The organism is Tenuifilum sp. (genome assembly GCF_037481895.1).
GTDB classification, from domain to species: domain Bacteria; phylum Bacteroidota; class Bacteroidia; order Bacteroidales; family Tenuifilaceae; genus Tenuifilum; species Tenuifilum osseticum.
This window is the reverse complement of record NZ_JBBFKU010000007.1, coordinates 1-57,671: the sequence shown is the minus strand read 5'-3', so window position 1 is coordinate 57,671 and position 57,671 is coordinate 1. Positions and strand designations below refer to the sequence as shown.

The 57,671-nt window shown below is 42.8% G+C and carries 43 protein-coding genes (1 of these 43 running past the window's edge); 20 read left to right on the top strand and 23 right to left on the bottom strand.

What is annotated here, in order from left to right; all coding sequences use genetic code 11:
- Both WHS63_RS03395 and WHS63_RS03390 read left to right on the top strand, forming a co-directional pair.
- Nucleotides 1-1,736, top strand: partial view of a SusC/RagA family TonB-linked outer membrane protein gene (locus WHS63_RS03395; RefSeq protein ID WP_445203894.1) — the 3' portion only. 1,450 nt of this gene lie to the left of the window's left edge; 1,736 of the gene's 3,186 nt are visible here — the last part of the coding sequence; the start codon falls outside the window, past its left edge; its stop codon occupies nucleotides 1,734-1,736.
- Nucleotides 1,721-3,067, top strand: coding sequence for a RagB/SusD family nutrient uptake outer membrane protein (locus tag WHS63_RS03390; RefSeq protein WP_445203893.1), 1,347 nt, complete (start codon nucleotides 1,721-1,723; stop codon nucleotides 3,065-3,067). Before WHS63_RS03395 ends, WHS63_RS03390 begins: the two co-directional genes overlap by 16 nt.
- 55 nt (nucleotides 3,068-3,122) lie before the next feature.
- Here WHS63_RS03390 and WHS63_RS03385 read toward each other — a convergent pair whose 3' ends face one another.
- From WHS63_RS03385 to hemW, 6 genes are all read right to left on the bottom strand, one after another.
- A complete protein-coding gene (locus WHS63_RS03385) occupies nucleotides 3,123-4,502 on the bottom strand; it encodes a SusD/RagB family nutrient-binding outer membrane lipoprotein (RefSeq protein ID WP_445203892.1) in 1,380 nt (459 codons plus the stop codon).
- 12 nt (nucleotides 4,503-4,514) lie between these two features.
- Nucleotides 4,515-7,625: a SusC/RagA family TonB-linked outer membrane protein gene (locus tag WHS63_RS03380; RefSeq protein WP_445203891.1), complete on the bottom strand. Its 3,111-nt coding sequence runs from the start codon at nucleotides 7,623-7,625 to the stop codon at nucleotides 4,515-4,517.
- 177 nt (nucleotides 7,626-7,802) lie between these two features.
- Nucleotides 7,803-8,522: a DUF3784 domain-containing protein gene (locus WHS63_RS03375; protein WP_445203890.1), complete on the bottom strand. Its 720-nt coding sequence runs from the start codon at nucleotides 8,520-8,522 to the stop codon at nucleotides 7,803-7,805.
- 447 nt (nucleotides 8,523-8,969) lie between these two features.
- Complete coding sequence (locus WHS63_RS03370) at nucleotides 8,970-11,879, bottom strand: ATP-binding protein (protein ID WP_445203889.1); 2,910 nt, start codon at nucleotides 11,877-11,879, stop codon at nucleotides 8,970-8,972.
- 106 nt (nucleotides 11,880-11,985) lie between these two features.
- On the bottom strand, nucleotides 11,986-17,271 hold the full coding sequence (locus tag WHS63_RS03365; RefSeq protein ID WP_445203888.1) for a C25 family cysteine peptidase: 5,286 nt from the start codon (nucleotides 17,269-17,271) through the stop codon (nucleotides 11,986-11,988).
- A gap of 91 nt (nucleotides 17,272-17,362) precedes the next feature.
- The gene (hemW, locus tag WHS63_RS03360; RefSeq protein WP_445203887.1) at nucleotides 17,363-18,511 is read right to left on the bottom strand and encodes a radical SAM family heme chaperone HemW; all 1,149 of its coding nucleotides are present in this window, start codon (nucleotides 18,509-18,511) and stop codon (nucleotides 17,363-17,365) included.
- 137 nt (nucleotides 18,512-18,648) lie between these two features.
- On the opposite strand from hemW, the gene rpiB reads away from it, so the two are divergent.
- The 4 genes from rpiB to WHS63_RS03340 all read left to right on the top strand — a co-directional run bounded on the left by rpiB (nucleotide 18,649) and on the right by WHS63_RS03340 (nucleotide 22,703).
- Nucleotides 18,649-19,089 (top strand): ribose 5-phosphate isomerase B, encoded by a 441-nt coding sequence (gene rpiB / locus WHS63_RS03355; RefSeq protein WP_369490900.1) that lies wholly within the window; start codon nucleotides 18,649-18,651, stop codon nucleotides 19,087-19,089.
- A gap of 37 nt (nucleotides 19,090-19,126) precedes the next feature.
- Nucleotides 19,127-20,104 carry a deoxyhypusine synthase family protein gene (locus tag WHS63_RS03350; RefSeq protein ID WP_445203886.1) on the top strand — a complete coding sequence of 326 codons (978 nt, stop codon included), beginning with the start codon at nucleotides 19,127-19,129 and terminating at the stop codon, nucleotides 20,102-20,104.
- Nucleotides 20,105-20,214: 110 nt separating this feature from the next.
- The gene (locus WHS63_RS03345) at nucleotides 20,215-22,080 is read left to right on the top strand and encodes a mucoidy inhibitor MuiA family protein (protein WP_445203885.1); all 1,866 of its coding nucleotides are present in this window, start codon (nucleotides 20,215-20,217) and stop codon (nucleotides 22,078-22,080) included.
- Between the two features lie 44 nt (nucleotides 22,081-22,124).
- A complete protein-coding gene (locus WHS63_RS03340; RefSeq protein WP_445203884.1) occupies nucleotides 22,125-22,703 on the top strand; it encodes a hypothetical protein in 579 nt (192 codons plus the stop codon).
- Between the two features lie 158 nt (nucleotides 22,704-22,861).
- Here WHS63_RS03340 and nfo read toward each other — a convergent pair whose 3' ends face one another.
- The gene (gene nfo, locus WHS63_RS03335; protein ID WP_445203883.1) at nucleotides 22,862-23,707 is read right to left on the bottom strand and encodes a deoxyribonuclease IV; all 846 of its coding nucleotides are present in this window, start codon (nucleotides 23,705-23,707) and stop codon (nucleotides 22,862-22,864) included.
- Between the two features lie 103 nt (nucleotides 23,708-23,810).
- On the opposite strand from nfo, the gene WHS63_RS03330 reads away from it, so the two are divergent.
- The 3 genes from WHS63_RS03330 to polA all read left to right on the top strand — a co-directional run bounded on the left by WHS63_RS03330 (nucleotide 23,811) and on the right by polA (nucleotide 27,544).
- Nucleotides 23,811-24,173: a hypothetical protein gene (locus tag WHS63_RS03330; RefSeq protein WP_445203882.1), complete on the top strand. Its 363-nt coding sequence runs from the start codon at nucleotides 23,811-23,813 to the stop codon at nucleotides 24,171-24,173.
- Nucleotides 24,174-24,310: 137 nt separating this feature from the next.
- A complete protein-coding gene (locus tag WHS63_RS03325; protein WP_445199859.1) occupies nucleotides 24,311-24,757 on the top strand; it encodes a 6-pyruvoyl trahydropterin synthase family protein in 447 nt (148 codons plus the stop codon).
- A 15-nt stretch (nucleotides 24,758-24,772) separates the two neighbouring features.
- Nucleotides 24,773-27,544 (top strand): DNA polymerase I, encoded by a 2,772-nt coding sequence (gene polA / locus WHS63_RS03320; RefSeq protein ID WP_445203881.1) that lies wholly within the window; start codon nucleotides 24,773-24,775, stop codon nucleotides 27,542-27,544.
- Here the strand turns inward: polA and dusB are convergent.
- Complete coding sequence (dusB, locus tag WHS63_RS03315) at nucleotides 27,541-28,569, bottom strand: tRNA dihydrouridine synthase DusB (RefSeq protein ID WP_445203880.1); 1,029 nt, start codon at nucleotides 28,567-28,569, stop codon at nucleotides 27,541-27,543. The genes polA and dusB overlap by 4 nt on opposite strands.
- Before the next feature lie 95 nt (nucleotides 28,570-28,664).
- Here dusB and WHS63_RS03310 point away from each other — a divergent pair, with 95 nt between their 5' ends.
- The gene (locus tag WHS63_RS03310; protein WP_445203879.1) at nucleotides 28,665-29,582 is read left to right on the top strand and encodes a lysostaphin resistance A-like protein; all 918 of its coding nucleotides are present in this window, start codon (nucleotides 28,665-28,667) and stop codon (nucleotides 29,580-29,582) included.
- On the opposite strand, the gene WHS63_RS03305 is transcribed toward WHS63_RS03310, so the two are convergent.
- Nucleotides 29,550-30,281, bottom strand: coding sequence for a hypothetical protein (locus WHS63_RS03305; protein WP_445203878.1), 732 nt, complete (start codon nucleotides 30,279-30,281; stop codon nucleotides 29,550-29,552). The genes WHS63_RS03310 and WHS63_RS03305 overlap by 33 nt on opposite strands.
- Before the next feature lie 260 nt (nucleotides 30,282-30,541).
- Between WHS63_RS03305 and WHS63_RS03300 the strand changes: the two genes are divergently transcribed.
- Nucleotides 30,542-31,231 (top strand): hypothetical protein, encoded by a 690-nt coding sequence (locus WHS63_RS03300; protein ID WP_445203877.1) that lies wholly within the window; start codon nucleotides 30,542-30,544, stop codon nucleotides 31,229-31,231.
- Here WHS63_RS03300 and purN read toward each other — a convergent pair.
- Nucleotides 31,228-31,797, bottom strand: coding sequence for a phosphoribosylglycinamide formyltransferase (gene purN / locus WHS63_RS03295; protein ID WP_445203876.1), 570 nt, complete (start codon nucleotides 31,795-31,797; stop codon nucleotides 31,228-31,230). The genes WHS63_RS03300 and purN overlap by 4 nt on opposite strands.
- Before the next feature lie 178 nt (nucleotides 31,798-31,975).
- Between purN and WHS63_RS03290 the strand changes: the two genes are divergently transcribed.
- Genes WHS63_RS03290 through rnc form a run of 3 tightly spaced genes read left to right on the top strand, consistent with a single transcriptional unit; the run spans nucleotide 31,976 to nucleotide 34,318 of the window.
- A complete protein-coding gene (locus WHS63_RS03290) occupies nucleotides 31,976-32,212 on the top strand; it encodes an acyl carrier protein (RefSeq protein WP_369490920.1) in 237 nt (78 codons plus the stop codon).
- A 54-nt stretch (nucleotides 32,213-32,266) separates the two neighbouring features.
- Complete coding sequence (fabF, locus tag WHS63_RS03285; RefSeq protein WP_445203875.1) at nucleotides 32,267-33,514, top strand: beta-ketoacyl-ACP synthase II; 1,248 nt, start codon at nucleotides 32,267-32,269, stop codon at nucleotides 33,512-33,514.
- 9 nt (nucleotides 33,515-33,523) lie between these two features.
- A complete protein-coding gene (gene rnc / locus WHS63_RS03280; RefSeq protein WP_445203874.1) occupies nucleotides 33,524-34,318 on the top strand; it encodes a ribonuclease III in 795 nt (264 codons plus the stop codon).
- Between the two features lie 35 nt (nucleotides 34,319-34,353).
- Here rnc and WHS63_RS03275 read toward each other — a convergent pair whose 3' ends face one another.
- From WHS63_RS03275 to WHS63_RS03250, 6 genes are all read right to left on the bottom strand, one after another.
- Entirely contained in the window at nucleotides 34,354-34,917 is a 564-nt protein-coding gene (locus WHS63_RS03275; protein ID WP_445203873.1) for an L-threonylcarbamoyladenylate synthase, read from the bottom strand.
- On the bottom strand, nucleotides 34,907-35,968 hold the full coding sequence (locus WHS63_RS03270) for a TDP-N-acetylfucosamine:lipid II N-acetylfucosaminyltransferase (protein ID WP_445203872.1): 1,062 nt from the start codon (nucleotides 35,966-35,968) through the stop codon (nucleotides 34,907-34,909). The genes WHS63_RS03275 and WHS63_RS03270 overlap by 11 nt, the downstream gene beginning before the upstream one ends.
- Entirely contained in the window at nucleotides 35,968-37,101 is a 1,134-nt protein-coding gene (gene rffA / locus WHS63_RS03265) for a dTDP-4-amino-4,6-dideoxygalactose transaminase (protein WP_445203871.1), read from the bottom strand. Before rffA ends, WHS63_RS03270 begins: the two co-directional genes overlap by 1 nt.
- Nucleotides 37,088-37,858: a GNAT family N-acetyltransferase gene (locus WHS63_RS03260; RefSeq protein WP_445203870.1), complete on the bottom strand. Its 771-nt coding sequence runs from the start codon at nucleotides 37,856-37,858 to the stop codon at nucleotides 37,088-37,090. The genes rffA and WHS63_RS03260 overlap by 14 nt, the downstream gene beginning before the upstream one ends.
- Nucleotides 37,855-39,483, bottom strand: coding sequence for a glycosyltransferase family 2 protein (locus WHS63_RS03255; protein ID WP_445203869.1), 1,629 nt, complete (start codon nucleotides 39,481-39,483; stop codon nucleotides 37,855-37,857). Before WHS63_RS03255 ends, WHS63_RS03260 begins: the two co-directional genes overlap by 4 nt.
- Before the next feature lie 100 nt (nucleotides 39,484-39,583).
- On the bottom strand, nucleotides 39,584-41,800 hold the full coding sequence (locus WHS63_RS03250) for a sodium-translocating pyrophosphatase (protein WP_445203868.1): 2,217 nt from the start codon (nucleotides 41,798-41,800) through the stop codon (nucleotides 39,584-39,586).
- 405 nt (nucleotides 41,801-42,205) lie between these two features.
- On the opposite strand from WHS63_RS03250, the gene WHS63_RS03245 reads away from it, so the two are divergent.
- Nucleotides 42,206-43,132: a magnesium transporter CorA family protein gene (locus WHS63_RS03245; RefSeq protein WP_369490930.1), complete on the top strand. Its 927-nt coding sequence runs from the start codon at nucleotides 42,206-42,208 to the stop codon at nucleotides 43,130-43,132.
- Here the strand turns inward: WHS63_RS03245 and WHS63_RS03240 are convergent.
- The 5 genes from WHS63_RS03240 to purD all read right to left on the bottom strand — a co-directional run bounded on the left by WHS63_RS03240 (nucleotide 43,129) and on the right by purD (nucleotide 50,375).
- Nucleotides 43,129-43,515, bottom strand: coding sequence for a response regulator (locus WHS63_RS03240; protein ID WP_445203867.1), 387 nt, complete (start codon nucleotides 43,513-43,515; stop codon nucleotides 43,129-43,131). The two genes, WHS63_RS03245 and WHS63_RS03240, sit on opposite strands and share 4 nt — an antisense overlap.
- Nucleotides 43,516-43,517: 2 nt before the next feature.
- Complete coding sequence (locus WHS63_RS03235) at nucleotides 43,518-47,351, bottom strand: PAS domain S-box protein (protein WP_445203866.1); 3,834 nt, start codon at nucleotides 47,349-47,351, stop codon at nucleotides 43,518-43,520.
- A 118-nt stretch (nucleotides 47,352-47,469) separates the two neighbouring features.
- Complete coding sequence (locus tag WHS63_RS03230; RefSeq protein WP_445203865.1) at nucleotides 47,470-48,003, bottom strand: 3'-5' exonuclease; 534 nt, start codon at nucleotides 48,001-48,003, stop codon at nucleotides 47,470-47,472.
- Nucleotides 48,004-48,076: 73 nt separating this feature from the next.
- The gene (locus WHS63_RS03225) at nucleotides 48,077-49,072 is read right to left on the bottom strand and encodes a DUF6427 family protein (protein WP_445199569.1); all 996 of its coding nucleotides are present in this window, start codon (nucleotides 49,070-49,072) and stop codon (nucleotides 48,077-48,079) included.
- Nucleotide 49,073: 1 nt separating this feature from the next.
- On the bottom strand, nucleotides 49,074-50,375 hold the full coding sequence (purD, locus tag WHS63_RS03220; protein WP_445203864.1) for a phosphoribosylamine--glycine ligase: 1,302 nt from the start codon (nucleotides 50,373-50,375) through the stop codon (nucleotides 49,074-49,076).
- Between the two features lie 145 nt (nucleotides 50,376-50,520).
- On the opposite strand from purD, the gene WHS63_RS03215 reads away from it, so the two are divergent.
- The 3 genes from WHS63_RS03215 (at nucleotide 50,521) to WHS63_RS03205 (ending at nucleotide 53,331) form a co-directional block, all read left to right on the top strand.
- The gene (locus tag WHS63_RS03215) at nucleotides 50,521-51,006 is read left to right on the top strand and encodes an RNA polymerase sigma factor (protein WP_445203863.1); all 486 of its coding nucleotides are present in this window, start codon (nucleotides 50,521-50,523) and stop codon (nucleotides 51,004-51,006) included.
- A 4-nt stretch (nucleotides 51,007-51,010) separates the two neighbouring features.
- A complete protein-coding gene (locus tag WHS63_RS03210) occupies nucleotides 51,011-52,048 on the top strand; it encodes a hypothetical protein (RefSeq protein ID WP_445203862.1) in 1,038 nt (345 codons plus the stop codon).
- A 212-nt stretch (nucleotides 52,049-52,260) separates the two neighbouring features.
- Nucleotides 52,261-53,331: an outer membrane beta-barrel protein gene (locus tag WHS63_RS03205; protein WP_445203861.1), complete on the top strand. Its 1,071-nt coding sequence runs from the start codon at nucleotides 52,261-52,263 to the stop codon at nucleotides 53,329-53,331.
- 190 nt (nucleotides 53,332-53,521) lie between these two features.
- On the opposite strand, the gene WHS63_RS03200 is transcribed toward WHS63_RS03205, so the two are convergent.
- The gene (locus WHS63_RS03200; RefSeq protein WP_445203860.1) at nucleotides 53,522-53,908 is read right to left on the bottom strand and encodes an endonuclease domain-containing protein; all 387 of its coding nucleotides are present in this window, start codon (nucleotides 53,906-53,908) and stop codon (nucleotides 53,522-53,524) included.
- Between the two features lie 168 nt (nucleotides 53,909-54,076).
- Complete coding sequence (locus WHS63_RS03195) at nucleotides 54,077-54,259, bottom strand: hypothetical protein (RefSeq protein WP_445203859.1); 183 nt, start codon at nucleotides 54,257-54,259, stop codon at nucleotides 54,077-54,079.
- Between the two features lie 465 nt (nucleotides 54,260-54,724).
- Between WHS63_RS03195 and kdsB the strand changes: the two genes are divergently transcribed.
- The gene (kdsB, locus tag WHS63_RS03190; RefSeq protein WP_445203858.1) at nucleotides 54,725-55,489 is read left to right on the top strand and encodes a 3-deoxy-manno-octulosonate cytidylyltransferase; all 765 of its coding nucleotides are present in this window, start codon (nucleotides 54,725-54,727) and stop codon (nucleotides 55,487-55,489) included.
- Nucleotides 55,490-55,677: 188 nt separating this feature from the next.
- A complete protein-coding gene (locus WHS63_RS03185; protein WP_445203857.1) occupies nucleotides 55,678-57,273 on the top strand; it encodes a M20/M25/M40 family metallo-hydrolase in 1,596 nt (531 codons plus the stop codon).
- Nucleotides 57,274-57,671: the final 398 nt, after the last annotated feature.

Below are 57,671 nucleotides of genomic sequence, written 5' to 3'. Positions count from 1 at the left end.
ATAACCCCGATGGTACATTCAATAACGATGGTCCCTATGCAAACCCCATTTCGATAGCAAAGGAGGAAAAAAACCTTGCCAAATCGCATAGGAATATTTCAAACCTGACATTAACGTATAAACCAAGCAGCAATTTTCAAATAAACGCTCAAGGGGGTATTGATTACTATAACCTGAATGAACAAACCTTTGCCCCAAAACAAACCCGACAAGGAGCAAAGTACGATGGACTTGGAATTGAGGCAACCAGCAATGTTATTACGTTTTACTATTCATCGTATGCTAATTTTACTAAGAAATGGAAAACTGAGAACCTTGAGGTTTTGGGTGGTGTAAGCACTGAGCGATACATGGAGCATGGTAGTTACTTAAGGTCGCAAAGTTTCCCCGGTAATAGCATAGAGTTTTTACAGGGTGGCGCAATACCGGTTCAGGCCAGCTCACGGGAAGTGGATGCGCTGAACCTTTCGGTATTTTCACGTTTGAAATTTCTGTACCTGAACAGGTATATGGTTACATTTAACTTCCGGCGCGACGGATCATCCAAGTTTGGCGAGAGTAACCGTTTTGGGAATTTCCCGGCTATTGCATTCCTTTGGAATGCATATGACGAACCCTTTTACCCCAAACACACCCTATTCCCAAGAGTTAAGTTAACGTTGAGTTATGGCCTTACCGGAAACGACCAAATCAGCGACTTCCGGGCACTCGACCTATTCGCCCCAGGATCAAACTATGGCGGCTCAGCTGGATTACGACCTGCTCAAATTGCCAACCCCAATTTAAAGTGGGAGTCCACCCATCAGTTTAATGCTGGTATTCGGGTCGACTGGTTGAATAGGGTTCATCTTTCAGCCGATTACTATGTAAAAAATACATTCGATTTGCTTTACCGTTTGCCTTACCCTACCTCTACCGGGTTCAGCTATATCATTTCCAATATAGGAAAAATGCGAAATAGCGGTTTTGAGCTTGATTTAAATGCCGATTTGCTCACTGAGCCACTTTCCTGGAACGTTGGATTTACACTAACCATGAACAGGAACGAAGTAGTAAGCCTATACCAAAACCAACCTATAAGGAATATTGGGCGAGCCTCCAGTAGTATTGAAGAGGGACAACCCCTATCGTTTTTTTACGGCTACAAGGCTCTTGGTGTGAATCCGGCCGATGGAATGATGATTTACAAAGATTTGAACGGCGATGGTATAATCAACGATTTTGATAAAACACGGATTGGATCCCCATTCCCTGACCTGTTTGGCGCTCTTACAAGTCAACTTACATACCGTTCGTTTAGCATTAACTTTAACATTTTCTATTCCCTGGGTAATGAGATTTTCAATGCAACCCGAATGTACACCGAAACGCTATCCAAATCCAATCAAACCACAGCAGTACTTCGGCGTTGGAGGCAACCCGGCGATATTACCGATATACCTAAAGCATCAACGTATAACAAACTCATTTCATCGAGGTTTGTTGAGGATGGTTCATTTGTAAGGCTGAAGAGCATCAAGTTAACATATACAGTTAACCAAAAAGTGATTAGGAAAACTGCATTTGCTGGTTTGCAGTTTTACATTGCCGGGAAGAACCTGTTAACATGGACCCGCTACAGCGGTATGGACCCAGAAGTGAACTACAACGGTGAAAACTCTATAGTGATGGGCACCGATTTCTTTACCTGTCCACAACCTAAAACTTTAATACTGGGAGTATGCGCAAAATTCTAATATTCATATTGCTCATACCGTTTATAGCCTGCGACGATTGGCTCGATATTAAGCCGAAGAACTATGTTGCCTCCGATGAGGTTTTTACAACCCGCGAAAACCTTTATGCAGCCCTAACCGGTTGCTACGATGCCCTCCAGCTTCAGCATTACTACGGTCGTAGTTTTATCATTGCAGGCGATTTGCTCTCGGACAATAGCGTGGCAAAGGGAACAAAAATTGAGCTAATTGCCCTTGATGAGAATAATTTGACCCCTGATAATATTATTGTAGAAGGGGTTTGGGAGGATATTTACACTGCAATTAACAGGGCAAACTACATCCTTGAAGGAATTCAAGACGTTAATTTTTTAAACGAAACGGAAAAGAACGACATCGTAGGTCAGCTTCTATTTTTAAGGGCTCTGCACTACTTTAACCTTGTTCGCCTGTATGGTGCTGTGCCGCTTAAGCTTAAACCCACAACCAAAAACGATCCCTCTAATTTTCTTCCACGATCTCCCATTGGTAGTGTTTATCAGCAAATTATTTCAGACCTTGATTCCGCTGAAATATCAATTCAAAATATTCAGCCTCAGTGGGCTACGGTTCGTTCGGCAAGAGCGCTGAAAGCTCTGGTCTATTTAACTCTGGCCGATTATCCACATGCCTTGCAGTATGCTAATGAATGTTTGTTGGAAAACCCATACCTGGAATCGGATTACAGCAAGCTATTCGGTTCATATACGGAGCCAAGTGCCGAAATAGTTTTCTACATACCATTCATACCGAGCGATAATAATCGGTTGGCAGAATACCATTTCCCAAACCAGCTAGGTGGAAGATACGAGAATGCTCCTAAATCGGATTTGGTAAGCTTAATAGCACCAAGCGATAAACGTAAGAGGTGGATTGCCGAGTCGCTTTCAACAAGCTCTGGGATCATTTCCTATACAAAAAAATACCCAAACCTTTCTACCGGAGCAAACAACGTTACCGTTTTACGCAATGCTGAGCTTTACTTCATCAGAGCCGAAGCGCTTTACTTTACCGATTCTGTAGCCCACTTCAATACCATACTTAACGATATAAATACAATTCGACAACGAGCAGGTCTTAACCCTATCGATTCGGCAACTGCACTAGGAAAGCTTTGGCCTATCCTGGAGAATGAAAAACAGCTAGAATTTGCCTTTGAGGGCAAGCGTTGGTTCGATTTGGTTAGAACCAACAGGGCTCTTGTAAAAATACCTGGTATTACCTCAGTAAACCAAACGCTTTTCCCAATACCCCAAACAGAAATTCTTTATAATCCTCAAATTACACCTGCCGACCAAAATCCGGGCTACTAAAAAAACGGCTCCTATGGGAGCCGTTTTTAACAAACATAACGCCAATGAAAAAAATCTACTCGTCCCACCAGAATCTATCCTGCAAGGTAGGAAGAGGAGTAGGGAAATTTTTATTGTAAAGTCGTTCGGTTTGAGGGTATGCTAACCTCCGTGGAATTGCTCCACCCGGATTTTGTGGATTATCGCCATTTGGGTTTGGAGTAAGAACTGGATAGCCAGTTCTGCGGTAGTCGGTCCAGCTTTCAATGGAGGCAAACATGGCAATGTACTTCTGCCTGATTATGGTTTTCAGTTTATTTTCAAAATCGCCTGTAAGGTTTGCATTTGCAGTAACGTAGCTATCAATGGTTGCCTGTGGCACCGCATCGCCGCAAATCTTGGTAAGGTTAGCTCTTGTGGCATCCTGGAGGGCCGTTTGTGCAAGAGGATCGTTTTCATCGAGCCTGAGTCGGGCTTCGGCTTCAATGAATTTAAGTTCGTGGTAGGTAATCATAAAAACAGGCGAGTTGGGCGAAGTATAGTAGCTGTTTTCAAGGTTTGCCAATCCAAACTTTTTCTTGTAGTAGAAATCCTTGCGGGGGTCGTTCAGGGCGCTTAAAAGTGAAGTAAATGAAATGTTTGGTATTATATAACCTAAGCGAGTAAATGAGTAGAATGGATTGTACTCCGAGGCGGAGTAACCATAAGGGAATAGCATGTCGTCGCTGCTTGATGATATGGCATTCTGGCAAGCCTCAAGCGCTTTCTGTGCTGGGTTAAAATCGAGTTCAGCTGCTCGCTTGGTAAGGTGCATGTAATACCTTGCTTTAAGGGCGTATGCTGCTTTTTTCCATTTGGCAATATCTCCACCAAATAGTATGTCGTCGGTTGTAGGTTTACGACCGTTGTATGATTTATTGAAGTTTACAATTGCTGTATCGAGTAGTGTTTGAATGGCTTCATAGATGCTTTTTTGAGGGTCGAATTTGGGCGATTTGTTGTTGGCCCCATCAAGGGCTTCGGAGTAAGGAATATCGCCCCAAAGTGATGTGACATTTCCTAGGCAAAGGGCTAATAGGGTATTCCCAATGCCAACGTAGTAAAAGTTACCGTTACCCTTGGCTACATCAATCATTTTCTTCAGATTAATCATGGGCCCATCGTAGTAATCGTTCCAGTCCCATTCAACGTAAAGAGCCTCGTTTACAACATACTGCTGCACCTGTCGGGGGTGGTTATCGATACCCTCGTAGTACTGCACAAAAATACCTGACATTACCTGGCCTGAGCCAGCCATTAACCGGGCAATGCTTTCCTCGGCGAATGGTAGTATTACGTTCTCGGGTACTTGTGTTGGACTATTGGGATTAACATTCACTTCGCTAATCTCGCACGATACCATTAGCATTAGTGTAGCAATTGCAGTGATTTTTATTGTTTTATTTACCTTTTTCATAGCGCTTGGGTATTAAAAGTTAACCTGAATGTTAAACTCTACTCCCTTGGTGTTTGGCATGTTAAAGTAGTCGCGACCAAGGCTGTTTGATGTACCCGAAAGGTTTGTTTCGGGGTCAATGCCAGAGTATTTTGTGAAAAGCAGTAGATTTCGTCCGCTAATGCCCACCATTAAACCTTTAATGGGGGTTCTGTTCAACCATTTTGTGGGCAAGCTGTAGTTAATGGCAATTTCACGTAAACGTATATACGAACCATCTTCAACGCCGGCTTCGGAAAGTCCTGCCATTGTTCCAAGACGACTATAGTAATCAAAATTACGCTTTACTGCCACCGTATTTGGCTCGCCGGTATTTACATTTACACCGGGGAAAACGTAAAGTTCATCCCTATTCTCGGTTTCCTTGTGGGTGCCAAGGTAGCGCATTACATTTTTGGTGCCATTATACACATCGCCTCCCTTTTTAATGTCAACAAGAGCGGTGAGAGTAATTCCCTTGTAGGTGAAAGTATTTCGGATACCCATGGTAAAATCAGGGTTTGGATTGCCTACTATTCCCGGAACGGGGTCAACCAGCGGGTAACCATCGTTACTAACCAGGATTTGACCCTTGTCGTTACGGAGGTAACGGGTTCCGTACAGAACCCCATAGGGTTCACCCTTAATGGCAACTGACCGGGTGCTACTCAATCCGGTATTCTGGAACTCGAGCAAAGGAATACCTTCAGGTAAATCCTCAACTATGTTCCTATTTCGGGTAAAGTTAACCTGCATATCCCAGGTAAACTTGTCCATCTTAAGCGGAGTTGCGTAAAGTTGCGCCTCAACACCCCTGTTAGTGATTATACCAGCATTTAGCACCATACGGTCGTAACCGCTGGAGTAGGGCACAGGGACTTCAACTATTTGCCCGTCGGTTGTAGAGCTGTAGTAGGCCATATCTAACCCCAGGCGATTATCCAAAAATTTCAGGTCAACACCAACCTCCCACGAACGGGTCTCTTCGGGTTTGAGGTTGTTATTCCCAATGGTTCGCTGGGTGGCAAAGGCGGTTTGTCCGTTTATACCTCCGCTTATGGCCGAGTAGTAGTTCTGTAGTGAGTAGATAGGAGCATCGTTACCCACCTGTGCCCACGATGCCCGAACCTTACCGAAGCTAAAAATTTTATTTTTCAGGTTAAATGCCTCTGTGAAGATGAAGCTACCATTAACAGCGGGGTAAAAGAACGAGTTTTTTCCCTTAGCCAAGGTCGACGACCAGTCGTTTCGGCCAGTGGTATTCAGGTACAGGTAGTTTTTGTACGACAACCTGATATCGTAGTAAGCGCCAACAATCCTGTAACGGGTGATGTAATCGTCGCCAGTAACCACAGCGGTGTTCGAAAGGTCGTAAAAGTTTGGAAGAATAAGCGAATCGCCGCGCTGCGAGTTCAGGTAGGTGTATTTGTTGTAGTAGTTATGGCCAAGCAGAACATTTAGCTTGAGATCGTTTGTGATATCCTTTTCGGCTGTAAGTATAAAGTCGGAGTTAAAGCTGTTGAAATTATAAAGGCTGGCGGTTACGTAGCCGTTGGTAACGTCGTTGGAGTTATTGTCGAAGAATGAGTTGCGCTGCTCCGAGTAAAAGTCGATACCAGCCCTGTACATGGCGCTAAGCCATGGTAAAATCTGGTAGTCAATCTGGCTGTTGCCAATAATACGGTTAACCTCATCGCTGGAGCGGTTCTTATTTACTGACCAGTAAGGGTTATCGTACTTTGAGTAGTAATTGCGTTGGGTTCCATCGGGGAACATATATGCACTGGGGTCGTTAACGGGATCACTGGAGCCGTTAGTGAGATCAAAGGTTGGCGTGCATCGCATAAGACCAACCATAACTGCCGATAGGTTACTCCCCTTTTGCGCATAGCTACCCTGTGAATTGGAGTAGTTGGCTGAACCGGAAATTTTTAGCTTGTCCGATAGCTTTGTATCGCCCGAGAGCTTAAAGTTTAACCGTTCAAAGCTGGTTAGGGGAACAACACCATTCTGGTTGAGGTAACCCATTGAGAACAGGTAGCTACCATTATCGGTTCCTCCGCTTATGCTAAGGTAGGTGTTGCTGTTTACGGCAGTTTCAAAGAAATCGTCGATGTTTTTGTAGGGAATTACCCTCTTATCGGTTGCTGATGGGTCGCTCATGCCTACAATTCGTCCGTTTTTATCGTACGGGTAGTTGATATCGCCATCGTAGCGGAGGGTGTCAATCAGCGGACCCCAGCTAAAATTGGTTGTACTGGAGTAGCTGCCATTTGTACCCTGTGCGTAGCGGTACTGTTTTTCGGGGAGCTTGTTAACCCTATCGAAACCCAGTGTTGATTTAAAGGTGATATTCCTGCGGATACCCTTTCCTTTACCCGATTTAGTGGTGATGATCATTGCTCCATTGGCAGCCCGAATACCGTAGAGTGCAGATGCTGCTGCACCCTTCAGAACCGAAACCGATTCGATATCGTCGGAGTTTAGGTCAATGGCGCGGTTGGAGTAATCGTAAACGGCGCTTCCGGCATAATCGTTGTCAATGGGTACGCCATCAACCACAAAGAGCGGCGAGTTACCATCGGCGCGCAGCGACGAGCGTCCACGTATCACAATATCGGCCGATGCACCAGGTGTTCCCGATGAGCTGGTTACGCTTATACCGGCAATTTTTGAGCTAAGCGCGTTTACAATGTTCGACTGGTTGGTGGTACTAAGCTCATCGCCCTTTACATCCTGTGCGGCGTAGCCCAACGCCTTTTTCTCGGCCTTTATCCCTATTGCGGTTACAATTACATCCTGCAGTACGGTCGATTCCCTGTTGAGCTCAATACGAATTGTGGCTTGGTTACCCACATTCACCCGCTTTTTGTCGTAACCCACAAAGCTAACCATCAGGAACATCTCGTTTTCACCAAGCTCAATGGAAAACTTACCCTCAAAATCGGTTGATGTGCCCCGGGTTGTTCCATCAACTACAACGGTTGCCCCCGGCAGGGGTTCACCATTCTCAGCATCAACAACAATACCCGTTAGGGTACGCTGTGCATAAAGACCTGCCGATATGGTTAACATCAACATTAAAGAACAAATATATCGTATCATAGGCTTTAGTAGGTTTGTTTCATGATATACACCCAAAGGGGTCATATCACTTAAACCCAAGCCAATAATTTTGTGTTAACGGATGTTGTAATCGGGTTTTTGTGAATCAATTGGTATGCGCCACAACCCACTTACCTGGAACAGATAAAGCTTTGAAGAGGTTAGTGCCTAGGATAATTACCTTTTCCCCTGCGATACAAGTTTTACAATGCTTTGGTAGGCATCGTGAGTTTGGGAGCTGCATTTCAGGTTGATTATACAAACCTCGCCACTGGTTTTTGTGAGAACTATGTAAGGCTTACTGCCCGAGTTAAGCAGCAGTCGGCATTTGCCAATACTTTCAACAATAAAAGTGCCTTTATTCACTGTTCCAACGCTAAAGCCGTTGGTGCGTAGTTTTATTTCTGGGATGGCATTAGTAAGTTCAACGCTTGCAACTTCATCGATATTTACTGTAATGCCATACATACCGCTAAACCTAACGGAATTATTGCCATAAATTACCTTTGTGGGAATGAAACCATAGGTGAGCAAGCTCGCTACAAAGATGATTGCTGCACCAAGAACCAGGATGTGAAGTTTTGATTTGCTTTTGTTATGGTCAAAGCGCTGCGTCTTAACGGCAATAGTAGTAACTCCTGCAAGGGTTACAATAACTATCATCAGGTTAGCAACAGTAGTAAAGCCCGACCACTTAAAAACAAAGTAGCTACCAATAATGGCAAGCCCTGTAATGGCAAGCCCGTTGCGTATGAGAGTTGACAAACCCTCAATGTCGACATTTTTCTTTTTATCCCTGGGCATGGTATTATAGCCCGCAATCAGGTTAGGGTAGGCTTTAGCCAGAAAACCAAGGGCAGCCATGAAAAGTCCGATTATGATAATAAGAATGTCCATTGTGAGGGGAGTTTTTACTTTAATCACTACTGTTCGGTTAAAAATCAATATCCTTTACGAGGAGTTAAAAGTATTCTATTTTCTATTCTATTACAACTGTTTAACCGCTTCGCGGTAATATGATTTAGTTTCGCCGAAAGTAATGAAATATAATAACCCAAGCCCAATATTTGCTATTCCTCTTAGGGGATAGACTAATCATGTTATATTAATTCTTTAAACTTTAGGCGAACAGTAGTAATAGAGATTCATGTAGCATGCTGTAATTTAGAAAGATTTTGACAACCAATGCAGCTTATTACTATTATGTTGAATTGAGATTTGTCAATTGAAGAATTTCCTCTTAAAATATTCAATATCCTCTTTGTATAAATGTACTCAAATTCACACACATTCAAACATTCCGAATCATTCCGAATCATTCCAAATCATTCAGCCCCATCATTATTAGTTCACCAAAAACCTATCAATTTCCATGAGCATTTGGTTGGTGCGTATGGGTTTTTCCAGAACGGTATCAAAGCCACACTCGGCAAGCTTATTGCTCGATATGGTTTCAGGGTAGGCGGTTTGGCCTACAACCGGTAGCTTTTGGTTTATTGATTTTATGATACGGGTTGCCTCAAAGCCATCCATCTCGGGCATTACCAGGTCCATTAGTATTAGGTTAACGGGCTCTCCCTTGCGAACGTAATTTAGGGCCTCAAGGCCATTACGTGCCCAAATCAGGTTGGCTTTTGTTTTCTGAAGTGCTGCCTTAAAGAATACAAAGTTGGCATCAATATCGTCGGCAATCAGAATGGTTTTGCCGTCCCAGTTAAACTCCTTTAACCCGTTTCCAGTATTTACGTTTTCAAACTTAAGTTTAACCGGAATAAAGGGAATGGAGAAGAAGACGCTTGTTCCCGAGCCGGGCGTGCTGTTAATCCATATCTTCCCGCCCATCTTTTCCACCACATGCTTGGATATGGCAAGGCCTAAGCCCAGACCACCATGCCTGCGGGTGCTTGAGCTATCGGCCTGGCGGAAGGGATTAAAAATCAAATCCATTTTGTCGGGTTCAATGCCAATGCCGCTATCAACAACGTAGAATAAGAGGTTATTCTCATCCTTAAGCCTGTAACCAAACTCAACAAAACCATTGGTGGTAAACTTGAACGAGTTTGAAAGCAGGTGCTTTAAAACCTGTTTTATTCGGGACGGATCGCTAAGCACAACCAGGTCGTCCTGGAAAATTTCCTTACGCAGGCTCAGCTTAATACGCGAACTCCCTCTTTCCTGCTCCTCAAACGTGCTGTATAACTCGTTCATCAGGGCGTTAACAGAGAACTCGGTCTTGCTTATCTTGATATCGCCTGCTTCAATCTGCGATATTTCCAGCAGGTTCTCAATGATTTGAAGCAGTTCCTGTGAGTTCTTGTATATTAAATCGGAAAAGCCGCTACGCTCAAATTGGCCTAAGTGTGGGTCGGTTAAAACCGATGAGAATCCAATAATAGCGTTAAGCGGAGTTCTTATCTCGTGCGAGATGTTGTTCAGGAATGTGGTTTTAATCCTATCCGATTCCTCAGCCTTGTTTTTGGCAAGTATTAGTTCCTTTTCGTATTCCTTACGGCGAGTAATATTCTCAAGTATTACAAGGATATGCTGAAGTTTCGATTCAAACATTACCGGGGTAAACGAGGCGCTTACCCAAATCCGCTCCCTATTCTTGCCATTTAGCTGTAGTTCACCCTGCCAGGTTTTGCCAGCCCCAACGGAATCGAGGGCCTTTTGAATATGCTTGCCGCCATTATATTCAAGGTTGATATCGGAAATGCTTTTGCTAAAAAGGTTCTCTATGGTTAAGCCAGTAATCTCAGTAAAGTTCGGATTGATGAACTCAAACTCAAAGTAGGGTGATAGGATAGCAATACTAACCGGAGTAAACTCAATTGCCTTGGATAGCACATCGCGGTAATGCTCAATCTCTTTTTTGCGGGTATTATCAACAAACAGTCCACCTATCTTTAAACTGTTGTTTACACCAAGGAATTTGAACTGGTGGAGATTGAAATACCGCATTATTCCGGAGGAGTCCATGAGCTGGAACTCAGTAACATTGTTATCGGCATCCACGCCAATTATCTCAGCCCCCTTGATGAACTCCTTGAAACCAGTATTACAGGTAAGCTGCTTGAGGTAAAAGTTTTGGTAAACAATTTCGTGGGTAATTCCATCCTCAATGAATACCCCAAAGGGTAAGGAGTCGATAAATACTGTAAACTGATTCTCGGTTTGTCGGAGTATTTCCTCGGTATAGTGGACTCCGGTGATATCTTTAATCTCCTCGGCAACCGCAACGGTGTTGCCATAATCGTCCTTTAACGGGTAGGCATGCAGCTCTACTAGAATTTTTTTGCCGGTAGGTAGAAATCTTGTCTCTTCGCGTTTAACCTCTTGGGCTCCATTTAGGATACTCCGGACGGGGCACTCGTCAGTGTGGCAATAAATGCTTCCGAACATTTCGTGGCATAATGGGTGGTTTGGTTTACTGAGCGTAACCGAGGTAAGCTTTTCGTACTCCCGGTTCTGGAATATCACCCTAAAGCTGGTATCCATAACCCTAAGCGCAACGCGTGAGTTGTTAAGTGCCGATTTTAGATTGATTTGAGTTAGCACTTCCCGGGCATTATTATGTACTGTTTTACCGGAGGAATTAGTACCTGAAAAGCGATAGTTCGACCTTTTTAATAGTGAGTAAATTACAGCTATAGCCACAACCAACAGCAGCACTGGTAAAATAAGCAAAACCCAGCTATAGCTTTTAACTCCTTCCGCTACTATTAATGCCGTTTTATCGCCTGTTAGGTTTTTTGCCCGGGCAAGGGTTAATGGCTGGCGAAGTAGGGCATTTTCATTATCAGTTAGAAATGCTAACCGTTTTCCGGTTAAGGCGTTGTAAAGGTTAAAAGTTCTAGCAATTGGATACCAATACTCAAATTCGTGGGTACTAGTTTTGAACAGCGCCTTAGCGTAAAACCTGTTGTTATGGAGTAAAAGCACATTGGTGCCAAAAAGCGTGTTATTGTCCAGGTTGAAAAGGGTTGATTCCTCCAGGTTAATGTTCTTCCCAAAAATAATTTCGTTATCATCGCCGTTTTGGTAATCGGCTAGCTTAATGTCCCAGAAACTACGCTCAATATCCCTGATTACATCATTGTTTGCTGACCGAAGGTCGGCACTGATTGTTTGAATGTTCTGCCGGTCGATACTTTGGGCTAATTGCCAAACCAAAACCGATAGCGTGGTTATGGCAACCAATGATAATGCCAGAGCAAATTTGTGTAACGAGAAAAACCTGAAAAACCTTAACACTTACTAAACACATTGATTTGTGCCAAATGTAAAAATATTTCGGTCATATAAAAAGAAATGGGCATGTTTTTATGCCCATACTTATTAACAATGTTGGTTGATATGGTTAGTGTACCATTAGCTTTCTATAGTATAACCTACCGTTACCCATTTTAAACCTTACCACGTAAACTCCTGTTGGCAAGTTTAGGTTGATGGTGTGCCTGTTATTGTTGATTTGTTCCCAATGCATTAATGTTCCGTTTATTGAAACTATGGATACAGATTCAATTGTCTCATTTGCCTCAATCCTGATGTGGCTTGTTGCCGGATTGGGGTACATTGATAAGTTCTTGTCGGGGTCAACAATATCGGTTGAGGTTGGGGTGAGGTTTACACTAATGGTTTCTGACTTTGTAGCATCTAGGGTTCCGGAAATACTGTAGTAGTTGGGGTGTAATACGCTAAACTGTAACCCCTTTTCGTATCCAACTTGGCTAAAGGTAGTTAAGCCATTGGCGTCGGTAAGCTGGTCGGAATAACCGTTTATTTTTACGGTTGCATTGGCAACAGGGCTACCCCCGCTTTGTACATCAAAGGTGATGCTATAGGTTAGCTGGTTTAGCAGAACTGGAATTTCGATGGGGTTACTGTTTACTGTGAATTCAGTCTGTTCAGTGCTCTGGTACCCTTCCAGGCTCACCTCGTATGAGTAGTTTCCATTGGGCAGGTAAAGTGTTGCAACACCATTATGGGTTTTACCTTGCTGGTAAAGCTGGGTACCGTTATATATTTTAACTAAGGCGTTATCCAGCGGCCAATTCCCTTTTGGCCCGGTTCCGGTTATACTAAACATAACCTGATGAACATCGCCGTAAACGGGAGTCAGGAAAACATTTACAGAGCTATCGGAACTTAGTACCATCCAAAAATCGGTACTAACAAAACTCTCCTTTTGAATGCTTACGGTTTTTAATCCTCTGCTAAGGGTGAATGAGGCTAATCCTTCGCTATTGGTTTCACCTAAAAGGGTATCAACAAATACCTTGGCATTAGGAATTTTGTTGCCGTTTATATCGGAGATGGTAAACTGTACATTGTAGCTAACCGGCAATAGGTTTATATTGTGGTTGCCACCACCTGCTTGAACTGTTATGATTGTATCCTTTGCATAGTAACCATCAGCGGTGAGGTTAAACGTATAATCCCCTGCAGGGATAAAAATGGTTGCCATTCCAAGGTTCGATGTGTAGTAGGTTTGGTTGTTAACCAGTATTTTGGCTAGCGGTATGGCGGCTAGGTCAAGGGCAGAACGCACCAGTAGTTGAATGGTATCGTGTTTGGTCAAATTAACATCAATTGTTTTAGCGGAGCCCTCAATTTGGGTGGAACCCGAGACTGGTTCATAACCATTGGCTCTTACTGTGTAGCTGTATGTTCCGTTGGGTAGACTGAAGTTAACCGAACCCGAACTCGATGTAAATTTAATTCCATTTGCAGTACTTACTGCTGCGCCAGGTATTGCACTACCATTGTTTTTAACATTAAATGTTACTGGATAAGTGTTAATGGCACCTGTAGTTGTAATCTTTGCCTTCCATCCTGTTCCAACCGTGTTCAAATCGGAGACAAACTTGAATGTCAACTCGCCGTTTGCGCTCGTCGATGTATATACTGGTGGCATATTTTCTCCACAGAATTTATCAATTTGTGGGCTGAAAGTGTTGGGACCATCATATACTATCAGATAATCATAGCTACAAGTTGAGTGCGACTCCACATCAAACTCCGTGAATTGAACCTTTACCTTTTGACCGTTATTCCTTGGCTTGAAGGTAATTGTGTAATTCTCGTTATTACCATAATTCGAGGTAGGTCCGCCAGAGTCGTAGAACCATAGGCTGTCCACTTCAACGGTGGAGTTGGTCATTAATACCTTTCCAATCACTGAAGCTGTAGTAAAATTCCATACCTCGCAGGGTTTATCGCATAAACCCAAATGGTTGCCGGGCATTACACGCCAGTAGTAATTGGTTTGCGGCATGAGCGGAATATCAACATATGCCTCGGTAACCCTTTTTAGTAGAACTAAAGAATCGGGGTTGGTTCCTATGTAAACATCGTAGAAAAGGGCATCGGAGGTAACCCCCCACGATAACCGATTATATTCAACGTTTAGCTCATTATTCCCGGGTTTTGGGTTTTCAATACACTTGGGCAACAGCTGTGGGGTAAAACATTCCAGCTTTGCCTTCCACCCTGAGGCCGTTGTTGAGCCATCGGATGTGAAACGGAATGTAACACTGTTTCCGCTTGTATAAAAGGGTGCGGGACCAGTATTGCCATTAAACGGGCTGCCAGCAATGGCATTTGAGGTAATGCCAGCACCATCGTAAATATGGAGGTAATCGTAACCCTTTTCGGTGTTAAACGATGTAAACTCAACACTATATCGCTGAATATCGCTTAGGGTTTCAAAAGTTAATGTATAGTTCTCGCCGTTAGTGTAGTTGGCGGCCTCGCCACCGGTGTCGGTAAAAATAGTCCCACAGGTTTTAACGGTACCATTAGTCATTTTGGTAGTTCCAAAAAGTAAGACTGGTACCTTGCTGGTAAACTGATCCGAGGCAATGCTATAGTTAACGGAGTTATAGTCTATGTCAATGGGGATTGTATCGTGGGTTAGGTTTGGTGATGTGCTTACCCGCAGGGTAAGAATTGCTTTTTCGTTAGGCTGAATGGTTCGGTTTGAAATGGGTTCAAAGTTGACACTTACCGCGTTGAGAATTGAATCGGGAATGGTTGCCTGTGCCGAGAAATCGGGAATAGCAGAACCTCCCTTATTTTGGAATTCAAATTTTAGGTCAACCACCTCGTTCCTGTCAACCTTGGAATTTGAGTTGCCCATTAATGTATCAACTACAGCGTATCCGTTAAAAACTATTTTAGGAGCGGCAGCTGTTATCCTTAAATTCGATGTCCATGATCCTTCGGTTGAGGTGAAGGTAATTGGAAAAACCTGTGTGTACTTGTCGGTGATATTGGAGGGAATGCTGAATGTATATGCTGCATTTATCCATTTTTCCGACTCGGCATCTATACTACCAATTCCAATTGAGTCGGCTGATGTAAGCGAAATTAGGCCTGTACCTGCTGAAATTTTTGCGCCAATATTTGTTGCATTGGTTTTGCCAACATTTTTCACCAGTAGGTTTACCTTGATGTTTTCGCCATAATCGGCAACAGAGTTGCCATTTGCTTCAGAGTCGTCTATTTCACTGGTCGATAGGGTTAGGTAGGCATTGTCGGCTGAAAAAACTTGAATGGTATCAATAAAGGGTTGGGTTAGCGGACGAGTTGCTGTAATTACAATCTTTCCTGGCTCCGTTAAAACGGGAACAGCAATGTCGTTTACGTTGTCGGTGTCAAAAAAATTTGTTCCAATAATTTGACCGTTGGCAGTAAGCGAAACGTAGGTGTTAGCTTTGGCACCAACGGTAATTGAGTTAATCCCAACAGCCACAGCAGTAGGGAAGGTTATCTGATTGGTTTCCGGCACTTTAAAGTATGGGGTAAGTGAGGGGTCACCAAGTATATTGTACGCTTCCCAGTAGTAGGTCGAGTTGACTTGGCGGGTGTAGTCGTTTAGTTCAGCTTGGGTAACGGCAAGGTTGCCGCAAAACATTATAGCCCCAGCGGTGGTATAGGCACTAATAAATGGAGCATCGTAGCCACCGGTTGTGGATTCCTCAAAGCTGGGAACGTATCCATTGTTATCGCCGCGCATGGGGAAAGCGCCAACCGCCCAGTACATATCCTCCTTCCAGTAGCTATTGGGCGATGAACCAATGTAGGTAACAGCACCGCCGTTTGCTTTACGGAGCCATGCCTCACCAACTGACTCAGAGTAACCAAAATTACCCGACAGGCAACAGTTTGCTATTACAAATGGGTACTGCTGGTTATTAGTGAATGTTTCTACAGCGCTAATGGTAAGCGCTGGATTTTGCCATTCGGTTTCGCCACAGTGAGCGGTATAGTTTATGAACCCTACGGCAATCCTTTCAGGATCGTAACATCCTGTATAGCCCGCTAATGCTGAGGGATTATTAGGATCGTTTGTAACCCCATACTCGTAAATGTTACTCCATCCACTTGAGGGTTTGAAATGGGTTGCTGTTGCATACTTTATGGTGGGTTGAGCTATAGCCGGGTTCCAGGATGCATCGGCACCTGCTATCAACGTGGATTTGTTCAGGTATGATGCATCGGCAAACTGAAACCTTTCGTAGTAAAGAATCTTGTTGATAATGGCCGTAAGCTCAGCCTCGCTAGTGGCCGACAGGCGGCCGTAGTACATTTCCGGGAACTTATCGCCATCAACACTGGCGTAGTATAGGTCGGTCAGCTTACCCGATTGTGAACCGGTTGCCGATGCGGGAACCTGATCGACATCACCCACAATTACCAGAAAGGTTGGTGCAGGATTTTCAAGTGAAGCTGAGCTGTAAACGCTCTGTATGTATGTTTTTATGGCTTCGGAGGTTGCGCCAATCTCGTCGGTATACTTTACTGTTACACTAAAACCCTTTTGGGTTTTCCACTCCACAAATGGCTGTAATGCAGTTTGGAACATTCGGTGCGACACAATGAGCATACTAACCGGGTATCGGGTTAGGTCGGGATGGGTATCGTAAATAGCGCCCCCGGCGTTTAACATCGATTTGTAAACCACATCGAAGTAGGGCGAATAGAAAGGATCGGAAGCGGGAGAGCTTTTTGTGATGCCCCCTTGAACTGTCACATCAACATCAATATCATTAAATATCCTGATTTTTTGTTTGTAGGGATTGTAGTCAATAGGTCGCACCGTAAGGCGAGCAATGGTGTAACCCCTAAGGTTACCAAGAATTTCAACGGAAACATCGGGCTTAACAATCTGAAACGATGATTTGCGGTAAGCCTCTGGCTTTACATGGAATGGCTGCTGTAGCGTATCCTGATCCTTGCGTGCCGATGGCTGAACAGGGAACAATGGATTACTAATGCCTTTTGCGGTGAGTTCAATTTCATCGGTAGTATACTTGCTGACCCTAGCCGAAACCGAGGCGCCTAACGGAATACGTATTAACTTTTTAATAACAGGCAGTTCAGGTTCACCTATACCACCATCGGGCATAGAGTTTTTAAACCATAGCTTTGTGTAGGTTTCTCCGGTAATTGCCTGTTGCTTATCCCAGCTGAGTTCATCAATACTGATACTAAAGCGGAAGTTATTCTGCGAGGTGGCATAGAATTTTTCAGGGTTAACCTTTTCGGGTTTCATGCCATTAGCCTGCAATGCAATTTTTTTAGGCTGCGAATTTGCTGTTAGGGTAAATGAAAGAAAGATTAAAGCTAAAATCTTTTTCATCAGTTCAAAATTTTAAATAATCCCGCAATATAGTAAAACGAATATATCAACTCAATGGTTGCAATAATTTTTCCAAATAATGGCCAGTAATTTAGACCATAAGTAATTCAGCCACAATTGAATCGCTTACAAAGTAATGGCTGGGTGGAATTTTAAGGATGTTGTTTTCCATTACCATTTTACCTGACCCAGTAAATGGTATGATTTTTTTGCGAAGATGGTTATATATTTCAGTTGAAAAACCATTCGCAACCTCTTCAAGGTTTACACCCCACATAGTCCGTAGGCGGGTAATGAGTAGCTCATTGAAACGGGTAACCTCATCGATTGCTTCCAAGTTTTTAGGAAAACTGGCTGAGTCAACCTCCTTTTCCCAACCGGTAATGGACGATGGATTCCACCATCGCATTGACCTGTTGAATGAGTGTGCCGATGGACCTAAACCAAGGTATTCTTCGCCCAACCAGTAACCGCTGTTGTGTTTTGAGATATAGCCCGGTTTTGCCAGGTTCGATATTTCGTAGTGAATGAAACCATTATTTTTGGACATCTCACGCAGCAAATCGAACTGGGCCTTGCTCATCTCCTCATCAAGGGGCATTACAGTTCCCTTGGCTACCCTTCGGGTAAGCGGGGTTCCCTCCTCGTAGGTAAGGTGGTAGCACGATAGGTGCTGAATATCTAACCCAAATGCCACATTTAACGAGTGTTCCCAACTTTTCAACGTTGAATGGGGTAGCCCATAAATTAAATCGATGCTGATGTTAGCAATACCTGCTTTCCTAAATATACGAATGGCCTCAACTGCTTTACCAACATCGTGTCGTCGGCCAAGAAAAATCAGCTCATCGTTGTTAAACGATTGAATGCCAATGCTTACCCTGTTAACGCCAATTGCTTGGTATTGCTCAGCCACCTCAAGGGTAACATCGTCGGGGTTTACCTCAATGGTAATTTCTGCATTGGGGTCAACTCCAAAAAAATCACCTAAACCGGAAATAATTCTCTTGATATTGCCAGTAGGCAATAGCGATGGTGTACCACCTCCAAAGTAAATGGTTTTTACTATTCTATCAGCTATTAAAGGGTTCCTAAGGCTGAGCTCTTTAAGCACAAAATCGGTAAAATGGTTATCCATTTTAGCTTCGCCCACCGAGTAAAAGTCGCAATAGTTGCATTTTTTCCTACAAAACGGAACATGTATGTAAATTCCTGCCATGGTATCCGATTGCTTAAGCAAAGCTAAATGATTGTACTTAAAACATAAAAACACTTTATCTTTGCAAAGGTAATGATTAGCTGGGATGATTTAAGTGGAATTCAGTATTCAGAAATCGAAACGTTGTATTTTTAGAGAATCTTGAATCTGTTACAAATATGAGTAAACCTACACTTGCCATTGCGTCGGATCATGCGGGATATTCAACTAAGGAGGAGCTTAAGAAATATCTTGCTGAGCTGGGGTATAATGTTTGGGATTTTGGAACACACAGCGACGATAGCGTTGATTACCCTGATTTTGCTCATCCGTTGGCAACTGCCATTGAAAAGGGCGATTACCAGCTAGGAATATTGCTTTGTGGCAGTGGTAACGGGGTATCAATTACAGCCAATAAGCACCAGGGGGTACGGTCGGCATTGTGCTGGTTACCGGAAATTGCTACCCTTGCCCGCCAGCATAACGATGCTAATGTTTGTGCCATTCCTGCCCGCTTTGTTAGCGTTAGCGAGGCCAAACAAATAGTAAAGGCTTTTCTTGACGCCAAGTTCGAGGGTGGCCGTCATACCCGTAGGGTTGAGAAAATTCCTGTGAAATAGAATACCATCAATGTATTAAACAATAAAACTATTAGCAATGGACAGCAGTAAACCTATAACTTCGTTTATTGAGAAGCACTACCTGCACTTTAACTCAGCAACCCTGGTTGATGCAGCAAAGGCATACAAAGCTCACATTGAGAGCGGCAAGAAGATGATGATTACCCTGGCCGGTGCCATGAGTACCGCTGAGCTTGGTATCAGCTTAGCCGAAATGATACGCCAGGATAAGGTTCAGATCATTTCGTGTACCGGTGCTAACCTTGAGGAGGATTTAATGAACCTGGTTGCCCACAACCACTACAAGCGCGTACCGCACTATCGCGATCTTACCCCACAGCAGGAGTGGGAGTTGCTTCAAAACGGCCTGAACCGCGTTACCGATACCTGTATTCCTGAGGAGGAAGCCTTCCGCAGGCTACAGTCGCACCTATTCGATGTTTGGAAAGAGGCACAGGATAAAGGTGAACGTTACTTCCCTCACGAGTATATGTACAAAATGCTAAAGAGCGGTGTACTAGAGCAGTACTACCAGATTGACCCAAAGAATTCCTGGATGATAGCCGCAGCTGAAAAGAATTTACCTATCGTAGTTCCGGGTTGGGAGGACTCAACCATGGGTAACATTTTTGCCTCATACTGCATTACTGGTGAGCTAAAGCCTTCAATTGTAAAATCGGGTATTGAGTATATGATGTTCCTTGCCGACTGGTACACCAACAATGCTGGTACTGAGGGAATAGGTTTCTTCCAGATAGGCGGAGGTATTGCCGGCGATTTCCCAATTTGTGTGGTTCCCATGCTACATCAGGATCTTGAACGTACCGGAGTTCCTTTCTGGAGCTACTTCTGCCAAATCAGCGACTCAACCACCAGCTATGGCTCTTACTCGGGTGCAGTACCCAATGAGAAAATTACCTGGGGAAAACTCAATATCGATACCCCAAAGTTTATCATTGAGTCCGATGCCACCATTGTGGCACCACTCATTTTTGCCTACGTGCTGGGTTGGTAACAGAAAGCATCTTTCAAATTCATACTTATAGGCCAGGGACAATCCTTGGCCTATTTTTTTGGCTCGTTGGAATAAAATTTGTTAACTTACGTTGAATTAAAAAATGATTTATGAAACGAATAGCAGGTATTTTAATGTTAGTGCTACAGGTTTTACCTTATACCATTTCAGCACAAAAAGCCGTTGAGGTTAATTCAAACATCACCGATGTGGTTGTTTACCTCGATGCCGCCTCAGTAACCCGTAAGGCACAGGTTAACCTTCCTGAGGGACGAACAAAAATTAGCTTTACAGGCCTTTCGCCCTACATCGATTTTAAAACGATTATTGTTAAAACCCCCGATGGTGTGTCAATTGAAGGCGTAAACCATTCAAATAACTTTATAGGAAAAAAGGAGAGGAATGAGGAGATTGAGATTCTAAATAAAAAGTTAAAGGAACTCGAGGCACAGAGAAAGTCAATAAATACAAGTATAGCCGTAGTAAACGAGGAGATAAGTTTTTTGAATGAAAACAAAACCATTAGTGGCAAAAATGAAGCTGTTCCGGTTCAAATACTCAAGGATGCATCAGCTTACTATGGGACGAGGTTAAAGGAGTTACGTTTCAAGAGCCTCGAACTTAGTGACCAGCTGAGTGAGTTAGAAATAAAAATTGACGAAGTAAATCGGCAGATTTCAACAATAAGTTCCAAACCTGTACTACCCACTGGTACAATTGATGTATTGCTCGAAACGGAAAGCATTAGGAATGGCGTACCCATTGAGGTAAGCTACCTTGTAAAAAATGCTGGTTGGTTACCCCGTTACGATATAAGGGCAAATGCCCTTAACCAACCGTTAAGTTTGGTTTACAAGGCCAATATTAGGCAGGAAACTTCCGAGAACTGGAAAAACGTAAATCTGAAATTATCCAATGCCGAGCCCAATGTATCGGGTGTGGCCCCAAAACTTAAAACCTATGTACTGAACTATGGGGTACAACCCCCACGGTACACAAAAACTAATAGCAGGGTTGAGGGGTTTGTTCGCGATCCCGACGGTATGCCAATTCCTGGGGTTACCATAATTGTTCCTGGAACTACCATTGGAACCGTTACCAACGCCGACGGTTTTTACACTATCAATATCCCACCCGATTCCAGAACTTTAAACTACAGTTTTGTGGGATATAAAACCCAAACATTACCAGTAAACTCTGGCAGGATTGATGTTACTCTTGAACCCGATGAGGTTAGGTTGGAAGAGGTTGTTGTAATGGCCTCTGGTGTATCATATGCAGATACTGAACAACCTGTATACAGAAAGTCGCAACCTAAACCCAAAGTAACCGCTGCTGCTGTAAGTGAAATGGGAGTTATTGAAAAGCCAACCAACGTTGAATTTGAGGTTAGTAAACCATTCACGTTAGCATCGGAAAATAAGTCGCAGGAGGTAAAATTACTTACCTACGAGGTTCCAGCATTTTACAGGTACTATTCTGTACCCAAAGTTGAAAAGGGAGCATACCTATCGGCATATATACCCAGCTGGGAAATATACAACCTGCTCGATGCTGAGGCAAACGTTTACTTTGAAAATACCTACATTGGTTCAACGCTTATTGACACGCGCTCAGCGCTTGATACCCTTCCAATATCGTTAGGAGTTGATAAATCTATAGCCGTTAAGCGCGAAAAGGTAAAAGATTTTACTCAGAAGCAGCTGATTGGTACCTACAAGGAGGAGACCCGTAGCTGGAAAATAACTGTAAAGAATAATAAGAATCAGGATATTCAGATAACTGTGCTCGATCAGGTTCCCGTATCGACCAACGAGGAAATTAAAGTAACTGTTGTTGAGCAAAGCAATGCATTGGTAAATCCCGAAACCGGAGAGGTGAAATGGGATTTAACAGTACCGGCAGGGCAGTTTAAGGAACTCATTTTAACCTACAAGGTTAAGTTCCCGAAAAATAGAAATTTGTATGTGGAGTAACTAAAACAGGAATATTTTAACACCCATGGTTAAATGCGATAACCATGGGTGTTATTTTTTTCCATAAAATATTTATGCTGTCAAATATCAATCCAAATAACTCTTTTAAAATGAAAAGGTATTTTTATGTAATACTCTTATTTTTTTCATACACCTATGTTGGCGCACAAGAAATCAATGATACTTGTAGGTTGCGTCCTTTATCAAGTATCAACCTAAGCATACTTGGTGATGCTTCATTGATTTCATTAAGTTATGAACGGATTTATTCCATAAAACCGAATTTGCATTTATCTGCAAAACTTGGTGTAGGGTACAACGAGGAGTTTAATATATGTATCTATTCTCCATGTCCGGAACCGCATAAATACACAACTATCCCTCACCATGTAACATGCAATATAGGATTTTCCAAACATTTTTTTGAGGTAGGTTTGGGTGGTACAGTAATCATAGGAAAAACAACTCAACCCTACATTTTGTATCCCATTTTGGGTTACAGGTTCCAATCCTTAAATAAGAAGCTAAGTTTTAGAGTTTTTGTAGAGTACCCTTTTTCCGGAGCTGAAACCGATGATATACTGTTTGTTCCAGTGGGAATAAGCATTGGAAGTGTTTTTTAAAGAGTTATTTGGTAGCTGCCAGTTAAAATCTTAGGTTTGATTTATCCGTTAAGAGTACCAAAGGGAGTATCGGTAAATAAGCAATTTGTAAATAACTAATTTCTTCAACCCCGGTCAAACCCAAAATTTTATTATCATTTAATCACTTTCCTTAACTTTTATCCTTTAACAAATCCCTTAAGCATTTTAATTTCTTCAGCCCAGCGCGACTCATCGGGTGTTTCAAGGATAATTGGGATTGCATTAAAGCGTGGGTCAGTCATAATGAGCCGGAAAGGCTCAATTCCCAAAAGGCCATCGCCAATGTTCTCATGGCGATCTACACGGCTACCTAGCCCTTTTTTGGTGTCGTTAAGGTGAATGCCCTTAAGGAATTTAAAACCAATCACCCTATCGAAATGGCTAAAGGTTTTGGCAAAAGCTTCGGGTGTCGATATATCGTACCCGGCCGTAAAGGCATGGCATGTGTCAATGCAAACCCCAACGCGCGATTGGTCGTTAACGTGGTCGATAATAAACCTTATTTGCTCAAAGGTGTAGCCAAGGTTACTTCCCTGACCCGAAGTGTTTTCAATTACCGCCGTTACACCCTGTGTGCGCTCTAAAGCCATATTAATTGAATCGGCAATGAGCAAAAGGCTCTCTTCTTCAGAAATTTTATTCAAATGGCTGCCCGGATGAAAGTTAAGCCTATCGAGGCCAAGCTGCTGGCAACGCACCATTTCATCGAGAAATGCATTACGCGATTTTTCAAGCGCATCCCTATCGGGGTTACCAAGGTTAATAAGGTAACTATCGTGTGGTAGAATTTGTGCAGGTGTGTAGCCATACTTCTCACAGTTCGCTTTAAAAGTATCAATGCTTTTCTGGGTGAGTGGCGGGGCTTCCCATTGGCGTTGGTTCTTTGTAAAAAGTGCAAACGCTGTAGCTCCTATACTATGGGCATTTACGGGGGCGTTCTCAACCCCACCTGCCGCGCTTACATGGGCTCCAATAAACTTCATGACAGTAAAGTTGAAATGGTTCATCAATTTGCGTAAATTTACTCAATAAACAAAGACTTTGAGTTAGCGTTCACTATCTTTGTAAAAATTGAATTTTTTATACATGGATAGCTTAACAGGGAAATGGACATTTACTGAGGAGTTTGAGTGCGGTACCGATAAGGGTTTTGCCTTTTTGGAGCAAAAAGGTGATCTTATAGTTGGATACCTGGAGTACGAGGAGTGTATTGAGGATGAAGAACCATTCATGGTAAGGCAAATTGTTGAGGGTAACATTCAGGGTCACACTATTGTTCTAAAAGGCCTGGAAGTAATGCATCCCGATGGGACTCCCATTCTGAATTACAATCTTGATGTGCTTGAGGGTACTTACACCCATGAAAAAAAGATTGTGGGTCACAGCTACGATTCCGAGGATGTTTGTGGGGTATTTGTGATGACAAGAGTAGCTGGCGACGAATTGTAAACTTAGTGAATAGCAATGTTTTTAACCTTTAAACTGTAAAGCGGAGCAGACTCAAAAATCTTAAACGCCTTTAAGCCAGGCATGTTTTTGAATTTTGAATCTTGAATTTTGAATTTTGAATCTTGAATTATACCAACATGCCAAAAATCCGTTTAACCAAAGAGTTTCGGTTTGAGATGGCCCATGCCCTTGAGGGCTACGACGGCCTATGCCGACACATGCACGGTCATTCCTACATACTTGCGGTTACCGTTATAGGTGAGCCTATCGATAAACAAGGGCACCCAAAGCTGGGGATGGTTATGGATTTTGGCGACCTTAAACGCATAGTTAACCCCCTAATAGTTGATAGGTTCGACCATGCTGTGGCCGTAATGGCCAATACCCCAACGCATACAAAGCTTAGGGAAGCCGGTTTTAATCGTATTGAGGCCCTGCCATTCCAACCCACCTGTGAGAATATGATTCACTACTTTGCTGAAATTATAAAGGCTAATCTTCCGGTCAATGTAACACTACATCACCTAAAACTTAATGAGACTGCCACATCGTATGCCGAATGGTATGCAACCGACAACCTGTAATTGTTTACCAAAACCATGAAAAAACGCCTGCTATTGCTCGATGCTTATGCCCTAATTTACAGGGCATACTATGCCTTTATCAATCGCCCAATGCGTAACAGCAAGGGAATGAACACATCGGCTATTTATGGTTTTATCCGGGCCACACTCGATGCCATCAAAAAGTTTAACCCTACCCATGTGGCGGTAGCATTCGATGTATCGGGCAAAACCTTCAGGAACGATATTTACCCCGATTACAAAGCCCAGCGCGATGAAACGCCTGAGGATATTAGGGCATCGGTTCCTGTCATTAAAAACCTTTTAAATGCTCTTAACATTCCAATTATTGAAAAGGAAGGCTTTGAGGCCGACGATGTTATTGGCACACTTGCCACAAAGGCAAACCCCAAGGAGTTTGAGGTGATAATGATGACCCCCGATAAGGACTACGGTCAACTTTTAAGCGAGAACATTATTATAGCCAAGCCAGGTAGGAGTGGAAACGAGATGGAAATTGTTACTGCAGAGCAATTCTGTAAGGATTACGATATCCAAGATCCAAAGCAATTTATCGATATACTTGCCCTTTGGGGCGATGCCTCCGATAATATCAAGGGTGTTAACAAGGTGGGTGAGAAAACCGCTGCAAAGTTAATTTCCCAGTTTGGGAGCATCGATAACCTACTTCAAAATCTCGATAAGCTTAGCCCGGCACAAAGGGAAAACTTTGAGGCTGCACTTAACATTATTCCGCTTAACCGTAAGCTGGTAAGTATTGTTACCAATATCGACCTCAACGTTGATATTGAAAACGACCTTGCCGTAAAATCGCCTAAAACCCAAGAACTAATACCATTACTGGAGGAGCTGGAGTTTAGATCGATGCTCAAGGAGTTTACTGCTACGCCAAAAGCGGAAAAGCCACAGTACGTCCAGGGCTCGCTGTTCGATATGCCTGCAGCCGAAACACCAAAGCCAGCCATTAACCTCAAAACCATTAACGATTTTGAGGTTGATTACCGCATTGCGCAAACCCCAGAGGAACGCAGAATTTTGATTAAAGAACTGGAAAACTCCATTGAGTTTGCTTTTGATACCGAGACAACTGGGCTTGACCCAATATCGGCTGAGCTGGTTGGCTTATCGTTTGCCATTTCGCCGCGTAAGGCTTGGTGGGTTCCAGTACCATCGGATCAAAACCAGGCAAAAGAGGTGGTTAAGGAGTTTGCCAATGTATTTGGAACCGAAACCATTGCCAAGATAGGACAGAACATTAAGTTCGATATGCAGGTGCTGTTAAGCTATGGAATTGACATTAAGGGACACCTTTACGATACCATGCTTGCCCATTACCTGTTAGAACCCGACTCGCGCCATAATCTCGATTACCTTTCCGAAATCTACCTGAGCTACAAGCCTATTAGCATTGAGGAACTTATCGGGAAGAAGGGTTCCAAGCAGGGTAGCATGCGAAACGTTGAGGCTACGCTAATTACCCGATATGCCTGCGAGGATGCCGATTTAGCTTTGCAGCTCAAGCATGTACTGTTCTCTAAGCTCGAGGAGCAGGGCTTAACCAATCTGTACTTTGCCCTTGAAGCACCGCTAGTTGAGGTGCTAACTTACATGGAGCGCAATGGTGTATCGCTCGACACCAAAAGCTTAAAGGATTACGGGGAGATTCTCTCAGCGCAGCTGGTTGAGCTCGAAAGTGAGATACGCCAAATGGCCGGAGTGCCCGATTTGAATATCTCATCGCCCAAACAGCTTGGCGAGATTCTGTTTGAAAAGCTTAAGATATCGTCCGATGCCAAGCTTACCAAAACCAAGCAGTACTCAACCAACGAGGAGGAACTCCAGAAGTATATCGATGCCCATCCTATTGTTCCCAAAATATTGGAGTTTAGAGGCATAAAAAAATTGCTTTCAACCTATATCGAAACCCTACCCACGCTGGTAAATCCAAAAACTGGGAAAATACACACTTCGTTCAATCAGGCGGTGGCTTCAACCGGAAGGTTAAGCTCTAACAATCCTAACCTGCAAAATATTCCCATACGCGATGAGAACGGACGGGAGATTCGGAAGGCTTTTATTCCATCGCCCGGCGATTACCTGCTACTATCAGCCGACTACTCCCAGATAGAGTTGCGCCTTATGGCGCATATGAGTGCTGACCCCGCCATGCTAGAGGCTTTTGAAAAGGGGCAGGATATTCACGCTGCAACCGCTGCTAAAATATTCAGGATACCCCTGAATGAGGTTACTGCTGACCAACGCCGAAAGGCAAAAACAGCCAACTTTGGAATGATATACGGCATATCAGCGTTTGGCTTATCGCAGCGGTTAGGTATTTCAAGAACCGAAGCAAAGGAGCTGATTGATGGCTACTTCACAACCTACAAGGGAGTGAAGGAGTACATGGAAAAATGCGTTTCGCAGGCTCGTGAGCGGGGATGGGTTGAAACCATTTTTGGACGTAAGCGCTACCTGCCCGATATCAACTCAAACAACCAGGTGGTACGTGGGCTTGCTGAGCGGAACGCAATTAATGCTCCCATTCAGGGCTCGGCCGCCGATATCATCAAAATGGCGATGATTAGAATACACGACGAGTTCAAGAGTGGCAAGCTAAAGTCCAAAATGATAATTCAGGTTCACGACGAGTTGGTATTCGATGTTTACCGCCCAGAGCTAGATGAGGTAAAAGCAATAGTAAAGAAATGCATGGAGGGTGCAGCCGCACTTAGCGTTCCGCTGGAGGTGGAGATTGGTACTGGCAGCAACTGGCTTGAGGCGCACTAGTCTTGCTTGTCGGCCCAGGGCGAGGGATTAATGGACTCGTCAACCACATAGTCGCCATAGCGTTCAGCTATTAGGTTTAGGAGTGAGTAAACCTCATCGGGGTTAAGGGTGGTTAGTAGTTTTAGCCTGATATCCTTGAAGTGTGGTAATCCTTTAAAGTATGAGCCAAAATGCCTTCGCATTTCGAGCATTCCGGTTTTGGCTCCTTTAACCTGGAGCGAACGCTCAAAGTGCAAACGGGCAATTTCAACCTTTTCAGCGGTAGAGAGGGGTTTCATAAGCTCACCGGTTTTAAGGTAATGCTTCACCTCAGCAAAAATCCATGGACGACCATAGGTGGCGCGCCCAATCATAATTCCATCAACCCCGTAACGGGTAAACATCTCCTTGGCCTTAATTGGACTATCAATATCGCCGTTGCCTATAACTGGAATGTGCATCCGAGGATTACTCTTAACCTCACCAATGAGCGTCCAATCGGCTTTGCCAGTATAAAGTTGAGCGCGTGTGCGGCCATGAATGGTAATGGCCTTTATCCCAACATCCTGAAGGCGTTCAGCAATTTCAACAATATTTTTCGATTGGTCGTCCCAACCCAAGCGGGTTTTAACAGTAACCGGCAAATGGGTAGCCTCCACAATTCGGCGGGTCATCTCAACCATTTTGGGAACATCGCGCATCATACCTGAGCCTGCGCCGCGGTTGGCAATCTTTTTAACCGGGCATCCAAAGTTTATGTCAATAACATCGGGGTTTGCCTCGGTTGCAACCCGGGCAGCCTCAACCATGCTCTCAATTATATGGCCGTAAAGCTGAATGCCAATGGGTCGTTCGTAATCGTAAATGGTTAGCTTTGCTACGCTGCTCCCTGCATCGCGGATAAGCCCATCGGCATTAATAAACTCAGTATACATCATATCGGCACCAAAGTGCTTGCACATGTACCGGAACGATGGGTCGGTTACGTCCTCCATGGGAGCCAGTAGCACAGGTTTATCGCCTAAATCAATATTCCCTATTTTCATCCATTTGATTTTGCCATGCAAAAATATCAAAAGAAAACTGTTAAAGGCTTTGTTGAAAGTTGATATGAATTACTTTTGTAAAAATTTTTTAGTTTATGGAATATGGGTCTTTTGAATCAAAATCATTTATTGGAAAGATGGTGATTTTTGGAGCAATCATTTTTGTTAGCTCCACGTTTTTTTCGTTGATTGGAATATTGCTTCTAGGCTTAATGTATGGTGCATCGGGAGTGCAGGTTGTTTTAGGAAACAACCTAACTAATTTAAATGCTCTAAAACTAATACAAATACTACAAACCACAGGAATTTTTATTATACCAGCCATTCTATCGGCCTTTCTTTTTTCCAAAAAACCATGGAGTTACCTATGCTTTGAAAAGGTGAAATTCCAAACAATACTCAAAACATTTATTATAGTACTTATCTCACTACCGGCCATAAACCTTTTGGCATCCATCAACCAGCTGATTCCCGTGAGCGACTGGATGGTAGAAATGGAAAGGAAGGCAGAGGCTATTACAAAGGCATTTCTGTTAACCGATAGTATTTGGGCTTACCTGATTAATATATTGATGATTGCCATCCTCCCCGCAGTAGGTGAGGAACTCATTTTCCGGGGAATCCTTCAGCGGAGGCTGGTTGAGTATACACGCTCGCGATGGGTTGGTATTTTGCTAGCGGCCGCGCTGTTTAGTGCTATACACATGCAGTTTCAAGGTTTTATCCCCCGCTTTGCGCTGGGTGTTGCATTTGGTTACCTGCTTGAGGTTACAGGTAGTATTTGGGTTCCCATAGCTGCGCATTTCTTTAACAATGCCATTGCTACCACAGGTTATATGCTTATGGGCATGGGTGCGGCCGATAAGAGAATTGAAAATATTGGTGGTATAACTGACCTTTGGATACTTGGGCTTGTTAGCCTGGTAGCAACTTCGCTGCTAATAGTAAGTATTAAAAGGGAGTTTGAACGGGAAAGCGAACTAAAACAGACGGGGGATAGCGTTATCGAGTAGCGATAACCCCTTTATCTCGTTTTTTCTATAAACGTAAACCAAACCGTAAGCGGTTGCCTTTTCCCTACGTTCCTCATCAGAGAGGTCTTTGTAGTGTTCCTCCACTTCGTTCCATATGGTTAGGATTATTTCATCGGCTTTTTTACGGAGTTCATTCAGCTCATTAAGCATGCGCTGGGTGTTATGTTGGAGCACTTTTTGGTAGTTATAGGCTTCAAGAAACTGGTCGTAGCGCACCTTAACAACAGCAATAGTGGGGTTGGTAATTGGTGTCATCCCTTTACGGGTACGTGCCATCTCACCCTCAATTATCTTTTTGCCCCATTCTATAAGGTCTTTTTCAGTATTTAGTGAGGGTAGCTTTGACTCATCAATATCCATACCGTAAAGTTCCCGAACTGCTGGTTGTAGTTCACCCCGGGCAATGGCCATGTTTACTACCTGAATAAAGTGCGAAAGGTACAATCTGGCCTTTTTTACCAGTTGCTGGTAATCCTTGCTTCGTTCAACCTGAGTATCGTATGCCGCCTTGTAGTGTGCTATAGCCTTTTCGAATGAGTTTATGAATAGTTCCACCTTGGAAAATGTTGCCTGCGAAAAGGCTAATTCCTGTGGGTGGGTATTTTTGCCCATTTTATAGGCAGCTTTGAGCGCGCGAATACGAGCGCTATCGGTGTTGGGTAATCGGCGGTAGGGCATAGCACTATCAATTTTGTTTTGCTCTGAACGATAAAGGCTTATCACTTGCGAATATAATCCAAGAAATGAAAAAATCAACTCTATTCGCAAAAAAAATTTAGTAGAAATTAGCTAATGTTTAACGAGTTGCTCTGAAATGCCCATTTTATGGACTTTTTATTTAGAAAAAAATTTTATAAGTTGAATGGATATCAAAATTGTAATGGGCGCTGTTGACAATTTAGCTGCGTTATGCTAACTTGCTCTCAAACATTTAGGTAATGTTTAAATCAAATAATATTCCTAAACTTTATTGCCTACTGGCAATGTTTCTGGTTTTTCAGGGCTGTAAAATAACCTATATTCCAAACACGTTCAACAGCCCTTTGCTCCGTAACAGGGGTGATGCTCAATTCAATGCTTGGGCTGGTTCATCGGGTCTGGAGGCTCAAACTGCAGTAGCGGTAACCGATAATTTAGGACTGATGGTTAACGGGCAATTCCAGCAGAATAAGAGAACTGAGGACGATGTAGAGGTAACTGAAAAGCGGACACTAGTTGAGGGCGCAGTTGGTTACACCGAGCGATTCAGCGATATGGGTATTTTTGAAATATATGCGGGAGGTGGTGTTGGGAAAGTTCCTGCCAAGTTCAGGAATATCACCTGGGACGGACCACCTGACATTACCTTTAACCGTTGGTTCATACAACCCGCCTTGGGTTTCTGTAACGACTGGCTCGACTTCAGCGTGGTAAACCGGTTGTCGTTGGTTGACATTGGCCCTCAAAAAAACTGGTTCTACGAACCCGGCGTTGTGGGTAAAATTGGTTACAAACGGATTAGGCTTGTGGGATGTTTTGGTTTTTCATTCCCCCTCCGAGGCCACGACCAACGGTACTGGGATAATCAATTTGTAACCATTTCGGTTGGGTTGCATGTAAACTTCGGGAAGCGAATCCTTGAGGACTAGCCCATTTTCTCTAAAAGCGTTTCAATAACTTTAGGGTAATGCTCCCATTCAAGCTCATGTACCCTTTGAGCTAGGGTTTCAGGTGTATCATTGGGTAAAACCGGGCAGCGTGCCTGAAATATTATATCACCCTCATCGTAGTGTTCATTTACATAATGAATGGTTATCCCCGATTCCGTTTCCCCAGCAGCAATAACTGCCTTATGAACCCTATCGCCATACATGCCCTTACCGCCATACTTGGGGAGCAGTGCTGGATGTATATTCACAATACGATTGTTGAAGTGCCGAACCATTTCAACGGGAACCATTTTCAGGAATCCGGCCAAAACAATAAAATCAATTTTTTGCTCAATTAGCTTACTCAACACACTCCCATTCCTGAGCTCATCCATGGTAAACAGAAAGCTGGGAATCCCTAAACGCTTAGCCCTTTCCAGAACAAACGCATTAGGGTTTTCGGTGGCTATTAGTGTAATTTTAAACTTTGGATTGGACAAAAAGTGTTTGGCAATATTCTCGGCGTTGGATCCTGATCCCGATGCAAAAATGGCTATGTTGAACATAATCAGGCAGATAATGTTTAAATTTAAACGACTGTCAAAAAAAAATTGTTAACAAGCGTCAAAAATATGAACAAAAAAATTACTTTTGCCACGTTTTTACCATCTGATTTGTTTTCAGGTGAAAATAAGTTTTTCTTTGTGATTTGAAAACTCAATTTACTAACTAAATTTTAAAACTATGTCAGACATTGCAACTAGAGTTAAGTCGATCATTGTTGACAAGCTTGGAGTAGATGAGAACGAAGTAACTCCTGAAGCTAGCTTTACCAACGATCTTGGTGCCGATTCACTTGACACCGTTGAGCTGATTATGGAATTCGAAAAGGAATTCAACCTATCTATTCCCGATGAGGAAGCTGAAAAGATCAGCACCGTTGGTGATGCTATCAAGTACATTGAACAGCACAGCAAGTAATTAACTATTAACCGGCAAGGCAAATTTTGGTTTTTAACTAAAACACATTTTAATATGGAAATGAAACGTGTTGTTGTTACTGGTGTTGGAACCATTAACCCCTTAGGGAATAACATTCAGGAATACTGGACTAATCTTGAGAATGGAGTTAGTGGTTGTGAACTCATTACAAGTTTCGACACGTCGAAATTCAAAACCAAATTTGCCTGCATGGTAAAGAATTTTGACCCAAATAACTACTTCGATCGCAAAGAGGTTAAAAAGCTCGATCCTTACACACAATTTGCGCTGGTGGCAGTTGAAGAAGCCATGAAGGATTCAGGCATTAACCCCGAGGCCATTGACCTCGACATGGCCGGAGTAATTTGGGCATCGGGTATTGGGGGGTTACAAACCCTTACCGAGGAACTAAGAGGCTATTTCGGTGGTGATGGAACACCCCGATTTAGCCCCTTTTTCATTCCCAGGATGATTGCCGACATAGCAGCCGGGCATATCTCCATGAAGTACGGTTTCCGTGGACCAAACTTCTCAACCGTATCGGCCTGCGCATCGGCAACCAACGGTATTATTTGTGCCCTCGATGTAATCCGAACCGGTAAAGCTAACGTTGTTATAACCGGAGGTTCTGAGGCCTCAGTTAACGAAATTGGCGTAGCCGGATTCAATGCGCTTCAGGCACTATCGACCCGTAACGAGGAGTATAAAACAGCCTCCCGTCCATTTGATGCTACCCGCGATGGTTTTGTTATGGGTGAAGGAGCTGGAGCTCTGATACTCGAAGAGTACGAGCATGCTAAAGCCCGTGGGGCCAAAATTTACTGTGAGTTGGTAGGCGGCGGCATGTCAGCCGATGCATACCACCTGACAGCACCTCACCCCGAGGGGCTTGGTGCCCGTAAGGTTATGGAAAATGCCTTACGCGATGCCGGCATGAAACCCGAGGATATCGATTATATTAACGTTCATGGTACAGCCACTCCACTTGGTGATGTTGCTGAAACTAAAGCCATTATCCAAGTTTTTGGTGAGCATGCCTACAAGCTAAATATCAGCTCAACAAAATCGATGACCGGTCACCTGCTTGGCGCTGCCGGTGCCATTGAGGCTCTTGCTGCAGTTATGGCCGTTTATAAAGATGTGGTACCACCAACCATCAACCTAAAAGAGGTTGATCCTGAAATTGACAGCAAGCTTAACCTAACGCCAAATGTTGCTCAAAAGCGAACTGTTCGTGCTGCTTTAAGCAACACCTTTGGTTTTGGTGGACACAACGCATCCATCATCGTAAAAAAGATGTAGCATTTCAACGTGTTAAAATTCTTAAGTAAACCCATACGTCGGTTACGCTTAACGGCCGCCGATAAAGAATTTTATCAGAATCTTAAAAAAATTTTGGGGTTTGCCCCCGATAATCTTGATGTTTACAAGCTGGCGCTGGTTCACAGGTCAGCTTCTCTTATTATATCACCTGGTCAAAAGGTTGATAATGAAAGGTTGGAATACCTTGGCGATGCCATCCTCGATGCCATTGTGGCCGACTATCTATTTGCTGAATTCCCCAATAGCGACGAAGGTTTTCTCACTAAGATGCGGGCAAAGATTGTTAGCCGCAACAACATGAACCAGCTTGCAATTAGTATTGGGCTTCCTGAGGTGGTGAAGGTAAATAATGGTGCCCTTAACCACCAAAAGTATATTTACGGGAACGCCCTGGAAGCTATTGTGGGAGCCATGTTTATTGATAAGGGATTTAAATTCACCAGCGATGTGGTGGTTAACAACTTCCTCCGACGCCATATCAATCTTGAAGAGCTGGAAAACATTGAGCACGATTACAAGAGCCGTATTCTGGAAATTGCTCAAAAGCTTCACATTAAGGTTGCCTTTGATACCCACGAGTACGGCGATAATAAGCAAAAACCACAGTTTGAGGCAATCCTACTCTGGAACGGTAAAGAGATTGGCCGTGGCCTGGGCCAATCGAAAAAGGAAGCGGAACAGCAAGCCTCAATGCAAGGAATTGACTTAGCCGAGGGCGAATTACAAAGCGAAAAACAAAAGGAAGATACACCGAACGAAGATCCCAAAAACGAGCTAATTTAAACCCTTTGGCCACACCGCTCTGCACAAGGTTTTGTTTACTCCCTAATAATTCTAATCTGGTTACCTTTCCACAAGGCAATAATCGATGATGGTTTTCCGGTTGATTCTGTATCAATAATCTTAGGAACCACATAGTCAACCCCCGATACTATTTCCCTGGGAATAGCTTCGAAATTCTCTGGGAATGGCGAGCCGCAAATATTTGCAGAGGTTGACACTATTGGACGGCCAAACCTTGAAATAAGCTGCTGGCAGAATTTGCTCTGGGTAACACGGATGGCTATCGTTCCTTTTTCACCGTAAACCGATGGGGCAAGATTCTTTCCCTTATCAAACACAAGGGTAAGCGGTTTATCGGATAATTCAATTAGATCCCATGCCATTTCGGGGATATCCACCACATATGAAGGGATTCGGGCTGGCAAATCAACCAGAATAACAAAACCCCTACTATCGTTACGTTTTTTTAACGTCATGAGTCTGGTCACAGCCTCTGGGTTGGTGGCATCACAGCCCAGCCCCCATATGGTATCGGTGGGGTAGAGGATAATTCCGCCCGAGCGTAAAATATTTATTGCATCTTCTAATTTAAATTTCATTATAATTGAATATGCGATTATATTGTTCAACTAATCTCTTTTCTGAAAACACATTGTATGCTAGTTTAGAATTATATAATCTTTCGTGAAAATTTAAAGTTTCTAAATCTTCAAACGACGAAAAATTTTTAAGTTTAAAACCCTTTTCGGTTAGCATATTCCATGTTGTGACCTCCTTTCTTAAATATATTGTTTTTCCCATAGCTAATAATGTTATTATATTTCCCATTCCTTGTTGTCGCCAATTGTTAAATATGGCAATATCGATTTTACTAAGTAAAGATTTGTAGTCCGCTAAAGACATAAAATCGAGCAATGGAAAAAACTTAACACCAAATATGTCTTTCCCTATTGTTACAACTTTTTGGGCATATATTGAATCGCCATAGGATAAAGGACAATATATTTTTATGTTGAGATCTTTGAATTTACTTAATTTATTAAAAGCATCAATATGCCTGTTTGATTCGTGTGCAGAATTGCCAATCAATATGTTTAGTTCCTTTTTATTTTCATCATTACTTATATAATATGTAGTATTAATAACATTGCTAGGATAAAGCAGACAATCAAAATGGATACCATTAAAACCAAATTCTCTTTTTGCTATTTCAACATCTCCTTTTACATAGGTTAACACAAACTTTAATCTTTTTAGTATGGAAGAAAATATCTTGTTTTCTAAATTCTTCTTCTTTTTATTGTGAATAGAATCCAATTTATAATATAGATCTCCACCCCAAAGAAGCCAGTAACTCTTTCTTAAAAATTTTGGAAATAGAAATAAAAAGTTAACCACTTTTGCCTTAGATAGACTATGTAAAAATATTATATCATATTTATTAAAGTACTTGTATAAGGAAATGTGAAACAAAACAGGTATTTTATAAAACTTTAGTTTAATAACGTTATTGTAGCATGGTTCATCACCAGCCATTTTAAGATACAAAAAGAGATGGTTTTCAGGATTAAAATTCTTATTTATGAAGTGTATATAATCTTTGAAAAACTTTTCAGGGAAAACAATGTGTAATACTTTTTTTTCGCTCATTATTGCTTAGTTTTAAAAAAATCAATAATTCTTTCGGAAATAAAATCGACTTCTGAAAAGGATAGTTCATAATAAAGAGGTAACCTTAAAAGGCAATCGGAATACCAATCGCTATTAGGCAACTCTCTACCATCATGTTTATTAACATAAAAGGGGCTTTTGTGAAGGCTTTGGTAATGAAAAACAGCCATAATTTCATTTTTCTTAAGATAAGAAATAAGATTGGTTCTATCTTCAAGGCTCTTGCAAACTAAATAAAACATGTGAGCATTGTTGGTTGAATATTTAGGGATATAAGGGAGATCAAAGTATCCTTCAGATTGAAGAAAACTAAGGTTTTGATAATATCTATTCCATAAATTTATCCTTTTCTCTTGAATTAACTCAATGTTTTGGAGTTGTGCATAAAGAAAAGCAGCGGTTATTTCGGATGGCAAAAATGAAGAGCCAATATCAACCCATCCATATTTATTAACTTCGCCTCTAAAAAAAGCAGTTCTATTTGTTCCCTTTTCCCATATTATTTCTGCTCGTTTATTATATTGAGCATTATTCACAACCAATGCTCCTCCTTCTCCAGATATAATATTCTTTGTTTCATGGAATGAAAAACAAGCGAAATCGCCAATAGTTCCAAGCGCTCTATCTTTATAATAAGAATCTATAGCTTGAGCAGAATCCTCAACGAGAATTAGGTTGTGCTTTCTACATATACTTTCAATTTTTTCCATATCACAAGCAACTCCTGCATAGTGGACAACAGCAATGGCTTTTGTTCTCGGAGTTATTAGTTCTTCTAGGGAGTCAGCATTAATATTTGGATGATAATGTGAACTATCGGCAAAAACAATTTTAGCCCCTTGCCTAACAAATGCCAAGGCTGTAGAAACAAATGTAAATGAAGGTATAATTACCTCATCGCCCTGTTTAATCTGTGAGAGAATTGCTGCCATTTCAAGAGCATCTGTACAAGACGAGGTAAGGAGCGTTTTGCCAAATTGATATTTTTCACATAAAAGATTCTGACATTTGCTTGTAAATACTCCATTCCCAGATAATTTCCCTGCTTTTAATGCCTCTTCTATGTAAAGTAATTCTTTTCCTGTTACAAATGGTTTGTTAAAGTTTATCATAAATCCTCCAGTAATGATATATGTATTGTTCTAAATGTATTTTGAAACCATTTTTCTCATAAAACCTGCATGCAATGTGGTTATCTTTTTGGGTGTCTACATAAATGCTCGTAATATTCCTAAGCAAAGCCTCATTTATTACCTTTTTGATTAAGTTACTACCAACCTGCATCCCTCGATAATTTTCATCAACTCCAATTAAACCAATACGACATGAGTTTTTGTCAAATTTTACTGTTACAAAACCAACAATCCTATCATTAATCGAGTAAACAAAAATCTCATCACAATTAATTTTTTTAACCGAGTTTTCTATCCAAGTTTTATATAATCCCTTAAAAGATGATGTATCAAAATAAGAGTCTGTTTTAAATCTTGAATATTCACCTGTTTTATAGGCTAAATCTTCAAGTTCGGGGATAACATAAGTTTTATCATATACATTAATGTTGTTGGTAAAGTCATTAGAAATTTTACCTAATTTAAAATTAGCAAGATCAAGTTTATAGGTTCTCTTAACATCAACGAGTTTTAAATTTACATGAGATATAACAGGAATTTGGGTTAGAGAAAAGATATAAATTAAATCATAATCATTAATTTGGAATAATACCTCTTCGAAATTGTTATGAAGATTGATATTATTTAGTAATATTCTTCCTATCTTCAAATTAAAAAACCTACTATCCCATTCTAAATATTCAATTTCCAGTTTTAAAGATTCCATAGCAATAGTTTCAAGTAAAATTAACTTCAAATTTTTGATTTTATAATCCCATTGCTAGTCCACTGCAACTTTTTCCGTCTTACTTCCTTTCTAATCCTATTGTTTTTATCCCAGGTACTTTTTGTGCGGTATGGGCGAGGATGGTCAAGATGAACGCATACTGCACTATATCGAATTTGCTTTCCTTTAACTCCATAATTCATCAATCTTTCACCTAGTTCACGGTCAAGCCCCCCGTATTGCATGTCCTCATTGTAGCCATTAACAGCTATGATATCGGTTTTCCAACCACTTACATTATGGCCATTCCATGTGGGTTTTGTTGTTGTGATAACATTAAGGAATTTCTGAAGAAATGGTTTTTGGGTTAGCTTTAAAAATTTATAGGTAAAGGGTTGTTTGTTCTTTTTTAGCCATGAATATTTAAAAGGTAGTCCATTTTTAACATCGTCAAAGGATATTTTATCTGATACATTTTTTGTAAGTTTTAGGTATCCCCCACTAAGGAAAACGCCTTGCTTAGCATTTTTAATATGAACCTCAACAAAATCGTTTCTGGGTATGCAGTCCCCGTCAGTAAATATTAAGTAATCCGAGTTGGAATGTAGTATTGCCTTATTCAGAATTTGGCATTTTTGAAAACCATTATCGGGATGCCAAACATGAGTTATATTTAGGGTATTCCTTTTTTTAAATTCATCAATAACCTGCATAGTAGCTTCTCCTGATCCATCATCGGCTATTATTATTTCAAATTGTTTTTCAGTCTGAAACTCAAAACCCCAAAGGGTTTTTCTTAACCATTCAGGTTGATTATAGGTGGTTACTATTACTGAAGCCAATGGCCTAAAACTTGCAGGAGCATTTAAAATATTGACAAAAGGGTAGGGTTGCCTTTTTCGGTTTATTTTGTAAAGCCTACGCAGTTTAGCATATTTGACAAAGCAATGCTTAGCTAAAAGAAAGCTTATGAGAAAACCATTGAATCCTGAAAGGAAACCTGTACGGATAAAGTATGAATGAATAAACCTCCATGTGGTATGAAAAATCATCTTAATGTATCCTGATTTTTTCCCCTGGTAATAGTATTCCTGTGCTGAAATAGTGGAGTACCGGTTTACTTCATCAATATGCTCCTCGTATGTCTGGTAGCGCCAGTGTAGCAAATGACCTTTTAGGGTTTGAACTTTAGCGTTATGGTCCATTTTTACTACTTCATGTATATTGGCACCCTGCCACCTTCCCTTACGACGATCGAAAAGCCTAATTCTTTTTTCAGGGTACATATCAGTATGGAACAACCATTTACCACAGTAATTGTTTAAGCGAATAAACTTGTACCCATCAAATTTCCAGTTGCATTTTACTTGGAGTACTTCTCTTTCAAGTTCTACCGATAGGGCTTCGTCGGCATCAAGTGCCAAAATGTAATCATGGCTTGCTTGTGATACTGCAAAATTCTTTTGGTCGCGAAAGCCTTCAAATTTATGTTTAATAAAGCGAGTTCCTAAGTTTTGACATATTTCCTCTGTTCTATCGGTTGAGAAACTATCAACAACTAGTATTTCATCTGCTACGCGTTGAACTGAACGAATACAACGTTCTATATTCTTTTCTTCGTTAAGGGTAATAATTACTGCTGAAATTTTAACCATTGTAATCTAAGGAGTTTTGCAATTGTGGCAAAGGTATAATTTTTTACGAATCAAAAGACCCGACTTGCGCCGGGTCTTATTTTATTTAGGTATTTAAATTTTACAGTAAGCTAAAGGCTGCGGTTAACCCTGCCATTACAATTGATACCATGCTCATGAGTTTGATAAGGATGTTGAGGCTGGGACCCGAGGTATCCTTGAAGGGATCGCCAACTGTATCGCCTACAACTGCAGCCTTGTGGTTGTTGGAACCCTTGCCGCCAAAGTTCCCCTCTTCAATATACTTCTTGGCATTATCCCAAGCTCCACCTGAGTTTGCCATAAATATTGCAAGAACAAAGCCTGCGGCAAGACCACCGGCAAGTAACCCTAAAACACCTGCAACACCAAGTATCAAACCTGTAACAATGGGAATAATAATTGCTAGGAGCGATGGAAGAACCATTTCAATTTGTGCACCGCGAGTGGAGATAGCTACACAGCGAGCATAATCGGGTTCTGCTTCACCCTCCATGATACCTTTAATCTCACGGAACTGGCGACGAACCTCCTCAACCATCTTTTGGGCAGCGCGACCAACAGCGTTCATGGTTAAGCCGCTAAACAGGAAAGCCATCATGGCTCCGATGAAAACGCCAACAAGCACAACGGGGTTCATTAGGTTAACCTGGTAGTAGTTCATAAAGTCAACAATTGTTGCCTTTGCGGTTTCAATGGTATCGCCATTGGCAAGTGTAATTACATTCTCACCAATACGGATTAGCCCAATTTTAATCTCCTCAATGTAGGAGGCTAAAAGCGCTAGGGCAGTTAAAGCTGCGGAGCCAATGGCAAATCCTTTACCGGTAGCTGCAGTTGTATTGCCCAAAGCATCAAGGGCATCGGTACGTTTGCGAACCTCAGGACCCAAGTGGCTCATTTCAGCGTTACCCCCAGCATTATCGGCTATTGGACCGTAGGCATCGGTGGCTAGGGTAATACCCAGTGTTGAAAGCATACCTACTGCTGCAATACCAATACCATAAAGTCCGAGCTGTATGTTTTGGGCATCGAGCATGTGCTTAACATCGAAATTTATGGCCGAGAGGAATGCAATTAGAATTGCTATTGCAATGGTTATAACAGGTATAGCTGTTGATACCATTCCTAAACCTACGCCTGAGATGATTACTGTAGCAGGTCCTGTTTGTGCACTTTCGGAAATCCTTCGGGTAGGATTAAAGGAGTGTGAGGTGAAGTACTCCGTTGATTGTCCAATTATAATACCAGCCAGCAACCCTGCAACAACCGAGAAGGATATTCCTATCCAGTTCTGGAGGCCTAATGTGTAAAGGATCACAAAGGTAAGGATTGCAATTAGCGCAGAGCTTACGTTAACGCCCATACCCAACGAGCGTAGCAGATCGCGCATGGTTGCTCCCTCTTTGGTACGAACGATGTAAATACCCAGAATAGAAAGCACTATACCAACTGCAGCAATTAACATGGGCGCAAGGATTGCCTTGTACTGCATCTCAACTCCGGTTGCAACAAATGCCGAAGCCCCAAGGGCCGCGGTTGCAAGAATTGACCCTGCATATGATTCGTATAAGTCAGCACCCATACCGGCTACATCGCCCACATTATCGCCCACGTTATCGGCAATGGTGGCTGGGTTACGGGGGTCATCCTCCGGAATTCCTGCCTCAACCTTACCTACAAGGTCGGCACCCACATCGGCTGCTTTGGTATAAATACCACCACCCACACGAGCAAACAGCGCTTGGGTTGAGGCACCCATTCCAAAGGTAAGCATGGTAGTGGTTATTATGATTAGCTTATGGGAGCTATCGGGCTCATCGATAAAGTAGTTTAGAATAAGATACCACAACGAGATATCGAGTACGGCCAATCCTACCACTACCAAACCCATTACTGCCCCTGACCTGAATGCTACCCTGAGGCCATGGTTTAGGGAGTTCTTAGCAGCGTTAGCTGTTCGAGCCGAGGCGTAGGTGGCGGTTTTCATCCCAAAAAATCCGGCTAAACCGGAAAAGAAACCACCGGTTAGGAATGCAAATGGTGTCCATTTGTTTTGCACTCCCAGTCCAAATGCCAAGTAAACAAAAAGCAGCATTAGCACTATGAATACAATAAAAACCACCTTGTACTGCTGCTTTAGGTACGACATGGCACCCGTACGCACGTGCTGTGCAATCTTTTTCATCAGGTCAGTACCCTCATCTTCCCTCATCATCTGCCTAAAAAAGTGGTAGGCAAACGCCAGGGCAATCACCGACGCAATCGGTACAATCCAGAACAAATTGTCAATAATCATAGGTTTAATAATTTAGGTTGTTATTGATATATTTAGATAGATAATTTTCATACAAACATTTAGCTAATATACGAAGTGTAATTTAAGGTGAGTATATTCGAACAAAAAAAAGAGGTTGACTTAAAAGTTTTTTCATTAACAAATTTTATTAAAGGATGTTCGTAGAAAGATTCAATAGCCTTGGTTGGGAGCCGAACGATAATTCTGGTTTATTAATCAGCTAATGAATATTCACAAAAAAAGCATTACATTCATATTAGATGGTAGTATTAAAACAAAAAAAATTAACTTTGCACGGTCGGAAAAAAGTCAAATTTCAATATGGACGATTATCACCCTGATAGTTAACCCGGAATAGAGGTAATGTACTATACCTCTATTCTATAAAATTTGGAGGGATAGTACATGATTTCATTCTGGAAAAGGGACATTGGTTTACATCCAACCGCCGAATGGGAACCCTACTGCTGGGTAAACGTCGAAAATCCTACTAACGAAGAAAAACGCTATTTGCTCGATGAGCTCGGGGTACCCGATGCTTTCTACAACGATATTGAGGACGTTGACGAGCGCCCTCGTATTGAGTATGAGAACGGGTGGTTTTTTATCCTGATGCGTTTACCGTATAAGAATACCGATCTGAAAATTCCCTACACCACAGTCCCTCTTGGTATTATTTTTAAGGATGAGGTATTTGTGTCAATCAGTTTCTACCGTTGCGAGGTGATCCCTGATTTCATTCAATTCTCGGTTCGTAAGGGAATTTTAATAAAGGATCATTTCGATCAGGTACTCAGGATAATGCTATCGTCAAGTGTATGGTTCCTGAAGTACCTAAAACAGATAAACAACGATATTAAGGAGGCCGAAAACCAGCTTGAACGTTCCATCCGTAACGAGGAGTTACAGGATCTGCTTCGCATTGAGAAGAGCTTAGTGTTCTTTACCACATCGCTAAAGGGCAACGATATACTGCTGCACAGGATAAAAAACCTGCGTAGCTACCGCGATACCTATAATCCGGAACTTTTGGAGGACGTAGAGATTGAGTTGCGCCAGGCACAGGAAACTACAAGCGTTTACTCCGACATTCTAAGCGGTATGATGGATGCTTACGCTTCGGTTATATCCAATAACCTAAACATTGTGATGAAGCGTTTAACCTCAATCTCCATTGTGCTTATGATTCCAACGCTAATTGCTAGTTTTTATGGGATGAATGTTCCCAATAACATGGAAACTCATCCCTGGGCATTTGGTGCTATAGTTATTGCATCGATAACTATTTCGGTTTTTGCTTTGCTGATATTCATGCGGAAAAAGTGGTACTAATCAGCGGTTGTTCGGGTAGCTTTATTTACAGCTGTAATAATTTGATCAACCTCAAACGGTTTCTGAATATAACCGCTTACCCATCCCTCGTTAATTGCATGGTATATTTCGGGTGAAATATCGTAGCCTGTTAGGATGAAGCAGGGTATTCCCGGTTTTACCTTTGCTGCCTCACGGGCAAATTCAAGCCCGTTCATACCAGGCATTTTCATGTCGCAGAAAATAACATCGATGTTTGGGTTTTGGGTAAGTTTTGTTAACCCATCGGCACCGGAGTTGGAACTTATTACCTGGTAATACCTCCGGAAGTTTACCTCAAAAAGCAGTACGTTTGTTGGCTCATCGTCGATGTGGAGCACGCTGATATTTCCTGTTGCATCCATGGCTAGCTTGATTTAGGTAAAACTACTGTAACTTTTGTTCCTTTGCCCCTTTCGGAGTGTATGTTAATATTTCCTTTGTGTTCCTTTATAATGTTGTAAGTGATGGATAACCCCAGCCCTGTTCCCACTCCGGGCTCCTTGGTGGTAAAGAACGGATCGAAAATCTTTGGCAGATTTTCATGGTCAATTCCGCATCCGGTATCCTCAAAAATTACCCTACACGTTTTGTCCGTTGATTTTGTTGTTATGGTTATTTTACCTGTACCATCGATAGCTTGAATGGCGTTGATGAGAATATTCATGAACGATTGGTGTATTTGGCCCTCGTTACAGTAAATACTTGTTGAATCCTCGTCGTAATGCTTTATGATCTCAATTCTATCGCGGTACTGATTGGAAAGTAGTATCAGACAGTTGTCAATCACCCTGTGTAAATCAACATTTGAGTGTTTTGTATAGTCGGCACGGCTATACTGGTTAAGGCTTCTGACAATCTGGGCTGAGCGTTTAACTCCTTCCTTGATAGCATCAACTAATGGCTGTAGCTCGCTTTTTTGTGCTTTAAACTTATCGTTGATAAATCCCTCAATGGCAATAATGCCTCCCTGTATGAAATTCAGGGGGTTATTTATTTCGTGAGCAACCCCAGCCGCAAGCAAACCAAGCGATGCCATTTTCTCCGATTGGATTAGGGTTTGCTGAGCGTTCTTTAGTTCTTGTAAGGTTTCTATTAGCTTTTCGCGCTGATTGTAAAGTTCCTCGTTGGCTGAGGTTAGCTCCTCGTTTACTGCCTCAAGTTCCTCAGTACGTTCTTTTACAAGTAGTTCCAAGTGGTTTCTATAGGTTTCAAGTTCCTGTTGGGTTTTCTTTATTTCTGTAATATCGATGGAAATCCCCCTTAACCCAACAACTATTCCGTTATCAACTATAGGGGATGAGTACACAAGAGCAGGGAATCGTTCGCCGTTCCTGCGTTGTGCTGGGTACTCAAGCCCAGGTGCAGTCTCCCCCTGTAGCCGTCGTTTAAAAAGCCTGATAGTTTCTTCCCTAAATTCAGGAACAATGGTTTCAAAAATATTCACCCCTTTTTTAAAGTCCTCATAGGTGTAACCCATACTTTCCAGTCCATACTTGTTCACAAAGGTTACCATTCCGTTTAGGTCAATTTCCCAAATGGATTGGGGTAGGAGTTCGGTAAGTTCACGGAATCGCCGCTCGCTCCGTTCAAGCTTTTCCTGGGCTTGTTTTATTTGGGTGATATCGGTGATGGTTCCTATATAACCATTGATTCCATCGGCATTTTTTTCGGGCAAAGCATTGCCCAGAACCCAAACCACCGAACCATCGGGTTTTAGGAATCGGTATTCGGTTGATGAGCTTTCCTCTAAGTTAACCCTTTCGTACCAACCATCGAGTATCTTTTGCCTATCTTCCGGGTGAACAGCCTTAATCCAGTCATCGCCTTTTGCTTGTTCGGGTGTTAATCCGGATAGTTCGCACCACTTTGGATTAACATAGGTGGTTTTACCCTGAGCGTCGGTTCGGAAGATGCCTACGGGCGACATGTGGGAGAGGGTCTCGAAAAGCATCATGGTTTCATGGTATGCTTTTTCGGCTTTTCGGAGTTCGGTGATATCGACTATTGCTCCAATAGAACCAGTTACAGCACCCTGAGCATTGTAAACTGGTGCACCGCTAACCATGCAATCGACCATTCGGCCATCTTTGGCCTTGAACTGCATTTCGTAAACATTCTTTATCCCCTGTTTCCGTTGATTATTTGCCTCAACTATTTCATGTCGCCTTTGCTCAGGAATTAAAAACTCATTTCCTACTTTCCCAATTACCTCTTCCGGCTTATATCCAAACATCTCTGTAAATCGGGTGTTCACAAATAGTATACGGTCGTTGTTATCGACCATCATAAGCGCCTCATTCAGGCTTTCAACTACAGTTCTATAGAGTTGTTCCCTTTCCTTGATTTCTTGTTCAGCCTTTTTCTTTTCGGTTACATCAATTAGAATCCCTCTAAGCCCTTTAGGGATATTGTTCTCGTAAACAACGCTTGAGAATATGTTGGCTGGGAAAATTGAACCATCCTTTCTGAGGGCAAGGTACTCCTCGTCAGATGTTTTACTTTCAATAAAGAGTTTTTTAATATTTTGGGCAACCCTCTGCCTGTCTTCAGGGGCAATGAGGTCGATAATGGTGATGCCCTTGTCCAGATCCTCCTGGGTATAGCCGAAAAGTTTGAAGCCAATGTTGTTGGCATAGGTAAATCGCGCATTTAGGTCAACCTCCCAAACAACCAGGGGTAAAAGGTCGGCTAGTTCACGGAACTTACGCTCGCGGTACTCCAGTGCTTGCTGGGCAATTTTCCGATCGCTAACATCGCGGACTACAGCAAGCACCGTTTTTTTACCGCTAATAAAAGTGAACTTAAGCGATACCTCAGACCAGAAAATTGAGCCATCGGATCGTTTGCTTTGCCATTCAAAAACAGCACTACCAGCCTTTATTGCTTGTTTTATTCGTTCCTGGGCTCCATTAGCATCGTATGGTTCAATTCCTGAGGAGAAAACATCGACATGCTTACCTATTACCTCTTCCTTACTATGTAATCCATACATTTTAAGCATCTGGTCGTTTACATCGATAATTACTCCTGTTTCGGCGTCGTGAATAAAAATTGCCTCACTGGTAGAGTTGAAGATTTCAAGGTAGTTTTGGAAACTTTCAACCGCATTGACTTTCTGTATCTCTGCCTCACAGAGTGCATCCTCGATACGTTGCTGGTATTTACGGCGCTCAAAGATGTTGAGAACGAGGTATAAAATGAGCAGTATACCTATAGCCATAACAAAGGTTGCCACCCATACCACTTGCCTTGAACGTGACGATGCTTTTTCAATTGGTATTTCGCTAATTACCATCCAGGGTTTATCGCTCAGGTATAGGTTAATTGGATAGTAAAACCGAAATACTCTTTCTTTTAGGTAATTTGAATAGGTTTCAGCAGAAACTTCATTTCCCATAAAGGCCTTGACGGTATAGGCACTATCGGCTCTACTCTCTTCGAGGTAAAAATTTTTCCGAATTTTAGTAGAATCGGGATAGCTAACAATTAACCCTTTAGGGGAAACCAAGTATAAAAATCCGGTGTCGAAAAGTTTTACTGAAGATATTGCATTCTGTAGAAAGCTAAGATTTATGTCAACCCCCACTACACCTAGGAAGGCTGTATCGCTCATTATGGGAACGGAAATGGTACATCCAAAATACAGATTGCTATAGTTGGTGTACCTGAACAGGTATGGTTCTGAGAGAACCGCACTTTGTTTATGTTTTGCATCGGTATAATAGAACGACTGATAATCGGTGCATGGAACAATCTCAAAGTATAATGTATCATTATCGCGAAAGTATGTAATCCCGAAACGTCCATTGCAAGGGTATTCGTTACTTTGCTTAAACTGGAAATCTTTTCCATCGTAAGCATTGGGTTCCCATAGAACCCAAGCCCCCAAAATATTAGGGTTGCTGGTAAGAACGTCCTTTAAAAGATTCTTAATATCGTTGCGGGTTCCATTTTTCTGCTTCAGTATTAATGCACGTTGCTGAATTGAATTAGCAACTACATAGGCTGCAGTGAAATAGAGCTGGGTTTCGCCTGCAGTTTGACGAAGCACCTCCTTTGAGACCTCCTTGGACGATTCATAAATGTGTTTACGCTGAGTTACTGCCAGGTAGATAAACATGAAAATAAACACACTGGCTGTAAGCAAGGCTGCTAGTATTGCTGAATAGGGATGTGAGTATAGTTTACGAATATTCATTTTATTCGTAGGTATAGTTTCCTATACGTAAAGATAGGATATTTTATATGGAAAAAAATTTGATTGAGCCGATAATTTTGACCAAAAGCGTTTTAGCTAATACCAGAGCAATAAAATGTTACCTTTTGGCTTTAACAAAAGGGGTAAAATCACCGTTAGTTTCAAAAAGAATTTTCTCAAAGAGTTTTGTTGTAGCCAGTGCATCACCAGCAGCCCTATGGCGATTCTCAATTTCAATTCCTAAAGTGTTGCAAATGTTGCCCAGGCTGTATGAGCCGTATCCCGGGAAAACCCGTCGGCTAAGCTTAACGGTACAGAGCACTTCGCGGTGATAATCATAGCCCAAGCGTTTAAACTCCGCCTGAATAAACCGGTAATCGAATGGTGCATTGTGGGCAACAAATACGCAATCCTGGGTAAGCAGTACCACCTCACGAGCAATTTCGTAGAACTTTGGCGCATTGGCCACCATTTCATTTGTGATACCCGTTAGCTGTGTAATGTAGTATGGGATTATGGTTTCAGGGTTAACCAGTGTTTTAAATTCGTTGGTTATACTATTCCCATTGTGAATGTAAATGGCAATTTCAGTTATCCTATCGCGCTGCCAGCTACCGCCCGATGTTTCAATATCAACTATGGCATATTTCATTTACATAACAGTTAAGGGTATTGCTACCAGTGGCATATGAACTCGATATACCCCAATACTAACAAATTTTTTTTCAAATCAGCATTACAACCTGAACCACTATCGCACCAATAATTGGTAACCACAGCAAAAGTTCGTTCCAAAAGTTCTGTTTAGCATCAGCAAAATACGACGACATGATGAATGCTGAGGGTATAGCAGTAAAGTAGAATATCTCATACGATACACCTGGAACTAAAAAGAACGAAACAACCCCAATCAGAAAAAGGTAAAGGAAAATGGAGTAGTAGCGGCGAATGATAATTTTTTGAAAAGCCAATTTTTGATAGGTACCTATAAGCGATACCCCGAAGGGAATAGCCAGAAAACCTCCAAAAATCCAAAATAGCTTATCGTCGATAGCAGGTTCCGATTCGGTGAAAATACTTGTTACAAAAGCATGGTAAGGTTTAAGAATATCATCGTTAATAATGAAAAGTATAAGCATGTAAATAAGCCAGGGAACGGTAAAGGCGAATAGCAAAACAAACCATTCCCTAACATTGAAGGGGCGCAGTACTAGCAAAGTAAGTAGAGCCCAAACTGCAATAGTTATTGCAGGAGCATAAAGCAAGGTAGCCAAACCTATTGCTAACCCTGCCCTAAAAAGGTTGTCGAGGGGGGCGTTTTTCTGGTAAATGGCAAATAAATGATCGATGCTTAGCAGCACCAGGAATACCGATACCAGTGCCGGGTTTAACCGTTGAATAGGTAAAAAGGCCGCAGAGCATAGTGCATAAAACAGAATTGGCAGGTACGACCGATTCTTTAATATGATAAACTTATTGTTTAACACCAGCAGGTAAATTCCTGATATAAAGAAAAGGATTACAGCTGTTAGCTTGTACCCAATAGGGTAATGGCTAAGCAAATTTGCTACAGCTTGGTAGAACGGCATTGGAAAACTATCGAAAAGGAATGAGTAGGTTGGCGATTTACCCATAAGGGTAGTAAGCCAAGTTGCAAACAGGAGAAGCAAAATGAACACTAATGCTCCAAATCTACTTTTCTGGGCACTTTTGAGAAGCATACTATTGGTTTTGCAGTTTTTTTAAATCGTTGCCAATGTCGTTTCGGTAGTACAGCTTATCGAATTTGATGGCTTTAGCAAGGGTGTACGATTTTTCAAGGGCTTGGTCGATGCCGTTGCCCAGCGCCGAACAGGCAAAAACTCGTCCGCCAGCAGTAACCAGTTTACCGTTGCTTATGGAGGTTCCGGCGTGGAATAGAATAGCATTAGAGGGAATAGAAGCAGGTGTAGCTATTTCCTTCCCTTTCTCATATGAATTTGGGTAGCCCCCCGATACAACAATAACCGTTGTTGCGGTTTGGGAATCAACCTCAATGGATGCTTCCGATAACCGATTCTGTGAGCAAGCCAGCAGGGCTGCAAGAAGGTCGGATTTAATGCGAGGCATTACCACCTCGGTTTCCGGATCGCCCATCCTAACATTGTACTCAATTACGTAAGGATCGCCATATACGTTCATTAGTCCAATAAAAATAAAGCCTTTGTAAGGGATAGCATCGTTCCTGAGTCCATTTATGGTAGGCTTTACAATACGCTCCTCAACCTTTTTCATAAAATCCTGATTGGCGAATGGTACAGGCGACACAGCCCCCATACCTCCAGTATTTGGCCCGGTATCGCCGTCGCCTATACGCTTGTAGTCCTTTGCCTCAGGGAGGATTATGTACGAGTGGCCATCGGTTAGCACAAAGACCGATAGCTCTATTCCGCTCAGGAACTCCTCAATCACAACCTTTTGGCTTGCAGCTCCAAATTTACCCGCAAAAAACTCCTGGAGGTTTGCGCATGCCTCGTCGTACGATGGCACAATAACCACTCCCTTTCCGGCTGCAAGTCCATCGGCCTTGAGAACGTATGGGGGATTTAGGGTTTTAAGAAAATCTTTGGCCTGGTTGAACTTTTCCGCTGTAAAGGTTTTATACTGAGCGGTGGGGATTCCATGTCGGAACATGAACTCCTTTGCAAAATCCTTGCTACCCTCAAGCATAGCACCTAATTTTTGAGGGCCAATTACCGGTATATGCTTAACGTTACTATCGGATAGGAAGGAATCGTGAATGCCCTTTACAAGAGGTTCTTCCGGGCCTACAATCACCATATCAATTGCGTTCTGAACACAAAAGCTTTTAACCTCATCGAAATTAAGAGGGTTAATAGCTACATTCTGGCCGTGGTAGCCAGTACCGGGGTTGCCCGGGGCTATAAAGAGTTGTTCCAAAAGGGGACTTTGCGAAATTTTCCATGCCAAGGCGTGCTCACGGCCGCCAGAGCCAAGTAAAAGTACATTTAGTTTCTTATCCATCGTTCAAGGCAGGTGTTTGACTACAAAGGTAGTTATCGTTTTAAAATGGAAAGTGATTGGCGCAAAACAATTTTTTACTCAACGTTGTAACTTAAATGAAACTTAATCGTCATACATTTGAAAGTTGATAACCAAGTAACGGTTCATGACCGCCGAAGAGTTTAACAGATGCGTTGACTTATACTCCGATAGCATTTACCGCTTTGCGCTAAAGATGCTAAAGAATACCGATTTGGCAATGGATAACGTTCAGGATTGCTTTGAGCGGTTATGGGTAAAGCACCGCGAGGTGGACTTTGCAAAAGCAAAATCGTACCTGTTTACCTCCGCATACCATGCTGCCATTGATAGCATAAGGAAGGAAAAGCGGAAGTTAGAGTATGCAGGTGAAGCATTTTTTGAAGCATCAACCTCTAACGGTTATTCCGATGCCAAGGAGATAGTTGATAAAGCTGTTGAGAAACTCCCCGAAATCCAAAAATCGGTACTCCTGCTTCGTGATTACGAGGGGTACTCGTACGAGGAGATTGGCGAAATTACAGGGCTTAACGAGTCGCAGGTTAAGGTTTACATCTATAGGGCAAGGTTGTTCCTGAAGGAGCAGCTGGTAAGTATCGATAACTTGATTTAGGGCTATGACTATAAACCGAAATAACTACGAACTTTTTATCATCGATTACATCGATGGTAAGCTTAGCCCTGAGCTTACCGATGAGCTTATGGTTTTCCTGAATCAAAACCCCGATATTGCTCTTGAGGTTGAAGGGCTAGCCGAAATTAAGCTTAACCCAACTCCGGTTAAAGCACCAATGGCTAAGGAAACCCTAAAGCGATCGACCAGTTTAACCGAAAGCGGTATTACCGAGGCCGATTACCTTTGCATTGCCGAGCTGGAGAATGATTTAACGGCCCAAGAATCCTTGCAGCTAAACGAGCTTAAAAAAAATCACCCCGATATAGCAAGACTTTCAACCCTATACAGTAAAACCAAATTAATAGCAAACTCAGCTGAAATCTTCCCCAGGAAAGCCAGCCTAAAGCATACCCGTATTACCCCAACATTATCGCGCATTGCCTATGCAACCGCAAGCATTGCAGCTGTTCTGCTTATTGGTATCTACATAAACTCGTTGCTTATCAGCAGGATGGACAGCAATACACTGGTGGCAGTACAAAGCCCAACCACCACCCCTGAACAGGAGAATAATAAACCTGCAGAAACCATTGAGCTAACCAAACCAATTGAAAATACGGTTCAGGAAACAAGGCGTAAACCCAACTTACAACATTCCAAACCCGCCACTACAGTTAAGGTTGCCCAGGTTGCCCAGGTTACTAAAACCACTAATAGGGTAAGTGACGAGGAAATTGAACCAATAGCCACCATTGAGCCTCAGGTTACCCAAACAGCTCAGCAGGAGCCACAACCCAATATCAACATAAATAAAAGCAACAGCTTAACTGCTCATGGTTCTATTTCGGCCAAACAGGTTCAACCCCAAACAAAGGAGCTCACCATTGGCGATATCGCCCTTAAAGGCGTGCAAAAGCTTGCCCAATCGGTTGGAATAAATGTTGATGTGAAGCAAACCGAAGGCAATCAGGCAAAAAAGATTGTTGTTGAATCGAGGCTGTTGGCCGTTTCGGCAACAATTTTGCCAAAAGAGGAGTAATCCCAAATTTGACATTAGAAACACAAAAGCATTAAAACTTCTTTTTACTATTCCGACTCGTTCCTCTAAAAATATATCCGCCTCCCCATTTTTTATTAGCCTGGTTGAATTTGTTAATTTTTGGTGCTTCAGGTAACTACCCCTGTAACATTTTTCACATTCGGGCGTCGTATGGTAAAACAACCAAATGTTAAACTAAATCTGATAAAACAATGAAAAAGTTTTTACTTGTGGGATTGATGTTTTCCGTTATCGCCCAACTTAGCGCACAGAACAAGGAGGACATACTTCGTAATCTGGAAAATCCCGACACGCTCAAACAGCAAAGCGCACAAACCTCAAGCGATAAGCAACCCATGGTAATTGTTCGAAAAATTGTAAAGGTTGTTGATGGCGATTCAATTATTGAGGAACGTATCGACACCGTTACCTCGGTCAATGCTTTAACGGTTGATTCGGACAACATGGCTTGGGTTAACACCATGGGCGATACCATTAAGGCCGCCAAGGGCGATACAGTGGTAGTAAGACTCGGTAAGAAAAAGATGGTGATTGTTGATTCCAAGGACAAAACAGTGATTGAAATCCCTGAAAAGGGTAAAAAGTCCGATGAAATTATTGAGTACAAGGAGGTGAAAAAGTTTAAGGGACACTGGTCGGGTTTTGAGCTGGGTATTAACGGATTCATGGACAAGAACCAGTCCATAACGCAAACCGGCGATTTAGCCTGGATGGATTTAAAGCAGGCACGCTCATGGAACACCAACATCAACTTTACACAGTACAGCATTGGATTTGGAACCGATAAGGCAGGTCTTGTTACCGGTTTGGGTCTTGAGTTCAACGATTACCATTTTTCCAATCCCATTACCCTTAAGGTTGAAAATGGGGTAACCGTTGTGGATAGCTCCTATATTCAGGCCGGCTATAAGGTGGAAAAGACAAAGATTACCATGTCGCACCTAACTCTTCCGCTGCTCCTTGAGTTTCAGATACCCATGGGCGAAAAGCGTAAGGACAGAATTTACATCTCCGCCGGTGTAATAGGAGGGGTAAGGCTTGGCTCTCACACCAAGGTGGTTTACGACGATGGCTCACGCCATAAGGATAAAAACCGCGGCGATTTTAACATTGCTACCCTACGCTATGGGTTAACCGCCCGCATGGGTTATAAAGGCATCAGGCTTTTTGCCAACTACTACCCGGTTCAGCTATTTGAAAAGGGTAAAGGCCCTGAGCTCTATCCTTTCTCGGTAGGTCTTGTTCTGGTTCCTTTTGATTAGTTTACAGTTAGTGGTTAGGTTACAAAAGGCGGGTAAAACCCGCCTTTTGTAGTTGATGGTGTAAACAGACCTCACCCCTACCCCTCTCCTGATAGGAGAGGGGAGAAGCAATTTGGAAGCCTTATGTTGGAGAAAAAGTTTTGCTTTTCATGGGAGATCTAGAGGGGGGCTTTACACGTTGCACATTGTTTTATCTTCTTTTTAATTCGGTTATTTTATCAATAATCTTTGATTTGACTTTATTAATATTATACAATACTTCGTCATTCGAGAATCTTAAAACTACAACCCCATACTCGTTAAGATTATAACTTCTATTTTCATCGTACTCTTGTTGCTCAGCCTCTAAATGGTAGTCGCCATCAACTTCAATAGCTAGTTTGAACTCATGACAATAAAAATCAACAATAAAGTTTTCAATTACATGCTGTCTTCTAAATTTTACCCCAAGCTTTTTACTTCTAATTTCTTGCCATAAAACTTTCTCTGCCTCTGTTGATGAAATTCTTAAAGATTTGGCGTTTAACAGCAGTTCTCTCCTCCCATTGTAATACATATTAAATTTTGATCTAACCATCCTCGAACAAATTTGATTAATAAAGTTAAGCATACTGAATCTAAAAATCAAGAAACACTGACTAGTCCTTCTTTAAGAGTGTTATATGGAAATTTTGATGAGGAGTTTAAGTCTCCCCTTTCAGGGGAGATTTAGAGGGGTCATCTAGGTTAAATGTGGAAAACGGCTTCACCCCAGCCCTTTTCCCTGAGAGGGAATGGAGAGGAAGAAACAGGCAGTGGCATAAAAGCCAGACCCGACAATGGGTCGGGGGTGGAACGTTGCAGTGGGCTTTGTAAGCGATACCACATGAGTCACGCCGCAGGCGTGGCGAAAAGTATCGCGTGGCAGTTCCACCCGCGGGGTACCCATCGGGTCGGGCTTTTCAGCCTTGATTTTCTTTGGTTCTTTCTTGTATCAAGACAAGAAAGAACGTGTGAATAGCTCTTTACCATGCTTTCCCCTTGCGATGCAACGTTTCACCCTTGCTCTTTGGAATGCCATTGCGTGCATCGCCAAATTTTTTGAAACCACAATACCCAGGGTTAAAACCCTGGGCTTAGCTGATTTGCCCTTACAGAGCTGGAAACAGCGTTCGTTGTTTGTGAACAGAGATGGAACGCAAATGACACAGATTAGGCGGATTTACACTGTGATACCAATTTGGTTGATGGTTGATGGTTGTTCATTGTTGGTTGATGGCTTAAAAAACCACCTTAAATCATGAATCTGAAATCTGAAATCTGAAATCTGAAATTTTAAATCTTTATCCTTTATCCTTTGCACACTGCACACTGTACTCTATTTTTCCCTACCTTTGCCAAAACCGTTTATCAAATGAAAGTACTCGGACTTATTCCTGCCCGTTATGCATCAACCCGTTTCCCGGGTAAACCTCTTGCCATAATAGCCGGTAAACCGATGATTCAGTGGGTGTACGAGCGAGCATCGCAGGTTTTTGAGTGGTGCTACGTTGCTACCGACGACGATAGGATCAGGCATGCCGTGGAGGCATTCGGGGGTAGGGTAGTGATGACCTCGGAGCTACATAAAAGCGGCACCGACCGCTGCGCCGAGGCACTCGATATCGTTCAGTCGGAGCAGAATATTCAGTTCGATGTGGTGGTTAACATTCAGGGCGATGAGCCTTTCATTCAGCCCCAGCAACTCAGCCGTGTGGTTAGCTGCTTTGCAAACCCCGATGTGCAAATTGCCACCCTGGTAAAGCCCTTTATTCAGGGCGAGGATGTGTTTAATCCCAACAGCCCCAAGGTGATACTGAACCGAAACTCCGAGGCTATTTACTTTAGCCGTTCGGTTATACCTTTTATTCGCGGAAAAGAGCAATCGCTATGGCCGAACTCATTTAGGTATTTGAAGCACATTGGGCTATACGCTTACCGTTCCGATATTCTCCGCCGCGTAACCCGCCTGCAGCAAACCCCGTTGGAGTTGGCCGAATCGCTTGAGCAGCTACGTTGGATTGAGAACGGTTTCCGAATTACCGTAGTGGAAACCGACCTGGAAACCCTTGCCGTTGACACACCGGAAGACCTCGAGAAGGTAAAGCTCCTAGCCGATAGAATGCTGAATGAAAGGTAGTTGATGGTTGATAGTTGATGGTTGATAGTTGATGGTTTAAGAAACCACCTTCAATCATGAATCTGAAATTTGAAATCTGAAATCTGAAATCAGAAATTTTTATCCTTTATCCTTTAACCTTTATCCTTGAATAAACCTTTCCTCTTTTTCCTCATCAAATCCTTTAAACTCCTTTAAAACTTAATACCATGAAAAGGGTAGCTCTTGTTGTTTTGCTTGCCTTTGCGCAGCTTTTTGTTTATGCTCAAACCGATAGCGTATTAAACCGAATAATCGCCCTTGGGCAAACCGATAACCAAACCATGGTTTTGCTCGATGAGCTTTGCAACCGCATAGGTGGACGCCCCATTGGCTCAAACGCCTACGATAATGCCGTTAAGTGGGCTGCCTCAAAGTTTGAGCAGTGGGGCATGGATGTACTGGTTGAGGAGGTTGGGGTTTTGCCCGTTGGCTTTAACCGCGGCCCTTGGTTTGGCCGTTTGCTCTCACATAACGGTGAGGTTCTCCACTTTGCTACACCCTCGTACACAGCTGGCACCAAGGGCGTACAGCGTGGCCATGTGGTTCTGGAGCCAAAGTCGAAAAAGGAGCTGGAGCGTATGAAGGGTAAGCTGAAGGGGGCATGGGTGCTTATTGGTGGTGAGAACGACGGTTGGCCTATCGATTGGTCGGCTGAGGGCGATGCCCGAAGGGCTAAGATAATTGCCAAGAACGACTCCATTGAGGTTCTGAACGATTCCATCCGTCGGTTTAACTGGCAGAACCGCGACCGCAAAGACCTGCAAAAGGAACTTATCCCGCTGGCTGAGGAGCCTGCGCTCTTTTACCGCGAGATGGTGGAGGCTGGCATTCTCGGTATTATTCAATCGTCAAAGCTCCCAATACGCGTACTATACGACCGTAAGAACCTTGATAAGATGACCTGGGAAAACCTACCCCGTGTCCCCGATATCAAGCTCAATGAGCATCAGTATTCAACCATCAAAAAGATGGTGGAGGAGCGGCAGTACGTGGTGCTGGAGTTCGATATCCGAAACCATTTTCGCCCAGGACCAGTTCCATACCATAACGTTTACGGTATAATTAAGGGAACCGAGAAACCCGATGAGCTGGTGATAGTGGGCGGTCACCTCGATGCCTTTGATGTGGCCACCGGGGCATCCGATAACGCCTCGGGTGTGGTTCCAGCCATGGAGGCTGCACGGCTCATAATGAAGGCAGGGGGTAAACCCAAACGCACCATCATTGTTGCCCTGTGGGCAGGCGAGGAATTTGGCCTGCTGGGCTCAACCGCCTGGGTGCAAAAGTACCAGAGCCTGCTGCCCAAGGTATCGGCCATGTTCAACCGCGATGGCGGCCCAACCGTCCCCGTGAATATTAGTGTACCCAAGGCCATGTACAACGATTTCAGCGCCATTTGCCAGCCGCTGGCCACGGCCAATCCCAAGTACCCGTTTAAGGTGATTGAGGCTACGCCTCGTCCTAAACCCAAGCATGCCGGTGGCACCGATTCCTCGCCCTTCCAGATGGCTGGCGTACCCGCCTTTAACTTTGGCACCATCGACGCCGATGGGGTTGACTTTAGCTACGGCGAGATTTGGCATACCGAGCGCGACACCTACGAGAAGTGCCCGGCCGATTACATGAACCATGCCTCGGTGGTAAATGCCGTGGTGGTGTATGGCGTGGCCAACCTGCCGCACATGCTCTCCCGCGAGGGCCTCTTTGCCCCCGATGAACCCGCTCCCGCACAGGTGAAGAAGGCCAAGCCTAGGAAGAGTTGATGGTTGATGGTTGATAGTTGATAGTTGATCGTTGTTCGTGAATCGTTGTTCGTGGAAAGCGACCTCACCCCCGCCCCTCTCCTGATATGAGAGGGGAGAGGCAAGTAGGAAACTTTTTTGCAGGGTTAAAGTCTCCCCTCTCAGGGGAGATTTAGAGGGGTCATCTAGGTTGAATGTGTAAAACGACCTCACCCCCAGCCTTTTTCCCTGAGAGAGTATGGAACGGAAAAAGCAGGCAATGGCATAAAAGCCTGACACGGCAAAGGGTCGGGGGTGGAACGTTGCGGTGGGCTTTGTAAGCGATACCACATGAGTCACGCCGCAGGCGTGGCGAATAGTATCGCGTGGCAGTTCCACCCACGGGGTACCCATCGGGTCGGGCTTTTCAGCCTTGATTT

Bases quoted from the DNA above. Each gene is read 5' to 3' on its own strand.
- WHS63_RS03390 (WP_445203893.1), top strand. From the start codon at position 1,721: ATGCGCAAAATTCTAATATTCATATTGCTCATACCGTTTATAGCCTGC.
- WHS63_RS03385 (WP_445203892.1), bottom strand. From the start codon at position 4,502: ATGAAAAAGGTAAATAAAACAATAAAAATCACTGCAATTGCTACACTA.
- WHS63_RS03380 (WP_445203891.1), bottom strand. From the start codon at position 7,625: ATGATACGATATATTTGTTCTTTAATGTTGATGTTAACCATATCGGCA.
- WHS63_RS03375 (WP_445203890.1), bottom strand. From the start codon at position 8,522: ATGGACATTCTTATTATCATAATCGGACTTTTCATGGCTGCCCTTGGT.
- WHS63_RS03365 (WP_445203888.1), bottom strand. From the start codon at position 17,271: ATGAAAAAGATTTTAGCTTTAATCTTTCTTTCATTTACCCTAACAGCA.
- rpiB (WP_369490900.1), top strand. From the start codon at position 18,649: ATGAGTAAACCTACACTTGCCATTGCGTCGGATCATGCGGGATATTCA.
- WHS63_RS03350 (WP_445203886.1), top strand. From the start codon at position 19,127: ATGGACAGCAGTAAACCTATAACTTCGTTTATTGAGAAGCACTACCTG.
- WHS63_RS03345 (WP_445203885.1), top strand. From the start codon at position 20,215: ATGAAACGAATAGCAGGTATTTTAATGTTAGTGCTACAGGTTTTACCT.
- WHS63_RS03340 (WP_445203884.1), top strand. From the start codon at position 22,125: ATGGGTGTTATTTTTTTCCATAAAATATTTATGCTGTCAAATATCAAT.
- nfo (WP_445203883.1), bottom strand. From the start codon at position 23,707: ATGAAGTTTATTGGAGCCCATGTAAGCGCGGCAGGTGGGGTTGAGAAC.
- WHS63_RS03330 (WP_445203882.1), top strand. From the start codon at position 23,811: ATGGATAGCTTAACAGGGAAATGGACATTTACTGAGGAGTTTGAGTGC.
- WHS63_RS03325 (WP_445199859.1), top strand. From the start codon at position 24,311: ATGCCAAAAATCCGTTTAACCAAAGAGTTTCGGTTTGAGATGGCCCAT.
- polA (WP_445203881.1), top strand. From the start codon at position 24,773: ATGAAAAAACGCCTGCTATTGCTCGATGCTTATGCCCTAATTTACAGG.
- dusB (WP_445203880.1), bottom strand. From the start codon at position 28,569: ATGAAAATAGGGAATATTGATTTAGGCGATAAACCTGTGCTACTGGCT.
- WHS63_RS03310 (WP_445203879.1), top strand. From the start codon at position 28,665: ATGGAATATGGGTCTTTTGAATCAAAATCATTTATTGGAAAGATGGTG.
- WHS63_RS03305 (WP_445203878.1), bottom strand. From the start codon at position 30,281: ATGCCCTACCGCCGATTACCCAACACCGATAGCGCTCGTATTCGCGCG.
- WHS63_RS03300 (WP_445203877.1), top strand. From the start codon at position 30,542: ATGTTTAAATCAAATAATATTCCTAAACTTTATTGCCTACTGGCAATG.
- purN (WP_445203876.1), bottom strand. From the start codon at position 31,797: ATGTTCAACATAGCCATTTTTGCATCGGGATCAGGATCCAACGCCGAG.
- WHS63_RS03290 (WP_369490920.1), top strand. From the start codon at position 31,976: ATGTCAGACATTGCAACTAGAGTTAAGTCGATCATTGTTGACAAGCTT.
- fabF (WP_445203875.1), top strand. From the start codon at position 32,267: ATGGAAATGAAACGTGTTGTTGTTACTGGTGTTGGAACCATTAACCCC.
- WHS63_RS03275 (WP_445203873.1), bottom strand. From the start codon at position 34,917: ATGAAATTTAAATTAGAAGATGCAATAAATATTTTACGCTCGGGCGGA.
- WHS63_RS03270 (WP_445203872.1), bottom strand. From the start codon at position 35,968: ATGAGCGAAAAAAAAGTATTACACATTGTTTTCCCTGAAAAGTTTTTC.
- rffA (WP_445203871.1), bottom strand. From the start codon at position 37,101: ATGATAAACTTTAACAAACCATTTGTAACAGGAAAAGAATTACTTTAC.
- WHS63_RS03255 (WP_445203869.1), bottom strand. From the start codon at position 39,483: ATGGTTAAAATTTCAGCAGTAATTATTACCCTTAACGAAGAAAAGAAT.
- WHS63_RS03250 (WP_445203868.1), bottom strand. From the start codon at position 41,800: ATGATTATTGACAATTTGTTCTGGATTGTACCGATTGCGTCGGTGATT.
- WHS63_RS03245 (WP_369490930.1), top strand. From the start codon at position 42,206: ATGATTTCATTCTGGAAAAGGGACATTGGTTTACATCCAACCGCCGAA.
- WHS63_RS03240 (WP_445203867.1), bottom strand. From the start codon at position 43,515: ATGGATGCAACAGGAAATATCAGCGTGCTCCACATCGACGATGAGCCA.
- WHS63_RS03235 (WP_445203866.1), bottom strand. From the start codon at position 47,351: ATGAATATTCGTAAACTATACTCACATCCCTATTCAGCAATACTAGCA.
- WHS63_RS03230 (WP_445203865.1), bottom strand. From the start codon at position 48,003: ATGAAATATGCCATAGTTGATATTGAAACATCGGGCGGTAGCTGGCAG.
- WHS63_RS03225 (WP_445199569.1), bottom strand. From the start codon at position 49,072: ATGCTTCTCAAAAGTGCCCAGAAAAGTAGATTTGGAGCATTAGTGTTC.
- purD (WP_445203864.1), bottom strand. From the start codon at position 50,375: ATGGATAAGAAACTAAATGTACTTTTACTTGGCTCTGGCGGCCGTGAG.
- WHS63_RS03215 (WP_445203863.1), top strand. From the start codon at position 50,521: ATGACCGCCGAAGAGTTTAACAGATGCGTTGACTTATACTCCGATAGC.
- WHS63_RS03210 (WP_445203862.1), top strand. From the start codon at position 51,011: ATGACTATAAACCGAAATAACTACGAACTTTTTATCATCGATTACATC.
- WHS63_RS03205 (WP_445203861.1), top strand. From the start codon at position 52,261: ATGAAAAAGTTTTTACTTGTGGGATTGATGTTTTCCGTTATCGCCCAA.
- WHS63_RS03200 (WP_445203860.1), bottom strand. From the start codon at position 53,908: ATGGTTAGATCAAAATTTAATATGTATTACAATGGGAGGAGAGAACTG.
- WHS63_RS03195 (WP_445203859.1), bottom strand. From the start codon at position 54,259: ATGGGTACCCCGCGGGTGGAACTGCCACGCGATACTTTTCGCCACGCC.
- kdsB (WP_445203858.1), top strand. From the start codon at position 54,725: ATGAAAGTACTCGGACTTATTCCTGCCCGTTATGCATCAACCCGTTTC.
- WHS63_RS03185 (WP_445203857.1), top strand. From the start codon at position 55,678: ATGAAAAGGGTAGCTCTTGTTGTTTTGCTTGCCTTTGCGCAGCTTTTT.